This is a genomic window from Rhodococcus sp. 4CII, from assembly GCF_014256275.1.
GTDB lineage: Bacteria > Actinomycetota > Actinomycetes > Mycobacteriales > Mycobacteriaceae > Rhodococcus_F > Rhodococcus_F wratislaviensis_A.
Genome location: NZ_JACCFE010000003.1, coordinates 115,344 through 168,372 on the forward strand (window position 1 = coordinate 115,344; position 53,029 = coordinate 168,372).

The following is a 53,029-nucleotide window of genomic DNA, read 5'->3' on the forward strand; positions in this document are numbered from 1 at the left end:
ACACGACGATATTGAGCGGCGCGTGCAATTCTGCGAGCAACAACGCTTCACCGCGACCGGTGAACTGCCCCCGGTCAACCTCGCAGACAGGCACTATCCCGCCTTCACCCACCTTCCCCGGGACCGCGAGAGCGGAGCGCTGTCGGAACTGGGCCGATTCCGGCCGAAGCAGCTCCCACCGCGGATCACGGCACTGCGGGTCACGCTCGGCGACTCCGCACCCGCCGACACCGACGACCCCCTCGGCCGAACTCACATCGGTTACGCCCCGGATCTCACGCCACAGGAACTGTGGGAGCGGGGACGCGGAGTGTGGAAGTTCCGCGCGGATCACGTCGCCGCCTCGACGATCGTCCTCATCGTGCACGACAAGACGATTGTCCTGGTCGCCTCGATCACCGGACTGACCCTGCACCGCGGCGGTCTCGCCATTCTCGGGGAGCCGCTGACCGATCATCCCCTGACCGGTAAACCGGACCCACTGCATACACCGAATCCCCTTGCGCACGGCGTCATCAATGGTGAGGTCGAACGCAATGGGTGGGAGCCCGACCCTCAACGCATCCGCGCGTTACCGCGGCGGCTCTCACCACTACCGCGAACGGCGTCGTAGTGGCGACCAACGGCTACATGGTCAGCGACCGACATCGGGTGCAGTCGAACCGAGGAACTGCCGAGCTCGTGCGTTTCTTGCCTGAGAATCCCCAACTCCCACAGCTGCTCCACCGTACGCACCAGCCAGGCGGTCACTACCGGCGGAAACGGGGACCACATGCTCCAGCTATCCCCCACCAGATGAACGAAATGGTCCATCTCACTCTCCTTTCGGGCGAAGCCCCCGACTGCGTGTACGCCGGGCTGGGCTTCATGGATGGTCATTCTCCCCAGTGGGCCCGGCGTTCATCACTTTGACCATCGACCCTCGGTCCGTACCTGGCTGCGGATAGCCGATCGAGGTGAAGCGGTGGGTGGGGTGATGTTCGGCGCCGCGGCACGATGATGCGCGATAGTGGCAGGGGTTCGGGCCGCTCGATGAAGGAGGTCTTCTGGTGTCACTGTCGCTGGCCGCGTTGGCGGACCTGGCCGAGGAGCAGGGCCGTAGCACCGTTGATCTGTTGTCGCCGCGGGTGCGGTTCCAGAGCGTGGGTCACAGTGATCTCGATGCGTGCCTGGACTGGTTCGCCGAACTGATCATGACGGTAGACATCGACGACGCCGACGACGTGATCGTCGGCTCACTCGACTTCACGGTGATCCGCCTCGGCACCGAGGACCCGATCGCCCTGTGCCTGGACCAGTTCGATGGCGATCACGAGATGCTGGCTGGGTTGTTCGACGGCAATCAACTCGCCGAACAGGTCGAGGAACAGTACGAGACCCTGACCGTCGTCACCGAGGCAGTCCTGATCCCGAACATCACATTCGTCACCGAACCGCTGCGGGGCCACGATCTGGGGGCGTGGCTGGTGTCGGAGACGATTCATCGGATGCTGCCCACCGGGCTCGTGCTGATGTGGCCCTACCCGGTGCTCTGCACCGGGTCCGCCGCCGGCTCCGACCCAGAGGCTGATCCGGACGCGGATCCGGTGCACATCGCCGCGCTCGACAGCGCCATCGGCCGGCTCTCGGACCACTTCGAGCGGTGTGGGCTGACCCCGGTCGAATCGGCGCCGTGGGCGCTGGGCATGTCGACCACCTTCGAGGCGCTGGCAGTGGCACGGTCGCGACTCAGTGCGGTCCGCCGCACCACGGTGTCGCTGTCACTCGATCAGCTCCGGGCCGCTTCCCCGCCACCGGCACCGGACGAGTAACGGAAATCCCCGCCACCTCCGCCCGACACAGAGGAGAACACCGATGCGCACCTTCGTCCATCTGGTCCTGTTCGCGTGCGCCATTGCGGTCACGATCGGTGCCTTCCTTCCCGTCGCCTGGGGCATTGCGCCGGGCGACGTCGCGCTGATCGATCTGCGCGACGGCTTCCCCACCGCAGTCACCGTCGAGCAGATCGAAAATCAGGTCGTGACCTTCTACAAGTCGATGATGATTTTGCTGCTGGGAGCTGCGGTCTTGCTGCTGGTCGCCGCGCTGGTGGGGTCACGTGCGGCCGGGTGGCTGGGCGTGATCGTGGGGATCGGCACTCTCGCGGTCTTCGGGTGGCGGCTCAATGAGCGTGTCGGCGACTACCTCCGGGACAACTATGACATCGTGCTCACCGATCGGTGGGGGCTGTACCTCGCCGGCGGCGGCCTGATCATCGCCCTTCTTGCGCTGCTGGTTCCGAGGGAACGACTGACGGCGGCTGATTTACGCGTCTGATTCGAGGCGGTCGGTCGGTCGAGGTGGGTGGTGGATGCTGAACCGCTTCGGAAGGTGATGTCGTCGGATGCTGCTAGGTTCATCGGTCAGAGCCGGTTGTTGCACGGCTGACCCCGAGCCGCCGTGATGCCCGCATCATCATTTTCGGTGGCACCCGAGGGCAAGGTCCGCTGGATCTGCGACAGCCGATCCGTCATTGACCGTGGCGGCGGATGCGGGGCGTCGCCCGTGCGTAGTGATTGGACCGCCGCGATGACGAAGAATTCCGCGAAGAAGAAGGCCGCCCGCACCTATCAGGCCACTCACCCCGGAACGACGTTCCCCGAGGCGCTCCGCGCGGTGGAACATCCCGCTTCCGACGCAGGCGATGCGACCGCTCCCGTGGCTGAGCAGCCCGCCCCTGCCCCGGCCGAGGACTGGCCGATCGGCCGGCTCGTCGAAACGATCTGGGCGATGGACGCGGAGGCGAACGGCGGCGTCGACGCCCTGCGGCGGAATCGGCTCGCCGACTGGGTTGCCCGCGCCCGCGCCGTGCACCGGTGCGGGTGGACGGCCGCCGAACCCTGGTCGTCCGGCGAGCGGGAGGCCGCTGCCTGGATTCTGGACGATCACGACGCGATGGACAGGTTCGACACCACACCGGCAGAGATCGTCACCCGCCTCGGCTACGACATCCAAGCCCGCAGCCGCGGGGAAGCCGAGCACTACTTGAATACCGCCAAGGCCGCCTTCGCGGGCGAGCACGATCCCACCACCGGACTGGCCTCCGACCAGAACGGACCATGAGTCATCCGAGACCAGCCGAACACCAACCGGGCTATCCCAGGCCGTCGGTCTTACGCGATCTGGAAGCGCTCGTCGCCGAGTTCGACTTCGACGCGCAGCGCGCCGCCGACGGCTTCGACATACCGGCGCAACGTGTCGATCTGCACACGCTCGAGGTCCCCGTGCTCGATGTTGGACACCCGGTTCTGCCCGACTCCGAGCCGCTCGGCCAGCTGCTTCTGTGTCATCGCCACCGATTCGCGCAGCTCCTGAAGTCGATACGCCCGCACCTCGTCGATCATGCGGGCCTTGTGCGCCTCGACCGCGCCGCGATCGACCGGACGCTCGGCGAGCAACTGCTCGAGACTCTTTGCCATCGTGTTCACCTACCTTCCAACTCGTCCAGACGGGCCGCGAAGCGGGCATCGGCGATCGGGATGTTGACCTTGTACCAGCTCTTCCACTGTCCGGCCTTGTTGCCGGCCACCAACAGGATCGCCTTCCGTTCCGGGTCGAACGCGAACAGCACCCGCAACTCCGAACGGCCACTCGACCCCGGCCGCAGCTCCTTCATGTTCTTGTGACGCGACGCCTTCACCGTGTCGACCAACGGTCGGCCGAGCTGCGGTCCACGCTCCGCGAGTAACTCCAGTGCGGCCACCACCTGCTCGTACGACGACTGATCCAGCGCCAACAGCCACTCTTCGATCAGCCCCTACCTCTACGGTCCACTTCCCCACCGCGCGAGATTATCACACCTAGATGATATCACTTTTGAGTGATAATTGGCACGGCGGCTGGCGGGGAGTGTGGGTTGCCGGACGCGGTGCGACTGGGCGAAGTTCCGGGTCCGTCCCCGGTGAGGTCGGACAGTAACGAATGAGGAGAGCGTGACGACGGCATCGGTGACCCCTCGCCCGCGCCGCCGAGCGTGTCCGCGAGCGAACCGAATGAGGGTCCTCACGAGAGGACAGATCCATGCGACGCCGTACCTCGCACGCCCTACCCGGACGCCGGACGTCGATCACCACTGTCCTGGTCGGACTGGGTGCCCTCTTCCTCAGCGCCGCACCGGTCGCGAGCGCAGCGCCCGCGGACACCGCCCTTCCGGTGCCAGTAGTCGGGATCACCACGCTCCCCACGGGATTCCCCAGCCTCGTCTACACGCAGGTGACGGTGCGCACCGACCCGGAGAGGCGGGGTATCACCGAGTTCGTCGGCTACTGCTCCTGCACCGTGCACTGGCGCAACATGTCGACCGGAGTGGGAGGAACCGTGGTCCCGGCGGTCAAGCCGACACCCGTCGTCACCGGCTCGGGAACCCTGGTTGCCGCCATGACGGTCGACGGCCGGTCCGGCGTTGCCGTCACGGCACTGCCCGGCGCGGGCACCTGGAATGTCCCGTGAGATAGCGGATTTAAGTAGTAGACCAGCCCCACGGCGATCAGGGGTCACCAGATGGCGAGCTGACCGGTTTCCTGCCGGCGCGATGCTGCCGGGGTGGTGTCCCACCGCTTGCGGGACTGGTGGGCGGTCAGGCTGGTGGCTTCGCCGATCTCTGCCCACCCGGCGCCGGCTGCACGGGCGCGAGCAATGTCCTCGGCGAGGTCGAAATGCGCCTGGTGCGCGATCGCGATCCGCACCAGCAACCGTTCCTTCACCGAGTTCGCGGCGGTGCTCCGGTGCGCGTACCAGGCCCTCGAACCCGGCGTGGGAGCGGCCATCACCCGGTCCGCCAGGCGTTCGAGCAGCATGTCCGCCTTCTGCGTCAGCAGTTCTCCGCCGCGTCGGCAATCGCCGCATTCGACACTGCGCTCTCGCCCATACCGCGCAGCGTAGCGACGGGGTACGACACATCCTCCGATGCCGACGAAGCCGCGCCACCCACTGCGCCCGCGCCACACGGCGCCGGTTGCCCCAAGTTCCCGTGGTCGGATCGGGGCGCTGAGCCCAGTACTGTCGTCTGGTCCGTACCGGCGAAGGAGTGAATCTGTGGCACGCAAGGTCGTAGTGGAGATGGTCGACGACATCGACGGCACCGTGTTCGGTGACGACGGCGAGAGCATCCACTATGCCGTCGAGGGCGTCGAGTACGTGATCGATCTCAAGGACGAGCACGCAAAGGAACTCCGGGAGACCTTCGAGTACTACATTGCCCACTCCACCCGAGTCGGGGGCCGCAAACACCGCTCGGACCGGCAGGTAAACCCCGCTACCGTGAGGCGGTCGTCGGGTGAGACCCAGAAGATCCGAGCGTGGGCGATCGAGCAGGGCTACGAGATCTCCTCCCGGGGCCGCATCCCCACAGAGATCGAGCAGGCCTTCCACGACGCCCACTGACCTCCTGTGACCGGTGCAGACCGTGCACTGCCCGGCGGCCCCCTGGCTGGGGAATACCACCCGATGGTCCACTGTTGAAGACGCTGACGGTGGCGCATACCCCGTGTACCACACCAGAACAGTCGTTGCGAGCGACCACTTGCCGAGAGGCGATATGGCGTCACTGTCACCCCCCGACCGGGTAAGACCTGCACTGCGCAGCGTTCCCGGGCGAAGGGGATGAGGAGCCGCTGACACCGGGGAAGGTGCCGGCGGCATTCCTCTGCCCTGGTGACCATGGGAGAGGCGAGAGATATGGGCATGCACCCCCGTGAGCGGCACGCGAGAGCCCCCGTCAGGGGGACCTGACCTGTTCGGCTGGCGGGGGCCTCTGCACCGGTGACTTCGAGGATGCGAAGGACCGGTGGTCGAGGCGGTGCGTAGGCGGTCGATGCCTTGTGCTGGGACCGGTGTTCGACCTCCCGCGGGCGGGGTGCTCGGGGTTCGCCGCGCCGCGTCGACGCAGAGACAGGTGCGGGAGGTGGCAGCGGGCGAACCCCGTCAACTGATGCCCTCGTCGTGGTTCCTTCCTCCTCCCTCGGCTCCTGTCTGACACGGAAAGTATTCGTGCGGTTGTGGTTTCACGCTTTGGGGGGGGTGATCGCTGCGTGGCCCGGATCTCCGGGGCCACCGGCGTCGACACCGTCCATCGCCCCGACACGGGAGGGGGCGGGTGCCGGCGTCCGGCCGCGGTGGTGACCACCCGGGCGAGCAGGGCCACCGCCCGCGGCGTGAGCGCGTCGGCGAGGATGCGGTCCGCATCGGCCATGAGCAGTGCGTAGTCGAGCTCGTGCCACGGCCACACCACCTCGCGTGGGCACTCCGGTGCCGGGATGGGGTCCGCCTCCGCGGCCCTGTCTTCTGCGGCTCCGTGATCTGCGAGGATGTTCGCCGGTGTCATGGTCTTTCACCCCCTCCCGACCCCTCCGGGGTCGGTGCGCTGTCGACGATCCGACTGGGCACCCCCTTTTTCGGTCAGGCGCTGACGGCCTTCTGCTCGGTGTGGCCGTTGCTGCTGATTTCGATCTTGCGGGGCTTGGCCCTCTCCGCGACCGGGATCGTCACCCGCAGCACCCCGGCGTCGTAGCTCGCCTCGATCCTGTCCGTGTCGAGGTTCTCACCCAGGAACAACTGCCGGTTGAACACCCCCCGCGGACGCTCGGCCGCGACCATCGACCGGTTCTCGTCCAGCGCGGACCGTTCGGCACGCACCGTCAGGGTGTTCTTCTCCACGTCCAGATCCAGCGAGTCCGCGTTCACGCCGGGCAGATCGAGCTCCACCACGAACCGGTCGCCCTCACGCCAGGCGTCCATCGGCATCACCGCCGGCCGGGCCGCGGTACCGAGGACCTGCTGCGTCAGACGGTCCAGGTCGCGGAACGGATCCGTGCGCATCAACATCGTGGCCACCTCCAGAAATCCTTTCACTCCACCAGTTAATCTACGGCATGTGCTGTAGGTCTGGTATAGCATTTGCCGTAGACTATGGCAAGAGGATGTGTGAGATAATTCCGATCGGAGCAATGAATGGCTGGAGAACCCGAGCGCGGTCCCGTGCACGACCCCGAATCGCCGTCGCTGCGAGGGGTTTACGGCATCTCGGTGGCCGCCGAGCTCTCCGGTTTCGGGATCGCGGCGCTGCGTCTGTACGAGAACTACGGGTTGATCACCCCGGGCCGCACCGGCGGCGGCACCCGACGATACAGCGACTTCGACCTGGCCCGGTTGCGGCGGATCGCCGAACTCATCGACGCCGGCGTCAACCTGGTCGGGATCGGCCGGGTGCTCGACCTCGAGCACCGCACCGGGGAACTCGAACGCGACAACCGCCGCCTGGCAGCCGACAACGCGCACCTGCGCGCCGAGCGGGGCCCGGCCCCCGCCGGAGTCGAGGACGACGCCGACCGGGACCGGCCCGCAGGGTTTGCGCCGCCCCGGCAGACCCGACGGCGACCGGCCCCCGGGGAGCGTTCCCGTCTCCGAGACGGTCCCGCTTGCAGCCGCGGATCGGATGAACGAGAACACCACTGACGCACCGCTCACCCCGCTCCCGGCCGTCGCCGCAGATGATGAGGCGATGTCGAATGCTGGTCGTTCTCCTCGGCGACGGTCAAAGGGCGACGGTCAAAGATTGGGCAGTGCGGAGCCGAGGAAGATCAGCCCGGCGGCGATGCCGAAGGCGCCGGCGAGCATGCCGAGGAGCGCCTCGGGGGAGGTTGACCCGTGGTCGACGACGTCGGGTCGGCGGGCGGCCAGTGCCCCGGTGGCCAGGGCGGCCGCGCCGAGGAGGATGCCGAATCCGAACATCCAGAACGTCACGATGGATAACGCGCCGAACATGATCGCCACATCGGGCAACCGTCCCCCGTGGGACGGGCGAGGGACAACTCCTGCCCCGAGGGGCGGGTGAGCCGGCAGCGGGGAACGCCGGGCGGGTTCGGCGGGGAACGGGCGGGCGGGGGTGGTCATGATCCTCCTGTCGGACCGAAGGAACGGCAGAGCGCCAACACCCGAGCCAGCGCGACAAGGTTACTTCTCAGCCATCACGTGCGCGGCCGAATGCGGGATCGCACCGAGGAAGCAGTGCGGAGAACTGCTCTGCGCCAGTAATGTTCGTGCCGTTCAGGTGTCGTCCCGGCAACTTTAGCACTCCACTGTAGAGAGTGCTAACTCCGGCTTGACGGTGCAATCTTCCGGCAAATGCTGGCACCGCGGGTTGCCGAGTGCTAATTTCTTGTCCTGCACAGTGACCGCGCTCGTCGGGGGACGGGCGCCGGAGTCGAGGGAGGTGCAGTGCTGTGCGCAACGACGATCGACACCGGAACGAGTCCGGTAAACCCACCACCGACGATCCGCTCGTGACGGGTGAGGCGGTGCGCTGGCCGGATCCGAGTCCGCTGGCGAACTGGTGGCAGCAGATAGTCTTCGGTAACCGGAGGGCCGCGTGAGAGCTGTGCGGGTCCCGCGGACCGTTTTTGCGTGTGCCCGTTGCGATCGCGCGTATCGATCGCGGGAGGGCGACCGACCGGGGCTCGCTGCCACGGTGGCCCGGGTCCACGGCTGGGAGATCGGCGAGAGCCCTCTGTGTCCCGGGTGCGCCTCGATCACCATCACGGTGGCTTCCTAGGTTGGAGGGTCCGATTCCGGTGGTGGGGTGTCCTCGCCGGGATTTCCGAAAGTGGTGATGTGACACCCGGTGGCGGTGGACGGTCGAGGCTACCCGCGGTCACTGCGCGCGGCCGCGGAATCCGGGCTGACCCGCGTCCATTGCCTGGTCCCGGTCGCTTTCCGGCGCGGAGAGCAGTGGAGTGTCCACCGCGTTGCTTTATTTCGCGCGCAGTCGGGTGCTGGCGGACTCCAGGTGAGATGGCGCACGGATCGGAGGTCACGGCAAAGGGTGCGAAATGCGCGGCATCGGACAGAAGACGGTGCTGTCCTCCTCGTCGGGAAAGCAGAACGTCAACGCGGCGATCAGGGTGTCCGGAGCGAGAAGACCAGCACGTTCTCCACGATCACCCCAGGGAATCAGACCAAACCCTCTTTCGTCACCACCGGCGGGAACCTGCTCACCGACGGCGGCACCTTCGGCATCGTCATCGTCACCCACTTCGACGAACCGATCACCGACAAAGCCGCGGCCGAAAAGGCACTTCATGTGCAGACCACACCTGCGGTGACCGGATCCTGGTACTGGGCCGACGATCAGAACGTGCACTGGCGACCGGAGAAGTACTGGGCGCCGGGCACCCGGGTCACCGTCCGTGCCGACGTGTACGGCATTCCGCTCGGCGACGGTCTCTTCGGGCAGGAGGACGCGACCACCTCGTTCACCATCGGTGACGCCCACATCTCCGTCGCCGACGACACCACCAAACAGGTCACCGTCACAAATAACGGGCAGGTGGTCCGCACCATGCCGACGTCGATGGGCCGGGGCGGCACCGAAGTCGTCGGTGGGCGGACCTTGTCGTTCTGGACCCAGCCGGGCATCTACACCGTCATCGACAAGGCCGACCCGGTCATCATGGATTCGTCCACCTACGGGCTGCCGGTGAACTCCCGCCTCGGCTACAAAGAAACGATCAACCACGCCACCCGCATCAGCAACGACGGCATCTACCTGCACGCACTCGCCGACACCGTCTGGGCGCAGGGCAACACCAACGTCTCGCACGGCTGCCTGAACCTCAGTCCGGACAATGCCCGCTGGTTTTACGACTTTTCCGTGCCCGGCGACATCGTCGAGGTCCGCAACACCGGCGGCGACCCGCTCGAGCTGTGGCAGAACGGCGACTGGTCCGTGCCGTGGGATCAATGGCAGGCCGGCAGCGCCCTGACCTGACCACGGGAAACGGGAGATCCCGGTCGCCGAAGAGGAGGCGCTCGGGCACTCTGCGGACACGGTGTGGATCGTCTTCGAGGTAGGCGCAGCCCGTGAGGATCGGTTCGGCTGCGCAACTGGGTACTGCAGCGGATCTCTCGACCCCATGCAGTCGCAGCCGTCCCACCTGCGAGGAGACCTCGTCCGGCGGCCCAGGAGCGTTCGCTGCCCAGCACCCCGAGCTTGCGTTTTTCCCGCCCCCTGTCCGGGTACGCGCGTGAAAAGGGGTGTGCTCGAGGTGGTGATCGTGGTGCCCGACTCCTATGCCGATGTGGTCGAGCGGTTGTGCGGCGAGTTCGACGGCCGGGTGCCGCTGCCGATGGTCGCCCAGATCGTGCGTCAGTGCCGCCGCGAAGCGGTTTGCTCCGGCTCCACTGCCGACCCGAATCCTCCCGGACTCGAAAGTGCGGCACGCGAACGACTACTGGCTGCCTCGACCACCCGCGGGACGCCCAGCAGCGCGGACGAAACGTCCTGAGACACTGTCCGCTGCACTCTGGGTCGGCGGCATCGTGACCGGGTTCGGTCGACCGCGATCCGGGCTCGCCCGAACGGCTCACCAGTGTCCGAGGTTTCCCTGCCACAGCGCCGAGATGACGGACAGGACGATGACCAGCGGATAATACAGATTGCCGAGTGAGTACGCGGGAGCCGCCCGCACCCCGTAAGAGCGGGTGGCGCCCACCCGAACGGGCAACGGCCACCCCACGTCCGACGGCGGTTCCCGGGCCACGATATCGCTACGATCTTTCGCAACAACAATAGATTTATTCGTTTTGACATCGTAGAATATGTCCAGAATTTCGTTGGGTATACGGGAGGTGATCTCCCGGTTCGAACGGAAAGGGTGAGTGCCGTGGACGACGCATTCGATACCGTGTCCGAGGCCGATCGCCTCGACCAAGACTTGCCCGCCGACCCCACCGCCGCTGCACCGGCTCGTCCGACCGGGTCGGCGGTCGTCGACGAGGCCTGGGATGTGCCGGAGGCCGACCGGTTCGAGCAGACCCAACCGGCCACCCCTGCCGACGGCGACCCCGGGGGTGCGGAGGCGGGATGGGATGTGCCCGAGGCCGACCGGTTCGAGCAGGCCATCACCGTCACCTTCGACGACGAAGACCGGGCGGAGAACGAGGGTCGGGCGGACTACGAGGACCAGGAACTCGCGGACGAGGTCGTCGAGGAGGATCCGGAGTAACCCGACCACCACGGCCCACCGGATGGCGCCGGCCCGGGGCCCGCCCGAAAGGGGTGCGCGATGAGCGTGCACGACACCGGTCGACTGTCCCTGTCCGAGGCGACGCGGGAACATTGGAAGGGGCGACACCATGGTGGGGCGGGCACCGGGACCGGTGCGGTGGTGGCGGCTGCAGCCGTGCAGCCGTAACCCGTTGATGCGCGGCACCGATCGGGTCGAGTCGGCGGTGGTGGCGCTGGTGCTCACCCTGGTGCTGTTGTGGTTGCCGGTGTGCGCGGCGGTGGGCACCGAAACGTTCACCTCGCTGCAGCAGCAGAGCCGGGCGCTGCAGGCGCAGTCGCGGCCGGTCCCGGCGGTGCTGCTGATCGACGCCGGCTCCGACCCGCAGATGGAGCCGGCGGTGCGGATCACCGACACCGGTGCCTCGTCCTGGGCGCGGTGGACGGTGGACGGGCGTGAGCACACCGGCCGAGTTCCGGCGGACCCGCAGGCGCGGACGGGGGACACGGTCACCGTGCAGGTGGGACCGGACGGTGACCTCCTCGAGACCCGAGGGGGCACCGAGAACGCGGTGCTGGCGATCGCGGCGGCCTGTGGGTGGTGGGCGGTCGGCGCCGCCGGCGGCGCGCTGGTGCTTGTCGGGGTGCACCGGATGCTGGTCCGGTCCCGGCTGCGGGTGTGGGATCAGGCATGGGAGAAGTTCGCGCAGCCACCCCGCTGACCACTGGAATGGTCAGCCGGCTTCGGTGGAGAACGGGCTGACCCCGAGATCGAGGACGTCGACTGAGGCGGGCAGGCCGATCTGATGCCAGCCGGTGGTCAGGGTGAGCTCGCCGGTGCTCGGGTAGCCGGGGATCCAGTAGCGCGGTGCGGTGCGGTACCTCTCCGGCGGTCCGTTCGGTGGTGAGCACGAGAGCGGTTCGAACGGGTCGGCGTCCCCGGCGATGTCGTCCATCCTGATCCGCACCCGCAGATACGACCAGTGCGCGGACTCGTCGCGGGGGTCGGTCAGCGGGCGGGTCTCGTGGCGGGCGCGTGCGGCGGGGATGCCGGTGGCCTCGAGCACCAGGCACAGTGATACTCCGGCAGGGTAGGCGGTTATCCCGGTCAGCTGCACGGCCAGATCGGGCCGGGAGTTCAGGACCCGGTGGCCGTGCACCGCCACGCCACCGGTCTCGGGTGGGGCGATCCCGGGCCATCGATTCCGCGCCATATCCCATGGTCGCACCGGGTTCGCTCACCCGGCCACCACCGCACCGAGGGCGGGACCGGAAGAGCGTCGCACACGCCGGTGTTGAACCGAGTGTAGGGAAACGGTGCAGTGCGAGCCTGCCGGTGCCGTGGCCTGTCCGCCACCACACCGGGGGGGACGGAGGTGCCAGAACGCGATGAACCGGCACGTACGCGGGGCCGTCGCCCGATTCCTCGGGGTGGATCTGGACTGGGCGACCGCGGAGCAGATCCGCCGAGTCGACTTCTGCACCACCCTGGTCGAGGCGCAGGCCGTCCGAATGTTACTGCGGGCAGAGGTGTTCCGTCCGAGCTGGAGATGAGAGCGCCTGGTTCGACGGGATCTGCGTGCGACGGGATCTGCGTGCAGGGACGGTCGCTGCGCCGCCGTTTCCGCACGGGCGGCGGGACCAGTTCCCGGTCGACTGCACCGGTCCTCGTGTCCGCTCCGGGCCTCCCCGGTCGCGACGGTGACGGCCACATCGGACGGGGTAGTCCTGCGAGCGGTGCCGCCGGCACCACCGATCCCGATCCGGACCCGGAACCCTAGTTCTTCGTGAAGGAGTGATGCCCTGATGGCTTCGACCCCCGATACCACCGCCACCCTGGTGGCGCAGCTGCGCGCGATCCACGAGCTGACGCACACCGAGATCCAGATCGCCGAGACCCGCATCGCCCAGGCCCGCACCGAGGCGGTGCGCCGGGAGCTGGCCGAGAACGCCGACAATGCCCGCGGGCGGGCGGCGGCGATCGAGGCGGCGCTTCGCGATCTCGGCTCACTGCCCGAGGTGGTGGGTCCGCTGGTCGGACGCGCCGCCGCGGCGGTGAAAGCGGTGACCGAGCAGGCCCAGCCGTTCGACGAGGCCCTGCTCGGGGATCTCGTCCTCGAACACCAGCTCCTCGACCGGGCCCGATATCTCAAGGCCCTCGCCGTCGCCACCCAACGCCCGGAGATCGAACAGTTAGCGTTCCGGTTGATCACCGCGCACTCGGCCACCGTGGACTGGCTGACCACCGTGCTCGCCGAGGACGCCCTCGGGGGTCCGGCGGCGTTGCGGCGCACCCCGATACAGGCGGTGACCGGCACCGCGGTCCGATTGATCAACACCCCGGTCAGCTGGTCCGCCCGCGGTCTGGACCGGGCCATCGACACCGCCCGTGCCGCCCGCCCCCGGCTCGGGGCGCTGCTCGGCCGCGGCGCGCACGCCGGCGACGTCGCCGTCAAAACCCTGGCCGCCTCCCGCGACGCGGCCCTCGAGACCGCTGAAGACGTGACCCGACGGGAAGGTGCCACCGCGGTCGCAGAGGCGATTCATTCCGCCCGCACCAGCACCGGGACCCTCGAACCGGGTGAGTTGCCGATCGGCGACTACGACGAGCTGACCGTCCCGCAGGCCGTCGCCGCGGTCAAGGACCTGACCGACCCCGCCGACATCCGTGCCATCGTCGGGTACGAGGAGGCCCACAAAAACCGGCACGGGGTCGTCTCCGCAGCCCAGACCCGTCTGGCCGCGATCGCCCAGGAGGTCGCCGGCATCGACTGACCTCAGCGGTGCCGGCGCACCGGTCCGACCCACAGTCCGGTGGCGGGTGGATGGGACGGCGGGGACTCGACCACCACGAGGCGAATAAATGGTGGGGCCGCGGCCCACGGTGCTCGCCCGGGCCGTCGACCCCGAGGTTCGGGCACTACCGCCTCGGCTGCCACCCGGTCTGCTTCTGCCTGGTCGTGGGCGGCGCGGTGTTCGGGGTCGCGGAGCAGGGCGTACGCGGTCAGGACGTGCTGGAGGTGCTCGTCCGCCGCCGGGTCGGCGGGCTGGCCGGTGCGGGTGTCGGGGTGGTGCCGGCGCAGCAGCCGCCGGTAGGCGCTGGCGATGTCGGCCTGGGACGCCGACGGGGACAGGCCCAGCACCCGATACGGATCCCGGTCGGTGGCCATCACCTCGCCTCATTCGTGGGACACGAGAACAGGTGGTTCCGGGCTCGGGATGCCGGAACCACCAGGGTGGGGCGGGCCCGGCCCGCACGGAAAGACCCGCCCCCGCTAGTCGGCTCATTGCCAGCTGGGGTGGGCACTGCCCGCCCGGACGGCCGACGAGATATCTGTGCCAGTCAATGGCGGTGCGCCCCGGTCGAATCCGCTCGCGAATGCGTGTTCGTCGGATCCGCGGTCGGCGCCGTCACGGTCATCTCGGTGGATCGGCGGTGCCGGGCGGTGTGCCCGGGGTTCGCCGCGCCGCGCCGGAGTACGTTGACAGGTGACGGAGGCGGCAGCGGGCGAAACCCCGTCCATCGGTTTCCGTCTGGTTTCTCACCCCTTTTCGACACAGATTCTTCGATACATCGGATGTTGCCCGGTTTCTCCGGTTTCTCCGGTCTCGGAGGTGAGCGCTGCGTGGCGCGGATCTCGGGCAGCGGCGGGGCGAGCGCCGTCCGCCCCACCGGAGTGGGAGGAGATGGACGTGACCGGCCGGCCGGTGCGGTGGCCACCCGGTGGAGCAGGACCACGGCCTGCGGCGTGAGCGCGTCGGCGAGGATGCGGTCCGAATCGGCTACGAGCAGTGCGTAGTCGAGCTCGTGCCACGGCCACATTGTCTCGCGTTCGGTGCGCTCCCTGGTATCGGTGGCGTTCACCTCGGCGACCGGAGTTGTCCATGTCATCGTCTGTTCACCCCCTCCCGAACCGTCGAACCTCGGTCAGATGTGCAGCGGGCCGGGTCACCCCGTGCGGTCAGGCGTTGACGGCCTTCTGTTCGGAATGACCATTGCCGCTGATTTCGATCTTGCGGGGCTTGGCCTTCTCCGCGATCGGGATCGTCACCCGCAGCACACCGGCGTCGTAGTTCGCCTCGATCTTGTCGACATCGAGATTCTCCCCGAGGAACAGCTGCCGGCTGAACACCCCGCGCGGGCGTTCGGCGGCGACCATCTCCCGGTTCTCGTTCAGTGCGGCCCGTTCGGCGTGCACCGTCAGGGTGTTCTTCTCGACGTCCAGATCCAGCGAGTCGGCGTCGACTCCGGGCAGATCGAACTCCACCACGAATCGGTCCTCTTCCCGCCAGGCGTCCATCGGCATCACTGCCGGACGGGCGGCGGTACCGAAGATCTGCTGGGTCAGTCGGTCCAGATCACGGAACGGATCCGTGCGCATCAACATCATGTCCACCTACCTCCAGAATCCTCTCATCCCATCAGGTAAACTTCCTACAGATGCTGTAGGTTCGTTATAGCATCTGTCGTAGACTATGACAAGAGAATGAGCGAGAAAATTCCCGATCGGAGCGAAAACATGTCCGAAGAATCCGGCCGTCGGGATGGCGAATCGCCGTCGATGCGTGGTGTTTACGGAATCTCGGTGGCCGCCGAGTTGTCCGGGTTCGGGGTCGCGGCGCTGCGCCTGTACGAGGACTACGGACTGATCACCCCGGGCCGCACCGGCGGCGGCACCCGCCGCTACAGCGACTACGACCTGGCCCGGCTCCAACGCATCGCCGAACTCATCGACGCCGGGGTCAATCTCGTCGGCATCGGCCGGGTCCTCGACCTCGAGACCCGCACCGGCGAACTCGAACGCGACAACCTCCGCCTGGAAGCGGACAACGCGCAACTGCGCGCCGACCAGGACCCCGACGCCACCGCTGCCGAGGACGCCACCGCCGGTGAGCCGGCGCCGGAGACCCCCCGCACCGGGCGGCGCCGGCGGCCGGCGTCCGCGTCCCGGGGCCGAACCCGCGTGGAGGGAGGCGCTGCCCGGGAACGAGCCGGCGGCGACCACCACTAGAGCGACACCGGGACGCTTCACCTCGGGCACTTCGAGTGTCGACGATGACTGCGCCGGCGGCCGGCAGTGCGGGGCCCCGGCGTCGGGGGGTTACGTCGGGGCCCGGTGTTCCTCGAATCCGGACTCGGATGGGATTTTCTTCGGGGAACGGTGTCGAGAATACGCCGCACCCCTCGGCGGTGAACAGCACCCGCCGACCGGTGGTGGCAGGCCATGTTCGAGGACCTTCGGCCTTGGCCGGGACGGTGTCGTGGTCGTGGTGATCGGATGCTGCCGTCCCCGGCAGGTGAGGGCGGCGCCGCGAAGATTGACCCACCGCACGGGGTGTGTTCGGCAACTATCGGGTACCCAACGGGGTGAGCGGCGTCGAACCCGGGACGACATTCTCGCCCCGGCGTCGGCGCACTCCTCAGCCGCGGCCGTCGGGTCGTCACGTCAGCTAAATGTGGACGTGGGCGAATCCGCTGTGCAGCTGAGGTTTCACCTCGCCGGGGTGTGCTGCACCGCAGGATCGATCGGGCCGGTGGGCATCGCGTGGTGCGCTGACGACCCGTGACACGAGGAGGCCGAGGTCGATGACCACATCACCGCATATCACCACCGATCACGCCGAGATCCGTCGATGGATCCAGGCCCATCACGGCGCACCGGCACGCGACGGCACGGGCGGTCTGCGGATCGACTTCCTCGGTGTCGCCACCGGAGTGGAGCATCTGTCCTGGAAGGAGTGGTTCACCGTCTTCGACGACCAGAACCTGGCCCTGTGCTATCAGGAACCGGATGTCCACGGCGGCATCAGCGCCTGGTGCGAACTGGTGCCGCGCGCCCGAACCGCCACCGGCGCAACCGGTTCGGCCCGATGAGTACACCGACCCGCTCGACCACCCCTCCCCCGGTCGGCCTGCCTGCCGGCGGCGGGGCCCGACCGATTCCCGGTTTCTCCCGCCGGCTGCGCGATCACGGACGGGACAGGGTGAGAAGTGACAACGGCCGAAGTGGTGAGGGTAGTCGTGGAGGAGCGGCGACGGCATCCTCACCGCCTGGGAGCAATCCGCCGCCGACCATGACGAGCTATCCCTCGAACGCGCCACCCGCGACCTCGACCACCGCCACGGGCCGGTAACCGCGCGGCGGCCCGGGTCCGGGCAGTTGTCGACGCCGCCGCGCACGGGCGTTCGGATCCGGACTGGCCCTGACCAGCGCCGGTCGCGGTGTCGGTGTGGGTCGCCGTGATCCCGGGTTCGCCGACGCCGCCCGAGCAGGTCCTGCGCCCGGGCGGTCGCCCGAGCGACGTGCGGTCCGGCCTGCTTGATCAGCAGCAATACACTCTCGATGTCCTCGAACGCTTGCACCCCGGGTGCCCCCCGGCCGCCACGCCTGGGCGCAGGTCGTCGTGACCGCCCGCCACAACGACTCGGTGTGGTGGAAGAGGATGCTGGAGGCCATGACGACCGTCCCGGATCCTCCCCACCGCGGGGTGCTGCGGCGCGCCCACATCGGGCCGAGTGCGGACGGCATGCCACCGGTGCGGCTACGCCGGCCAGGCATGCGTCACCGCCTCCCCGGGCGAAGTCAGCGGAGGGGTGGCCGGTGATCGGCAGGAGCAGCGCCGCGCCGGTGGACCACGGTCGGTACCGGAAAGCGGTCCGGGGACCGGCATTCGAGGTGCAGCAGGTCGGTGATCACCTCGTCGGTCCGATCCGCGATGCACTCCGGTTGAGGCTGCCGGCCGAGCCCGAGCCCGCAGATGATCAGGACCCGATCGGGGCCCTGTCCCTCGATCCCCAACGACCACCCGAAATGATGGTTCCAGGCGAGAAGGATGCGGCGCCCGCTGTAGTACCGGCTCTGCTTCGACAGCACGACCATCGCGTCGAAGGTGACCTCGTCCCATCGGCGGATCGTCTCGGCGCTTAATGCCCGCGCGACCGCGAACACGTACGCATTGCTGTCGGGATTGTCGCCGGCGCCGACGCCGCTGCTCATCGTGAACACTTCCTTCACCCGCGGAACCATGCACCCGTCCGCGGCGATGTCGAACCTACCCCTCGGCGCTGGTCGGGGTCGCACGATCGAGCGATTTCGTTGGCGGCGTGGGCCTACGGTGGGGTGGGTACCCGGTGGTCATGGGGTCCGATCTCGGCGGACGCTTCCGCCCGGATGCGGAGGTGGCCGGCCACCTGCTGGCGCTGGTCTCCGAACACCGGTACGCCGAGCTGGGCCGGGAGCTGTCCTCGCTGATGGCGCCGCCGGATCCCGCGGCCGGCCGCGGGAGTTGCTACGGCGGGGTGCTGGCCTGGCTGACCGGCGCGATCGCCGACGTGGCCGTCGCCCGGCTGGGGCGTGCTGCGCAGGGCGAATCGTTCATCCTCGAGGTTCGCACCGCGGCCGGGCAGCTCGTCGATGCCCGGCAGCTGCCGCCGCGGCAGGCCCGGGTGGCGCGGTCGGTGCTGGCCCTGCTGGCCGGCGACCGAGCCGCCGCCCGGGCGCAGTGGGGCGCCGCCGAACGTGAATCCGACTCGCAGGTGCGGGTCACCACCCTGATCGAGGCATTGACCTGGCTCAACGCCCTCCTCGACGCCCCCACCCCGGCGCTTCCCGACCCACCGCCCGAATAGGAAGAACAAAGGTGATCGCCACTCGGCGGACCGACGACCAAGCGGAACGCGAACAGGCCCGGGCACCAGGGCCGGCGAACGAGCGGACCCACGAACAGAGGGTGCACGGGTTCGGGTGCGGGGTCTCGGGTATTCCGGTCAGTGATGCGGTGAGTCCCCTCGATGAGACAAGGAGTTCCGGTGATGTCAACACAACCTGCCCAGCGTGGTTCCCTGTTCGCCACCCCGGTTCAGGCGGCGTCCCTCGTGGTGGGGGCGGTGTTCCTGGTGGTCGGGGTGCTCGGGTTCATCCCCGGGGTGACCACCGACTACGACACGCTCACCTTCGCCGGTCATCACACCGAGGCCGCACTGCTCGGCATCTTCCAGGTGTCCATCCTGCACAACATCGTGCATCTGCTGTTCGGGGTGGCCGGGATCGCGGCGGCGCGCACCGCCGCCACCGCGAAAGGCTTCCTCGTCGGCGGCGGGATCATCTATCTGGTGCTGTGGATCTACGGTCTGGTCATCGACCAGGACAGCAGCGCGAACTTCGTGCCGGTCAACACCGCCGACAACTGGCTGCACCTCGTCCTCGGTGCCGGGATGGTTGTCCTCGGGTTGCTGTTGCCGCGGCTGCGCACCACCGGGACGGCCACCGCGACACCGAGATAGACCCCACCGCCCTACCCGGCCCCGGTGCCGTCGCCCCCGCGGGTGTTACCGGCGGCAGCCGGCGGCGCGGGGGTCGAATCCGGCGGCCTTCTCGGCCGTGTCGTAGGCGCGCAGCGCGTCGACGGCGCTGCGGTCCAGTCGGGTCGGCACCGCGACCTGTACGGTCACCCGCAGATCCCCCGCGGTGCCGGCGCGGCGGCGGACGCCGCGACCCCGCAGCCGGAAGGTGCGTCCGGACGGCGTGCCCGCGGGGATCTTCACGCTGACCCGGCCGTCGAGGGTGGGCACCGAGATGGTGGCGCCGAGGGCGAGTTCGCCGAAGCTGACCGGCACGGTCACGGTGAGATCGTCGCCGTCGCGGCCGAAGACCGGATCCGGATCCACCGTGACGGTGACGTACAGATCCCCCGCGGGCGCCCCGCGCAGCCCGGGCTCGCCGTGCGCGGGCAACCGGATCCGTTGGCCGTCCACCACTCCGGGTGGGATGCGGACGTTGATGGTGCGGGTGCGGTGCCCGACCCCGGTGCCCTGGCAGTCCGCGCACGGGTGGTCGACGATCATCCCGGTGCCCCGGCAGTCGTCGCAGGATTCGCTGAACCCGAAGCCGCCCTGATTACGACTCAGAGTCCCGGACCCGCCGCAGGAGGGGCAGCGCCGCGGAGCGGTGCCGGGCCGGGCGCCGCTGCCGTGGCAGGTGGTGCACCCCGTGGGGCCACTGACCTGCAGCGGCAGCACCACCCCGGTCACGGCGTCCCGCAGCGGCAGCCGGGCCTGCGCCTCGACGTCGCTGCCCCGGCGGGGGCGGGACGAGGCGGTGGTGCGGGTGCCGCTGCGCCGGAACAGGTCCCCGAACACGTCCCCGAACCCGGCGTCGCCGGAGGTGAACGAAGCACTGCCGCTGCCGAACAGGTCGGAGAGGTCGAACCCGCCCATCCCGCCGCCCGGTCGGGTGCCGGCGCCGGCGCGGGTGCTCGCCTGGCGGAAGGCTCCGGACCGGTACAGCTGCCGGGTCCGGTCGTACTCGGCGCGGGTGGCCGGGTCCGAGAGCACCGCGTGCGCCTCGCTGACCGCCTTGAATCGTTCCCCGGCCGCGCCGTCGTCCGGGTTGGCGTCCGGGTGCAATCGGCGGGCGAGCGTGCGGTAGGCGCGTTTGATCTGCTCCGCCGACGCCGTGGAGGGCACACCCAGGTCTGCGTAGAAGTCACGCTCGATCCATTCCTGCTGCGTCACAGGGTATCTCCTCCCTCCATCAACGACGCTGCGTCACCAGTCACCAGTCGTCATCACCTCGGGGACAGAATCCGATGGATCCGGCCGGCCCGCCGCGGACCACGTCATCCGCAGCGGTAGGGATTCGGGTCGTCACCCGGGTCCCCGGCCCCGCCGGACTCCGGCCGCGCGTCGGTGTCCGCCGGTGAGTCCGGGTCGGCCGGTGCGTTCGGGTCGGCCGGAGGGCCGGGGTTGCTGGTGTTCTCGTAGCGGTCGCGGTCGATCACGGTGACCAACGCGGTCCGCAGCACCTTGTGCACGCCGAAGGTGTAGCCGCGCCGGAGCACGGTGTCGATTACCAGGTCGGTGCCGTGGCCTTCGTGGCTGGCGGCCTCGTGCAGGGTGGGATCGAAGCGGTCCCCGCGTTCGCCGAACGCCGCGACCCCCATTCGGGCCAGGATGGTCCGGATCTTCCGGTACAGGCTGTGCAGCGGCTCCCGGGCGGTGTCACCGTGCTCACGCGCCCAGTCCAGATCGTCGAGAACACCCAGGAACGCGGCGACCACCGTCGCTTTCGCGTTCTCCGCGGCCGCCGCCCGGTCCCGCTCGACCCGGCGCCGGTAGTTGGCGTACTCGGCCTGCAGCCGCTGCAGATCGGCCGTCAGCTCCCTCAGCCGGTCGGCATCGGTCGGCCGGGACTCTGGCCGCGTGGTACCCGCGCCGTAGGACGATGTGCCGGCCTTCTCGCCTGGGGACGCCTTCCCGCTCAGTGTCGATGCCCCTCGATCCTGCGGGGAGGGGGAGCCGGGAGTGTCCTCGCGGACCCGGCCGGTGACCGGGTCGATGCGGCGCCGGTCGGTGATCGCGATCGGTTCGCGCGGCGGCTGCCGACCGTTACCCCTGCGACCGGCCTTTCCGGAACGGTGTTGCTCGTCGTGTGGGGTATTCATCAGTGTCCCTCCCGGGGTTCGTCCACCACCTCCGCGTCGACCACATCGTCGGCGCCCTGGCCGTTGCCCGTCGTCCCGGCGGACGCACCCGCCCCAGCCCCGGCGTCGCCGTCACCACCGGCTGCCGTTCCCTGCTGGGCTTGGCCGGCGTAGATGGCCTGGCCGAGGGCCTGGGATTCGGTGCTCAGTTTCTCCACCGCGGTCTTGATCGCCGTGATGTCGGTGCCGGCCAACGCGTCCTGCACCTGTTTGATCGCCGACCGGACCTTGTCCTGGACGTCGGTGGGCACCTTGTCGTCGTTGTCCTTGATGACCTTCTCGGTCTGATACACCAGCGACTCGGCCTGATTGCGGGTTTCCGCTTCCTCCCGGCGTCGGCTGTCCTCGGCGGCGTGCGCCTCGGCGTCGCGGATCATCCGGTCGATGTCCTCCTTCGACAGTGCCGAGCCTTCCTGGATGCGGATCCGGTTCTCCTTGCCGGTGCCCTTGTCCTTGGCGGTCACGTGCACGATGCCGTTGGCGTCGATGTCGAAGGTGACCTCGATCTGCGGCAGCCCCCGCGGGGCCGGCGGAATCCCGGCCAGCTCGAAGCTGCCGAGTAGCTTGTTGTGCGCGGCGATTTCGCGTTCACCCTGATACACCTGGATCTGCACCGACGGCTGGTTGTCGTCCGCGGTGGTGAAGGTCTCCGACCTTTTGGTGGGGATGGTGGTGTTGCGTTCGATGAGCTTGGTCATCACCCCGCCCTTGGTCTCGATGCCGAGCGAGAGCGGGGTGACGTCGAGGAGCAGCACGTCCTTGACCTCACCGCCGAGGACACCGGCCTGCAGGGCGGCGCCGACGGCGACGACCTCGTCCGGGTTGACACCCTTGTTCGGTTCCTTCCCGCCGGTCAGCTCCCGCACCAGGTTCGTCACCGCGGGCATCCGGGTGGAACCACCGACCAGCACCACGTGGTCGATGTCTTTGACGGCGATCTTCGCGTCGGTGATCACCGATTGGAACGGGGCCCGGGTGCGGCCGAGGAGATCGGAGGTGATCTTCTCGAACTCCGCCCGGGTGAGCTGTTCGTCGAGGAACAGCGGGTTCTTGTCCGCGTCGACGGTGATGTACGGGAGGTTGATCGAGGTGCTCTGCGACGAGGACAGTTCGATCTTCGCCTTCTCCGCGGCCTCCCGCAGACGCTGCATCGCCATCTTGTCCTTGGTCAGGTCGAATCCGCTGGACGCCCTGAACTTCTCGGCCAACCACCGCACGATCTGGTCGTCCCAGTCGTCACCGCCGAGGTGGTTGTCACCGGAGGTGGCGCGGACTTCGACGACGCCCTCGCCGATTTCGAGCAGGGAGACGTCGAAGGTGCCGCCGCCGAGGTCGAAGACCAGGATGGTCTGTTCCTTGCCGCCCTTGTCCAGGCCGTAGGCCAGGGCGGCCGCCGTGGGTTCGTTGATGATGCGCAGCACGTTCAGGCCGGCGATCTGCCCGGCTTCCTTCGTCGCCTGCCGTTGGGCGTCGTTGAAGTAGGCGGGGACGGTGATCACCGCATCGGTGATGTCCTCCCCCAGATACGATTCCGCGTCCCGCTTGAGTTTCATCAGCACCCGGGCGCTGATCTCCTGGGCGCTGTACTTCTTGTCGTCGATCGCCACCTGCCAGTCGGTGCCGATCTCCCGCTTCACCGACCGCACCGTCCGGTCCACGTTGGTGACGGCCTGATTCTTGGCGGGCTGGCCGACCAGCACCTCACCACTTTTCGCGAACGCCACCACCGACGGGGTGGTGCGCGAACCCTCGGCGTTGGCGACCACCACCGGGTCGCCGCCCTCGAGCACGCACACTACCGAGTTAGTGGTGCCCAGATCGATCCCGACCGCCCGTGCCATGACCGTCCCTCCTCACACCCCGGGCACGCCGTCGGCGCACCCGCCGGACCCTTCCGTTGACAGTTCAATTTTCTCTCCGTACAACCGCCGTGGTCAAGAAAATATGCCGCAAACACACGAACTTTTCTCAACCATCCGGAGTCCGGACCGAGCAGAGGCTGGTGCGTGGGATCCGCTCCGGCCCAGGGGTGTCGAGTCGGCGCGGCCGGCGCGGGAGGAACTCGTCGCAGCCGGGCGCGCTCGTGCCCTGCCGCCCCGCGCACCACGAAGGCGCAACGCGTAGGCAGACACCCGAACCGACAAAACCCTTCCGATTCGGAGAGATTTTCTCTGTCAACCGTGCGAGGTCGGTGGCATAATGAAGTCCACTCCGGCAGGCTCCGGATGGTCGGCGCCCGCACACACGTGATCGGGGTGGTGAGGATGACGGACGAAACGCTCGTGGCACTGAAGAACTACGAATATCTGATCCTCGAGCACGGCTGCGAGAACGTCAGCCTGGTCTGGCACACCGATTCGGTGGTCTTCGGCGACGACGGGTGGGCGGACATCGACATGCTCACCCAGCCGGGTTTCACCCCGGCCACCGAATGCTTCGCCCACCGCGACTGACCTTCGCTCGAGCTGTCATTTGGTGCCGGTACCGGTGACGGCTCGAGCGAGGTCACCGATCGTGGTCACGGCGCGCTCATCCGAGGGATCGACCCAGGACGGGTGACCGTGCCGGATCCGGGGCACCCACACCGCCGCGTCGTCGCGGCAGGGCCACTGCACCCGCAGCTGCCACAGCAGTGCCGCCTGCACGGTGTTGGCCACCCATATCGTCGCCTCGCCCGCCGGCAGCGACGAGGCCAGGCCGCGGCCGAGCACACACCGGCCGGCACCGATCTTGTCGTGCGCACCCGCATCGGGCTCCTTCCCCGGCCGGCTGATGCCGTGTGCGCCTGCACGGTGTTGGCCACCCATATCGTCGCCTCGCCCGCCGGCAGCGACGAGGCCAGGCCGCGGCCGAGCACACACCGGCCGGCACCGATCTTGTCGTGCGCACCCGCATCGGGCTCCTTCCCCGGCCGGCTGATGCCGGGTGGGGCCGGATTCCAGGCCAGCACAACCCCGTCCGGATGGACCGCGAGCTCCCAGCACGCCCCGTCCCACCGCACCGGCCCACCGCGGTGACAGCACCGCAGATCCCGGGACACCGCCACCAGGGCCGCCGCCCAGCCCGGCGGCGCACCGGGAACCGCCCGAGCCTCCTCGAACACCGGGAACCGCCAGACCCGGCCGCCGTACTCCTGCCCGCCCACCTGAGGCATCCCCCCCATTCTTCCGATCCTCGACTGTTGCGGCCAGGGCCGCACGACCCGATCCGGGGCGATGCACACCCCGCGGTGTCCCCGGGATGCCGGAGGCGACGACGACCACAACCACCACCAGCAGCCCTTGCCGGGGGCGGGGCGGTGAAGTTCTGGCTTCTGGCCGGACGTCCTCACCGGGTGCCCGCACATCCACCGGCACCGCTGCGGTGCCCGCACCGGGGCATGGACGAAGACGAAGGTGAACGGCACTACCCCGGATAACAGCCCGCTATCACGGGATTGTCCGAGGAGCGGACCGGTGGTGAGAGTGGCGGGATCTCGGGCGCTACCCGGTATACGCCGACCGGGCCGTCACCGGGTGCCGTTGACGGCCCGGTCGAGGTCGAGGGTGAGGGTCAGCGCGTCGAGCACGCTGGCGGGGGTGATCTGGTTGGCGGCCTCTCCACGCAGGACGGCCAGGACGTGGTCGATCATGGCGGTGTACTGGTCGGCGGCCGGCAGGGCGAGTTCGGTGGCGCCTTCTGCGGTGTAGGCGGTGACGGTGCCGGTGGGTTTGCCGTCGAAGCCCATGGTCGAGGTGGCTTCCAGGACACCGCCGGTGAAGGTGGCGGTGTAACCGCCGCGCGCGCGCCCCACGGCATCGGCATCAACGCCGACACGCTGTCGCGGACGAACGCGCCAGGGAAGATGAGGGTGGCATCGATCGATCCCGAGTCGTCGTCGCGTGCGACGGTGGCGACCCGCAGGTCCTCGGGCATGCCGAGGGTGCGGGCGACGATGTCCATGTCGCTGTGCATGGCCTCGAGCGGCAGCACCGTCAGCCCGAGTGAGGCTCCCGGCCACAGATGGGCGGTGGTGTTCCACAGGTTCAGCTGTTCGAGGCGGCCGTAGGCGCCCTCCCGCACGGCGTCGACCAGGGCCTGGTTGGCGGGGATGAACCGTTCGAACATGTCCACGAACACCTGCCGGTCCGAGCGTGCGGCGGCCTCGATGACACGCTGGGCGTCGGCCAGAGTGTCCGCCAGCGGCAATTCGACCAGAGCGTGCTTACCGGCATCCAGCGCGCGCACCATGTAGTCGGCGTGCAGTCCGATGGGAAGGCAGATATCGATCAGGTCGAACGAATCATCGGTGAACGCCGCATCCATGTCGGTGGAGTGCTCGAACCCGAACTGCGGGCCGGCTTTCGCGGTCTTGTCCGGGTCACGGCCGAACATCACCACCTCGACGTCGGCGCGTGCGGCGTACACCGCGGCGTGGGCCTGACCGAATCCGGTCCCCAGCAACGCGATCTTCATGAGGGTCGTTCTCCTGACGTATGACGGGAGCTTCCGTGGCCGCCGAGGACGTCGATTCCCCGGGTGTCCGCGAGCCGGCAGTTCGGGGCTGCGTAGTTCTCGGTCCGTTCGGGGTGAACGCGCGGTGGGCCGACGCGTCGGTACGCGTCAACGGTAGGACTCCAATAGGTCAACAGATGACCTATATCCCTGACACGATTGAGCGTCCTACGTGACCCCTCGGCCCGGGTGTGGCAGCTGCTGCCTCTGTTGCAGTCCCCTCGCGAATGGACCGGTCGCCGACGACCCCTGAACCCCACGAACCGATTCGCCAGACAGCGAGTGAGCCAGTAGGTGCATCTGCCCTTACGAGCGCGGGGTCGACAGGTCAGAGCAGTGTCCCGCACCCGCAGCGGTGTGGTGGTGGCGGTTTCGGATTCGGCGATTTCGGGTACCAATTGTGGTGCACGAGAACAGGCCCCGGGCGGTTCTCGCTCCGGAGGGCCACGGAAAACCGAAAACACGGTGGCAGAACGGGGAGGTGTCCTGATCATGGGTGCACCTGCGAATCGCAGCGGCGGAGAGTCCGGGCGGTGGGACCCGACCGCCGAGCTCACCGACAGCGCACATCGGATCGGTCCTCTGCGGGATTCGATGCTGGGCGCATCGCCCGGCGGCGGGCAGGCATGGCGACCGCTGGCGGAGGTCTCCGAGACCGACGACGGGTACGTGATGGAGGTGGGGTGCCCGGGGTGAAACACGAGGACCTGAACATCACCCTCTCCGCCAACGAACTCGAGATCAGCGGCGAGTTCGCGGAGAAGAAGAGGGCCGGATGGTTGCGAACCCGCAGCCGCACCCGCCGGACCGGCCGCTTCGAATTCCGCACCCTGCTGGCCCGCGAAGTCGATGCCGACACGATCACCGCCGCACTGGCCGATGGTGTCCTGACCGTCACCATTCCCAAGAGCGCGAGCGCCCGATCGCGGCGCATCGAGGTCACCACCGACCGACCCCCGCCGCCGTCCCCGACGCCCACCCGCGCACCGGCGAACCGGCGACGGTGGCAGCCGATCGGAACACGAAAGGGAACCCACACATGACCTCTGCCGGACGGAATCGTGATACCCGGCAACATGTTTCGGTGCAACGCCGCAGTGAGGCGGCGATCATGTGGGGCGGGTTGTCGGTGGCCTTGTTCTGGGCGTTCGGGCTGGGGATGGTCCTCGGTGCGGTCGCGGTGGTCACCGGCGTCACGGCCCTTCGAGGCCGGCCGGAGGACGGCGGCGGTCCCACGGCCCGCGACGCGCTGGTCGGGATCGCCGCCGGGGCGGTCGGCATCGCGCTGGGAATGCTGTTCTTGCTCTCGCTGATCCCGCCGACACCTCCGCCTACCCCACCCTGACCGGCCGCCCACCCTGCCCGGTGGGTGCAAGCCGGCGCCGGTGGGTGCACCGACCGACATCTACGCAGCACCTCGGAGACCGACACACGGAGAACCAACAAGAGAGCACAGAAAGGACACTGATGATGGACGACACCGAATTCCTGTCACGGGTCCGCGAATACGGCGAATACGACAGCCTCGGGGAGGCCACTCGGGTGACGACGGTGGTGCTCCGCAAGCTCGGGGCGCGGCTGACGCCCGGAAAGGTGCGGGCCCTGGCCGCGCAGCTGCCGCCACTGGCGCGCAACGCCCTCGGCCCCATCGAGGACGGACGGTCCGCACCCGACTTCGGGGTCGAGGAGTTCCGGCACCGGATCGCCCAAGCCCTCGACGCCCACCCCGCCACCGCCGAATGGGACACCAGCGCGGTGCTGGCCACGGTCGCCCAGGCCGTCGACGACGACTGCCTCCGCACCGTCCTGGGGTCACTACCCGAGGGTTTCGCGCCCCTGTTCGGCCGACCCGAAACGGTATGAACCACCCCCTCCGGTCTGCCGGATCACGCCTCGAGGTCTTTGCCGGGTGACGTCGACACCCGGCGGTCTGCTGTGCCTGTCACAGGCGGGCGGCCCCGGCGAGGACGAGGACGATCGTGCGTGCTGGGTGGGTGGAGCTGGACCGGGTGAGCCGGTTCCCGAGCCCGTCGCGCCGGTCGATCCTGGACGTGACGTGCAGTCCTGCGAGATCGGCCGGCCTCGGTCACCTCCGCCGCATCCACGTGATCGGGCCGGGCGGGTTTCGGTGTCATCAACCACACGAAACCGGTGTCGGACAACACCATCCGGGCAGTGATCAGCTCGTCGGCGAGATCACCGTCCCCGCTGCGCCACCACAACAACTCCGCATCGAGACGCCTGGAGAATTTCCGGTCATACCGGACACATCGGACCGCGCGAGGCCCTCACCGCGACGCCCCGGGTTGCGCGATGCACCGGACCTGTGCTCACCTCCCGCGCGGAGGTCCCAGGGAGCTCGACGTCCGCGTTCTTACTGGTGACACCGGGTGCCGAAAACATGCTGGACGCCCGTCCGAGTAGCACAATCCTGGCAACTTCCTGTACAAAGGAACTCATCGACACCTACTTGTGACTCATCTCACATCAGTTTGTGATGTGGGTGTACGGATGGACGTTTGTTGTGCAACCGCCGGCCCGGACCCCGTCGGCGTGCGCACCCGGGGAGAAATGGGTTCTGTACCGATGTTGTTGCCGATGTCGCCGACCGATTCGTTGTTTCTGCTGGGGGAATCCCGCGAGCATCCGATGCACGTGGGTGGGCTGGCGGTGTTCACGCCGCCCGAGGGCGCCGACGCCGGCGCGGTGCGGGAGATGTTCGAGGCCGCGGTGGCCGACGAGCAGGTGGCGCCGTTGTTCCGTAGACGGGCCCGCCGGTCGCTGACCTCGCTGGGCCAGTGGGGCTGGGAAACCGCCGACCACGTCGATCTCGGTCATCACGTCCGCCGGGACGCGCTGCCCCGGCCCGGGGGCACCGAGGAGCTGCTGGCCCTGGTCTCCCGGCTGCACGCGACCCTGCTGGATCGGTCCCGCCCGCTGTGGGAGATGCACCTGATCGAGGGTCTGGCCGACGGCCGGTACGCGGTCTACACCAAGATCCACCACGCCCTCGCCGACGGCGCCTCCGCGATGGCCCTGCTGCAACGCAGCATGACCGAGGACCCGGACCGCCGCGGCATGCCCGCCCCCTGGCAACCCACCTGCGCCGAGAACGCCCGCACCCGGTTGAGTACCCCGTTGACCGCACACCCCGCACCCGGATTCCTGGCGGAGCTCCCGAATCCGCTGGCCCTGCCCGGCCAACTGCTGACGGCCGCCCGCGGGGTGGCCGGCGAGATCGCCGGCCTGGCTCCGGCAGCGGCCGCGGCGGTGGAGCGGGCCGCACGCGCCCGGGGCGGCCCCCTGTCGCTGGGTGCCCCGCACACCGTGTTCAACGTCCCGATCGGCGGGGCCCGGCACTTCGCCGCCCGCTCCTGGCCGCTCGAACGGGTCCGGCTGCTCGCCAAACACGCCGACGCCACTGTCAACGACATCGTGCTGACCCTGTGCGCCGGAGCGCTGCGCCGCTTCCTCGACGGCCTGGGCGCGTTGCCGGCCGATCCGCTGATCGCGATGGTCCCGGTCAACCTCCGCAACCCCGAGGTGGACCGCGATGGGGCGGCTCGGGCCGGGAACCGGGTCGGGATGCTGATGTGCAACCTGGCCACCCACCTCCCCGATCCCGCCCACCGGCTCGACACCATCCGCACCTGCATGCGCGACGGTAAGGCGGTGGCGCGGGCCATGAGTCAGACCCAGCTGCTGGCGCTGAACGCCCTCGGCGCTGCCCCGCTCGGGTTGGAGCTGCTCACCGGCCGCCGCGGGCCGCAGCGGCCGCCGTTCAACCTGGTCATCTCCAACGTCGCCGGCCCCACGACCCCGTTGTACTGGAACGGCGCCCGCCTCGACGCCCTGTATCCGCTGTCCATCCCGGTCACCGGGCAGGCGCTGAACATCACCTGCACCAGCACCGACGACCAACTCGTCTTCGGCCTCACCGGCTGCCGCACTGCCGCCGGGGACCTGCGCCCGATGCTCGACCACCTGAACACCGAACTCGACACCCTCGACACCGTCGTCGGCCTCTGACCGACCAGGAATCATCCCTCCGGCAACGACCACGATCTACCACCAGATCCGGGAGAAGGGACACCGGCCATGCACCCCACCACCACCGGCCACCACCACGACGGGTCGCACCCTGCCGGGCGGCTGCGCGCCGGCGCGGTGATCGCCGCGGTCGCCGCCGCCTGTGTCGCCGGCCCGGCCTGGGCGATCACCGGCTCGGCCGGGGCGGCCGCCGCCGTCGCCGCCGCCACCCTCGCCGCGGTCACCGCCGCCGCCGTCATGATCTGAAGACCACTGATACCGAGAACATTTCGTCAGTAATGGAAGGTAGGAAGCTGCCGACATGAGTGTCACCGCCCACCGAACATCCACCGCCGGTGCCCGCACCGCCGTCATCAGTACCGCTGAGATCAAGGCCCGGCTCGCCGCCATGTTCGCCAACGAACCCAGCGAAGACCCGGTTCCACGGTCCGGGGCGATGTCAACACACCCCGATTGAACTGCGCCAGAATGATTCCCGAACGGACACCGTTCCGGTCACCTCCGAGGAGGAATTTGCTCTCGTGAACACCAACGTCGCTCTGCTGCTGCTCGTCCTCGCCGGCGGCATCGGGGGCACCGCCGCCGTCCAGTCCGCCCTGTCCCGTCCCGCCGCTCGCCGCCGCGGCCGCGGCCGCGCGATCCCGTTCCACCTCGAAGGCTGACCCCGAAACGCGAGGAGGACCCCTGATGAGAGCGCTCGGTGCCGCCCGCGCAGCGGTGCGGGTGCCGTACGAGCTCCTCCGGGTCCCGATGTCGGTCCTCGACGAGGCCGTGCTGCCGATCGTCTTCGATGACGGCGCCCCGGTCCGGTTGGCGTGCGAGCATCTGCTGGTCGGCTGTGACCGGGCCGCCGCCCGCTGGCTCGCCGACCCCACCGCCGCTGCCCGGGCGAACCGGATGCGTCGGCGCAGCGCCACCGTCCGGTACGCGATCGCCCGCGACCGTCGCCGGAGCCTGATCGACACCGACTCGGTGCTGGCAAGGCACCGGGCCCGGTTCGAACGACGACGGCACGCCGCAATCTGATCCCGCGAACGAACGAACGCCGAGATGCCACCGTCCCCACCACCGACCGACAGCGACGGTGCGGACAGCGGGAGGGGTGAACCCGTTGACCGTGATGACGGTGGCCACCTTCCAGACGGTGTTCCGGGAGACGGCCGGGCTGTACGTCGAGGGCAGCGACCTGCCCCGATGCAACGCCGTCCTCACCCGCAGCCTGTACCGGCTGCTGCTGACCGGGCAGCGCGCGGCCGCCGACCATCACCGCTACATCATCGAACCCGACGACCTCCCGGTCACCCGTGGACTCGAGGAGAACATCACCCACTTCCGCCGGCTCGGGCACCACCTCGACCCGGAGCGGATCCTCGCCCAACTCGCCACCTACCCGCCGCTCGACCGGATTCCCGCCTCCGGCACCGAGGCCCGCTTCCCGGACCTGGTCGGCGGGCTGACCGTGACCCTCGCCCGCACCCTCACCGTCATCGCCCCCGGTCTGGCCCGACCGGGGCCCGCGCACTGGGAGACGCTCCGTTCCGTGGCCGACCTCTACCTCTGACCCGGCACCAGGACCGCCGACTGCACCCCCAACACCCGTGCCCCCGGCGCGGACGTCTGCCGCACTCCGACGCACAGCGCAGGCAGAACCGAGGAGAGAGCCGGCCGGTCGACAGCGAGGGGATGCGCACGCACTATGGGTGTGACCCCGGTAGCGGATAGCCTGACCGTCGTGAGGAAGGGATTGTCATGGTTCTTCCTCGCCCGGTCCGCGGGCACCAGTACTGGGAGCAGCAGGTCTTCACCGAGCAGCACACCCAGCGCCGCCCCGACACCTCCGCCCCGCCCGCAGAGAACCCTGCGGAAAACCCGGCCTCGCTGGTCGACCACTGCCACCCCGGCCGGAAGGACGAGGGCTGCGGCGTCGGTGACGGCGCCGGGCACGCGGACCGACCGCATCCTCACCGGGTATGCGAGAACGCGACCAGCCAGGGCTCTCGTGCATTCCAGAATGTTGAGGGCGCGATTGAAGTTCAGGGACAGACGGGTACGACCAGGGTGTAGATCTGCTGCGTCTGCTCCGTGGTGGGGATGGTGCCCTGGTTTTCGGCCAGCTCGGCGATGATCGCGGTGACGGCCTGCTCGTCGACACCGTTGGCGAGGTCGATGCAGGGTTCGATGGCGATGTGCTCGATCGATGCGTCGTTGCGGTTGCGCGCCAGCTCCGGGTATCGGGCACGGAACACCGCGACGAAAGCGTTGAGGTCGGCATGGTAGCGGGCCATCTCGGCGGCACGGTCCACATCCTCCACGGCGCCCGGGGCCTGGGAGGTGGCCGTCGTGGCTTCGGTATCGGTATCGGTATCGGAGCCGCATGCCACCAGCGCACACACCGTGGCCGCGGCGAGACCGACCACCCGGGCAGACCTCATGACCGCAGGCTAATGCGTAACCACGAGCAACGGCAGGCGAACCCGACGGAGTCGGTCGAGCCGCGCCGACCTCCCGCCCGACACGAACACCGGCCCGCGGTGCGCCACCACCCGAAGCGGAAACCCGGTCCGTCCAGCTAATCCGGAGGCAGGCCACTGCTCCACCTGCGACGAAACCCGTCATGGGGTGATTCCTCGGCGACCATCTTCCGGTCGGGAGGGGGCGATCAGCCGTCGATCGGTTCGCCGATCGCGACAGGGCCGGGACAGCCCGGGGTGGCGCACTCGTACAGATCAGTTTCGAGCAGCACGCCGCCGAGGCTGGCATAGAGGTAGTGCCGGAACGCGGCCTTACCGCACGTCACACAGTCCTGATCGATCTGAATCCACTCGCCTCCCACAGATCGAATCCTAAGCGGACGCGACCCTCCAGCGGCCGGCCGGTTGTGTGGATTGACAGGGCGACGACGCCGGCGAGGTCCGACTAAACGGTGTCGGCCCCCGCCGACCCGCGGACGGTAGGGGCGATCAGCCGACAGAGGGGTGCAGAACGGTCCGATCGGATCGGGCGGCAATCGTGATCTCTATCCGCAGCGCGTTGGTGCAGTAGTCATGCAAGGCTCCGCGATCGGGATCGTAAACATAGTCAGAGGGGATACTGACTCCACCGTCGTCGGCTCACGTAGCCCGAGCGGCTCCAGATGTGTTCTGCCCGAGCACTTCTTCCAGATCAAAGCCGTTTGCAGCGGCGTATCGTTCGACCAGCTGACCAGGGCGGTGAACGTCCCGCTCCCGGACGACGACCACGAAGACAGCGACGACGACACCTGAGGGGCATCGAGGCGGGGCGTGGGGTGGCCCGAGTCGGGCGCGTCGGCTCCGCGTGACCGATCCGCATCCGGGGCGCGAACCGAAGCCGTCCGGTGACAGGAGACTCCGCCCACCCCACGACAGAATTTCTGTATTCACGAATGTAGACATTGAAGGGTTGCCGATGTAGAGTTTGTCACGTCGCAAGGAAGGGTTCACGAGATGCGGGAGAGGATGAACTGCCCGCAGAGCAGGACCGCACGTCGGGGTAAGGGTTGTGAGTGTGTAAGGCCCCGGCACCTTCCGGCCGCGGCCGGGCAGCGCTAAGGCCCGACCGCCGGTGGAAGTGCGGTGAGTACAGAAGTGCAGTGAACAAGGAAGTGAAAACCGATCCGGCCCCCGGTGCCTCACGGCGCCGGGGGCCCCGTCCGTGAGAAGGTCACCTCATTCCGGAAGATTCACCCGACCGTAGCCCGGCCGGGAAGTTCGACGACGAGGACTACCCGGCGTACAGCATGGGTCATGCCGCCGAGATCCTCGGCGTGACACAGGCATTCCTGCGCAGCCTCGACGCCGCTAAACTGCTCACCCCAGGGCGGTCCGCGGGCGGGCACCGCCGTTACTCGCGTTACCAGCTCCGCCTCGCCGCCCGCGCCCGGGAACTGATCGATCAGGGCACTGCGCTCGAGGCCGCGTGCCGCATCATCATCCTCGAAGACCAACTCGCCGAAGCCCGGCGCATCAACACCGAACTCGAGCGCATCCACCGCCCAGCCGGAAAGGAGCCCGGCCCGGCCCCACGGTGAGCTGCGGCCGACCGTGGTGTGCCGCATCGCCGGGGTCCGCGAGCTGGTGGCGGGGGTCGAGGAGCGGGACTGCGAAAAGCGGCGCTAAGCCGCTCTCTGGCACGTGACGCCATCAAAGGTGGCACCTGAAACCAGCTACCGCAGATAATTTCGCGACTCAGACACCCGAGACAGGCTGTCAGGCCAGCAAGCGGATGAGGGTTGCCGCAGATAACGCGCCGTAATCTGCGGCAACTCCTTAGCGCCGGATCTGGCGCGACTGCTCCCCGACCCCCACACCGGGCAGCAACTATCTGCCCGGTGTGCTCGCCCGTGCCGTACAGGGAGCTACTCGCCATGACCGAGCCCAAATACCAACTTCCCCAGCTCGACCTCTTCACCCCATGCGCTGTCCATGCCTGCGACTTCCCAGTCGTGGAGGCCGAGAAGGTGTGCGCCGGATGCCTGGACGACTTCGGCGACATGCTGCGACCCGCCGCACGGTGCACTCCAACGCAGCTCGAGCCCGCGCACTCCGCCGGCATCCCGGAGCGAAACACGCCGCCTCGAATTGCCCATCCTGCCGAGCTCGACCGGAAGGCGAATCAGCGGTGATTGTGCGAGGAACGTCGGACCTGCACGAGGTGCGTGGCCGTTGGGAATGCCGAGGGTGCACCCGCGGATAGCTAGACCGCCCGTCCGGTGCGGCCGATGAGAATCCCGCACCGGACGGAACTAGGAGGATTTCCGAACATCGGGGATAGTGTAGCCCCCGCCGAGTGCGGTCGAATTCCATTCTCGCACCGTTTATAAAAGTGTTTGAATTACCTGTTCTAATTCTTGGTATTCGGTAATTCGGGCAGGTGTATATGCTCGCTCCTGAGGCAAATTTAATTCCGGTAATCCGCTTCTTCCCGGGTGAAATGCGTCGCCGTACCGCCGTGCGCTAAACCGCGAGTCGATTCGATGAAAGTCCAGCTAAACGCCACGATGCCGAAGGGTGTCGGCGCACTGGAGGCGGACGAAAAGAAGGGCTCTAAATAGCTCGAAAAACTAGCCGGTATATGTAGAAATATCTCCATTTTCGACTACAATGAGAATTGCAGGGTCAGCGCAAATGGGGAGGATTGAAAATGTCGGTTCAGGTGTACAGCAAAAGCTCGTGTGTGCAATGCGATGCCACCTATCGGGCCCTCGATAAAGAGGGGATCGAGTACTCCGTGATCGATCTGGAGGGCGACCCTCACGCCGTGAACGCTCTGCGGGCGCTCGGCTACAGCCAGGCCCCCGGTCGTCATCGCCGGTGACCAGCATTGGGGCGGTTTCCGTCCTGACCGCATCAAAGCTCTCGTAGCTGCCTGAGTCCCCACCGACCCCGGCCCGCCGACCATGCCATCACGAAAGGACCGCCCAATGACCGCCGCCGCCCTCGCACTCGTCCCGGATGACACCGCCGCCGACACCGACCAGATTCAGGTCGGCGACATCGACACCAACACTCATACCGACGTCGAGGCCCTCTGCCTATGCGCTCTCTTGTGGGCGCCCAGTGAGGCTGCGGTCCGGGCTGTCGCCGCCCTCGAGGCCGAAGATTTCGAACGACCCGTCCATCGCGAACTGTTCACCGTTATCGCCCGACTCGTGCGCGCCGGAAAACCCCACGACACCACGATGGTCGCCGCCGAACTCGAACGCACCGGAAACCTCGCCGGCCACCACGGCTCCGAACGGTCCCGCTATCTGGCAAACATCACCACCCGCGGAGCCGATCACATCGCCGTCGACCACTACACCCGCACCGTCGTCAGCCAGGCATACCGGCGCAGCTTCCGCGCCGCCGCCCAGTCCCTCGCGCAAGCCGCCGAGCAGCTGCCCGAAGACCAACTCTTCGAGCACATGATCACTCTCGGCCGCCAGCAGCGAGCCGCCACCAACCGTCTCAACCACCTCAGAGGAGAAGGCCAGTGACCATCCACGCCAACGGCATACACACCGACGACGAACGTGACGCCTGGAACCTCCACGAAGCGGGGCTCAGCTGGACGCAGGTCGGCCGGGAGATCGGATGCACCGAATCCGCGGCCCGCGCCTTCGCCTCCGCCTACCAGCAGCGCACCGACGCAGCCGCGGGCGAGAACCAAGGCGCCTTGTTCTGATGTGGGCGACGAAGCCGAAGCCTCTGTCGGCCCATCCTGCACACAGGCTGGCGGCAGGCCCGCCGAAGGAGGCATCAACATGACCCGGATCATGCGCAACACCGTGCTCATCCAACTCTCGATCGCGCTCGCGATCGCGGCGATCTTCGGCGTTCTCGTGTCACTCATTTGGGATGGCCTCTACGGGATCGACCCCACTATCAGTCCCGGCCCCCCGTGGCTTGCCGGTCTGATCGCAGGCGGCGTTGTCCTCGCCGGCGTCGTGATCACCACGCTGATGCTGCACAACGGTGGAGACCTGCACGATGAGCAACCCGGGGACCACTGGCGAGACGGCCCCGATCTCCATCGGCTCGCCGCGACCGTAGTCGAGGACGACACCCGCGACCGTCCGAGCCGCACATGAGAACCGCAGGAACGGAAATACGGAAACACGGATAGGCGGAAATCCGTATGAGGAGAGTCCCCGGCCCGAGGCCGGGGACTCTCTCGTGTTTGAGGTCTCGCGGATCAGCTGCCGAACCGGAACCAGAACCTGACCACCCGGCCGAGGGCGACGATCACCTTCGCGAAGTCGCGGAGACCGGCGGTGCTGCCGGTGAGGATAACGATGAGGATGGCGGTGACCAGGCAGGCGGTCACGAAGAAGACGAAGCACGCGGCGATCACCAGGGCGATCGAGACCAGGATTTCGGGTTGGGCCATGTGGACCCCTTTCTGTTGGCGGACACACGACGACAGCGACCGTTCTGGTGCTGCCCAAATGAGTGATCTCCAACAGAGGGGCGAGCCCTCTCCCCACCGCAGGTGGGATACCCAAATCATCGCTTGGGCCTGGCACTTCCGTCAATAGAGACGTCGCAAACAGCATGCGGGGTTGACACAGCCCTGCATGGTTCATACTTTTAACTAGTAAAAAGTATGGAGGTGGGTGGTGGAAGATCGAAGCGCATCGGACACAGGGGCGTCATGGCGAGACATCGCGGTATGTACGCAGGTGCACCCAGATCTGTTCTTTCCGGTCAAAGGCGACGGAACGAGCCGACGCGAGGATCTCCGCGCCGCGCAATCGGTATGTGCGGGTTGCCCGGTCTGGCGCCAGTGCTTATCCGAGGCATTGGCGGCCGGCGAACAGTGGGGCGTCTGGGGTGGGGTGAACATGGAAGCGATCCGCACGGCAAAGCGCCGCCAACGCGTGAAAGCGCTGCTGCGATGACAGGCCCTCGGTGGCGGGGGTGGGCTGAGTCCGCCCGCGGTCGTCCATACTTGGTCCCAGTACCAAGTATGCGGAAGGGGCTGGCCTGTGATCGTGTTCCGGATGGGCGACGAGGAACCGCTCGGCCCTGGGGATCCCCTCGGCCGGACTCAGGTCGGATACCGGCCTGGATTAGGCGAGGCCGAATGCTGGAACCGCTCCCGGGGAGTGTGGAAGCTGAAGGAGGGGCGGGCCTTGGAGCAGGACCTTGCGGTCGTGGTCGATCCGGACTGGATCGTGCGCGCCGTGGCGCGGGTGACCGCGGTGTCCAAGCATGGCGATCGCCGAGCCGTCGAAGGCGATGTGATCGAGGGGCATCCGATGGTCGGGCAACCCTTCCCAACCCCGAATACCAGCCGCAACTCGATCAGCTACCACCCCGACGACGCCTTCTCGGCGTAGCGGCAGCGGCCCGGCACGGTAACAGTCTCACCGAGCGCCGAACCAAGACTTTCGTGTGTCGGGCACCACACTCGAGTGGCGCGATCGGGGTGGGATGAATGATGATCTTGAGTTATCGAAGCGACAATCGCTCGTACGCTGAGCGCGGGACGGCGCCTGAGCGTGACGTGAGCATTGCCGCCGTGGTCAGTCATGCCCCGCGGCGGTCGATGCACCGCACGCAGGGAAGGTCCGTATGGCCCGCAGGACGATCACCGCACACCCCTCCCATCTGTTTCGCCTCATGGCGTCTGTGGGCGACCCCGAAAGCGCGTGCGCTGACGCACGCAACTTGCGCGGAGGTCGCCGATGAGCGAGATGCGCGAGACCGGCGAACAATTCACTCAGGAAGGACATGACGATGGCGGAGTTCGATCCGACGATTCGCGCGGAAGTGGAGCGAATCTGGCGGGAGCATCTGGGCGTGGACCCGGCAGCGACAAAGACAGAGCTGGCGGCGCAGTTCGACGAGGAGGCAGCGAGGCTCTCGGAGCTGGTGTTGCAGCGAGTCGGGGGCGGCCAGGGGTACCTGGTGCGGAACTGGAAGGCAGAGCATCCGGGGCAGGATCCGGACGTGATGACGACCCATCAGCTGATCGCCCAGGCCGAGCACGACAGCCGGGAGGCAGTGCTGACCGAGGAGCTGTACTCGCAGGTGCCGGAGATCAGCGAGGAGCAGATCGCCCGGGAGTTGAAGATCGAGGAACGGATCGAGGCGGAGATCGCGGCGAAGCGCCAGGCCCGCGACCCCGACCGATGGCGGACGGGGATGGTCGAGGTGCCGGACCTGGCCCGTCAGGTGGTCCGCAGGGTGTGGCCGAGCGAGGCGATGACGTTTCGGACGTACGCGGAATCACTGATCGCGCAACGGATGGAGGACAACGTGAAGACGCCGCTAACGGCGGCGGATCCGCTGGCCGACGAGTTGGCGCAGATGATCGACGAGCAGATCAAGGCATCGAAGGCCGCGGGGAACCGAGTGGTGTAGCTCCACCGGAGTTGGTGGCCTATGCGCAGGCCGCCCGACATCTCGACGAGGTCGAGAGCAAGCTGTCCACTCTGATCCGCGGGGCACAGCAGATCCAGGTGCAGGCCGCCGAAACCGCGTTGCTGGGAACCGATCCGGAGCTGATCGATGACTTGACGGCGACCGCGGAACGGATGGCGGCCCGGGTCGAGCGGGTTTCGGCCGATGCGCACGAGGCCCGCGACGCCGCGGCCGAGCGTGCCCGGCAGGTGTGCACTGATGCCGGCTACGACGTCGACGGGGTGGATGTCGCCGCGGTCAGCCGGGCGCGGCCGCCGCGCCGGACCTGGCGGGATCGGCCCGCCACCGACCGCCAGCAGTCGTATCTGCGCACCTTGCGGCGTAGGCGTGGGTTGCCGGTGCGGCTGCCCGACGACCTGACGATCGGTCGCGCCGACGAGCAGATCAAGATGCTGCGCGCCCGGTCCGGGAAGGTCGCCGACGCCTCCGATCCGGAGATCGCCCGCATCCTGGCCGAAGCGGAAACGCAACGGGCGCGGGACGAGCACGCCGAGCACACCGGACCGCCGCTGTCGCCGGGGCAGGCACGTGAGCGCTCCGCACTGATCCGCGACCAGCTCGAAGCCCAGAAAGCGGACCGGGAACACCGACCACCGCAAACGCCCACTCCGACACCGGAGACGGAGAACCTCACGGGTCGGCGGCCGCTGCGGGAGCTGGTTGCCGAGTTCACCGCCCAGCGCGAACCCACCGCCCCCGTCGAGGACGTCACCGCGTTGCTCGACGAGATCACCGGGCAGGTGATGGCCGACGAGGACCTCAACCTGGCCGCCGGAGCGCAGTCGAACACCTTTGAGCAGTTCACGTCCTGGGCCATGCGCCGCGCCCACGACGAGGTGCAGGCCGGTCTGGTCGAGCAGGTGGTGAGCGAGGACCCGCAGATCGCGGCCGTCGCCCGCGCCGCCCTCGACGACCCGGCGCACTGGCAGGCTGCCGCCGCCCAGCTGCCCGCCCGCCTCTGGGCGCAGCACCACCCCGACCGTGCGGCCGCCGACGCCGCGGTCACCGCCCTCGAAGCCGACCCGGCCGTTGCCGAGGCCGCGACCGGCCGCGCCGAGCAATTCACCGCCGCACTGCCGGTGCAGCAGGCCATCGACACCGTCCTCGCCGCCGCCGGCCCCGAAACCGAAACGCAGCGGCAGCAACTGGCCGAGGACACCCTGACCCGGGTACAGGCCAACAGCCACCGCACCGACCCGGTGGACTGGCGGCAGATCGGCCGCGACGCCTGGACCGAACACGGACCCGGCGGCGGAGCCCCGATTCCGGCGGCGGACCCGCGAGTCCGCGCCGCGCTCGACGGCGTCCCGGTCGGTGACCCACGTACCGAGCAGATCTTCACCGACTGGAACCGCGGCTGGAACGGCGCCCGGACCGAGTGGGCGCGCGAACGCGAGGACGAGGTCCTCACCGACTCTCAGGCCGAGATGGTCACCCACCCCCGCCTGCAGGTGCTGCGGCGACGACCCGAGGACTACCTCAGCGTCGGCCGCCACCGGCTGCTCAACCACACCGTCAGCGACTGGCTGCTGTCCGTCGACTCCGCCGACCCGCAGTACCAGGCGGCGGCGCACTGGCTGCACGACAACATCGCCACCACCCTCGACACGGTCCACGAGGCAGTCAAGACCTCCCCGAGCTGGCCGCACCCGCACCGGAGACCGCACCGGCCGTCGAGGCTGACGTGGCGGCCGAGATCCCGGCCACCGCGGTGGACGCGCCTAAGGCTGCTGTGGAGGCCGGCGACGAGATCCCGGACCGGGAGAAGATCCACGCCTGGCTCGATGCCCACGCGTGCACACCGCACTGATGCTCGACGGCGCCGATGACACCGTCATGGCCGAGGCCGAGACAGGCGGCCGCCGGCGCCCGGGTTCTGATCCCGGACGCCAGCCTGCGCGCGTGGCAGGCGGCCGGGAGCATCGACGACCGCGCCGCCGACGTCGAAAAATGGCGGGACTGGGCCCAGAGCGAGCTACGTCAGGACCCCTGGTGGTGGCCCTGGCGGCGAGCACCCTGGTGAGCAAACGGACCAGCGTCGTCCTCGAGGCCGCCGCCGCAGACCTCGCCGACCGCCTCACCGGCCGCCCGGACCTCGCCGCGGTGATCGACGACCACGGCGGTCACCAGTGGCTCACCGCCGAGGTCCGCGGCCCCATCCTGGGCGCACTCGGAGACACCTACCGCGACAAGGCCACCGACTGGCTCGCCCGCGACATCAACACCTTCGTGGCGACGGGCCGTCCCCGCACCCAGGTACACCGGTTCACCCTGCACACCGGCACCCCCATATGGGAGGTCACCACCGACGGCGGTAACAGCCGAGAGCTGTGGGGCGGGCATCACCTACCCGCGGTGCGCCGCGCCACGACCTCAGGCCGCGACACCAGCGCAGGTCCGGTCCGGGAGGGCCTTACTGCCGAACAGGCCCGCGGCCGGTTCGCCGAGATCACCGGGCGGGCACTGAGCCAGGACGAGGTGTTCGCCGCGGCCGCAACATCGCTGCACCCGAGCCTGAACCGGACCGGGTTCTTGACCTCGCAGGGATGCCGGGAGCTGCGCGGACGCGTCCTCACCGAGTTCGAGCGCGACCACCGCGACCTGGCGGCAGCCTGCCGCGCCCACGGACTCGACACCTCGGAGCTGTTGCGCCTGGACATCGCCCATCAGGCTTTCGACACCCTGCACACCAGCGCCCGTGAGCCCGACGACTTGTTCACCGCGGCGACCGGACCGGCCGATCTCGAGGCGTTGCGGGACTCGGAATACCTTGTCGGCGAACCCGGCCAGGACCGGGCGCAGGTCAACTATCGGTGGCGCACCAAGGACTGGCAGGTCACCCGCGGCGGCGCCGAACCGGTCATCACGGCAACCCTTGCCGAGGCGATCGCCACCGCCCGCACCGGACGGCGCGCCGAGTCGGCTGCGGCGACCGAGGTCACCGCGAGCATCATCGGTGAGCGCGACACCCGCGACCACCTCGAGAACGAACCCGCAGCCGACGCTCCGCCCGTCGCCGTCCAGCCGGTCCCGGACCAGCCGGGCGCGGCGGCCGCGAACTTCGTCCTCGGAGCCGAGGTACTGGCCCCGTCCGGGGCAAAGGCCCGCGCCCGGGCGAACATCGACGCGATCCGCCTGGTGCACCAGCTCGGCGACGAACACCGGGCAGCGACCCCGGCCGAACAGCGGATCCTCGCCGCCTGGTCCGGGTGGGGTGCGGTCCCGGACATCTTCGACAAGCGCAAACCGGAGTGGGACGAGCTCCGCACCGACCTCTCCGCCGTGCTGACCCCGCCGGAGATCGACGCCGCCCGCGCCTCCACCCTCAACGCCCACTACACCGATCCGGCGATCGCGGCCGAGATGTGGTCCGCGCTGGGCAGAGCCGGGTTCACCGGCGGCCGGGTCCTCGAACCGGGCTGTGGGGCCGGCAACTTCATCGGTCACGCCCCGAAGGGCACCCGGATGGTCGGGGTGGAGCTGGACCCGATGACCGCCCAGATCGCACACCACCTGTACCCGGGGCACCAGGTCCGGGGTCACGGATTCGAGAAGTTCTCCCCCGACGAGGGCGCCTTCACCGCGGTGATCGGCAATGTCCCGTTCGGCAACTTCGCGGTCGGTGACCCGCTGCACAACCCGTCCGGGCTGACCATTCACAACTATTTCCTCCGTAAGTCCCTGGCGCTGACCGAAACCGGTGGTTACGTCGCGGTCATCACCAGCGCTTTCACCTCCGACGCCCAGCGGACCAAGGCCCGCGAGGAGATCGCCGAACTCGGCGACCTGGTTGGCGCACTGCGGTTGCCGACCAAGGCATTCGACCGGCAGGCCGGTACCGATGTGGTCACCGACCTGCTGATCTTCCGGCGCCGCGAGGCCGGTCGCGCACCGGCAGCGGCGACCGAGCAGTGGATCACCACCTCGAAGGCTGAGCTGGCCGACGGTGAGATCCAGGTCAACGACTACTTCCTGGCCAACCCGGAGAACGTGCTCGGCGAACTCGGGGTCGGGTCGGGCATGTACTCGGCGGCCACCTTGAAGGTGACCGCCGACCCGTCCCGCCCGTTGGCCACCCAGGTCCGTGACCGGCTGACCGCGATCGTCGACGGCGCGAAGAGGGCGGGGCTCGGGCAGGACGCCGAACAGCCGGCCGCCGACCCGATGCTCGATCGGGTCGGGCTGGTCACTGCGGAAGAAGCCGCGATCACCGAGGTTCCGGGATCCGTGCGGTTCAACGACGAGATCGAAATGTTCGAGCAGCTCTCCCTCGGCGGCCGGTGGACGCCGGTGCCGTCGAAGATCGACAAGGCCCGCACCGCCCAGTGGAAGTCCATGCTCGCCATGGCCGGCACAGTCACCGACCTCGTCGACTCCCAGCGCACCGGCGGCGACGAGGACACCAAGAACCGGCTGCGGGCGCAGCTGAACCGCCAGTACGACGGGTATGCGCGCAAGTACGGGCCGCTCAACCGGTTCACCTGGGTCACTCCGGGCCCGCCGACGCAGAAGGTCATCGACAAACGCTTCGCCGACCTGGAGAAGAAGTGGCGGACCAACAACGGCGACGAGACCGGCCCGGTCACCGGGGCACTACCCGAGGACGTCGCCGCCCGACTGCTGGCGGAGGCATCCGAGCCGAACCCGCCGTGGAAGAAGATGCGGCACCTCGAGGGCGCCATCCGCTACGACCCGGCGATCCAGCTGGTCCGCAGCATCGAAATCTTCGACGAGGACACCCAGCAGGCGCGGAAGTCGAAGATCTTCACCGAGGACGTCATCACCCCGCCGCAGCGAGCCCAGTCCGCCCAGGACGTCGCCGAAGCGCTGGCAGTCAGCTTGGACGAGACCGGGCAGGTCGACCTGGACCGAATCTCCGGGCTGGTCGGCATCGACATCGACGCCGCCCGGAACCAACTCGCCGGGCTGGTCTTCCCCAACCCGGAAGACCCGACCGAGCTGATCCCGGCCCCGAGGTTCCTGTCCGGAAACGTGCGGGAGAAGTTGGCGGCCACCGAAGCCGCCGCCAGGTCGGACCCGCAGCTCTACGCCGGCGCGGTCGATGCACTGCGGCAGGTGATCCCGGCGGATCTGGATCCGACCAACATCACCGTCCGCCCCGGCGCGAACTGGGTGCCGACCCCGATGTACGCGCAGTTCATCCGGGAAGCGTTCTCGGTGCACCCGGACACCCGCATCGCGGTCGAGTACTCCCCCATCACCGCGTCCTGGGACTTCACGATCGCCGGGGACCAGTACACCGACCCCTACGGGCTGCCGTACGAAACCGCCGGGGACCGGCGCGGCGTCGACGGGTTGTCGTTGCTGGAGAAGATCGCCAACAACCAGCCCATCCGGGTGTTCAAGACCGAGGCCGAACTCGAGCACTCCCCCAAGCCGCGGTTCCACGAAGAGCTCACCGAGGAACTTCAACAGCGGGCCGAGATGCTCGAAACGGCGTTCGGGGACTGGCTGTTCAACGACCCGGCCCGCACCGCCGAGCTGACCCGAGTGTTCAACGACCGGTTCAACTCCTTCGTCGACCCCGCCTACAACGGGCAGGGACGCACCTTCCCCGGACTGCGGATCGCACCGCATCCGCACCAGGCCGCCGTCGCGGTGCGGCAGATCAACGAACCGTCGGTGCTCCTCGACCACACCGTCGGCACCGGCAAGACCTGGTCGATCACGATGTGCGCGATGGAGATGCGCCGCCTCGGGCAGATCAAACAGCCCTGGGTGGTGGTCCCGAACCACCTCATCGACCAGTGGGGCCGCGAGGTCGCCGACGCCTACCCCGGTGCCCGGGTGCTGGTCGGGGACGACTTCAAATCCCGCGCCGACCGGCAACTGTTCATGGCGCAATCGGCGTCCCAGGACTGGGATCTGGTGATCGTCCCGGAACCGGCCTTCACCAAGATGCAGTGTTCGGTCGACACCCAGGCCGCCTACATCGCCGACGAGATCACCAAGCTCGAACAAGCCCGGGAAGCCGCTACCGGGCAGAACACGATCAAGGAGATCGAGAAGGCCAAGAAGCGGTGGCAGGACAAGCTCGAGAAGAAGATCAACGCCGACTCCAAGGACGTCGGCTTCTCCTTCGAGCAAACCGGCTGTGACTACCTGTTTCTCGACGAAGCGCACATGTGGAAGAACCTCTCCCGCCAGTCCAACAACGCCGACCTGGCGCTGCGGGAAGGATCGAGCCGGGCCACCGACCTGGACATGAAACTGTCCTACCTGCGGCGGAAGTACCGCCAGCGCGCCGCCGTCGAGGGCCGCAAACCCGTTCCGGAGAAGGTCGTCACCTTCGCCACCGGCACCCCGGTCGCCAACAGCATGTCCGAGCTGTGGGTGATGACGAAGTACCTGCGCCCGGACCTGCTCGAGGCTGGCGGCATGGAGAACATCGACGCCTGGGCGGCGAACTTCGCCGCGATGCGCCAATCGGTCGAAATGAACGTCACCGGCTCCGAACTGCGGTCGGTGTCGAGGATCGGCAAGTTCGTCAACCTGCCCGCCCTGATGGCGATGAACGCCCAGTTCACCGACGTCGTCATCCGCGAGCAGGTCCCCGCGACCCTTCCCGAGATCGCCGGCGGCGGCCGCCAGAACCTGACCTTCGAAATGCCGCAACAGGTCCGAGACTTCATGATCGACCTGGACGAGCGGATGCAGATGTACACCGGCAAGACCGCGCACATCGACAACCCACTCAAGATCGGCAGCGACGGCGCCAACGTCACCCTCGACCCCCGCCTCGGCGGCCTCGACGCACCACCAGCGGGCGAAGGCCGGGTCGACCTGCTGGTGAACAAGCTCTGGGAGATCGAGCAACGCACCGCCGACACCGTCTACTACGACGAGGCCGGCAACCCGGAACCACGCACCGGCGGTCTGCAGATCGTGTTCCTCGACCGCGGCACCCCCAAGACCGGCCGCGACGACACCGTCTACGACATCATTCGCGCCGACCTGGTCGCCCGCGGCATGTCCCCCGGCGCGGTCCAGTTCATCCAGGACTACCCCAAGCCGAAGGACAAGCGGGAGTTGTTCGCCGCCTGCCGACGCGGAGAGGTGAAAGTGCTCATCGGCTCGTCGGAGACGATGGGCACCGGCATGAACGTGCAGAAACGCGCGACCGCGCTCTACCACGTCGACTGCCCCTGGCGGCCCGCGGACCTCGAACAACGCGAGGGCCGGATCATCCGGCAGGGCAACCAGAACAAGACCGTCGAGATCATCAACATCGTCGGGGAACGCTCCTACGACACCACCAAGTGGCAGACCGTGGAGAAGAAGTCCGCGTACATCGAGCAGCTTCGCCGCGGGGCGATCGACTTCTCCGAGGCCGAAGACATCGGCAGCGACGACATGACCTCGTCGATGGCCGCGACCAAGGCCGCCGCGACCGGCGATCCCCGCTACATCGAGGTCGTCGAACTCGAAACCCGCCTCCGCAAACTCAACGCCGAAGCCCGCGCCCATCGCTCCGACCAGGAGCGAATCAAGTGGCAGCTGCACGACAACCGCACCCGATTGCCGATCCTGACCAAGGAGATCGAGGAAGGCCGCGAAGTCGCCGACGCCCTCACCGCCTGGGGTGAACTGCCCCGCAAACAGCGGACCCTCACCGTGGGCGGGCGTGCGGTCTCATTCGCCGAACCGGCGGAGGTACGCAAGGCGGTGCAAACCCGGCTGGCGCACATCGCCGGTGACCTCGAACGCCAACCCGACGGCCAGCACATGGTGGTCGAGATTGCCGGCGCCGAAATTTCGATGGGCCGGCTCCCGGTCGGCGGGTACGCATTCCGCCTCACCGGTGGCATCGTCCGCACCGTCGACGCCGAGGTCGTCGACCTGGCGCTCGGCAGCGCCGACGGCGGATCCGGCATGGTGACCCGGCTGACCAACATGGCCGCCGACCTGCCCGCCGCGATGGACCTGCACGTCAAGGACCGCGACTACATGGTCACCCAGACCGAGCAGCTCGCCGACAAGCTCGGGGTCCCGTTCGCCAAGACCGACGAGATCACCCGCCTCACACACCTACAACGAGATGCGGGCCGACCTCGCCGCCCGGGAGAACTCGCCCGAGGCGCTCGCCGAGAAGGAGGCGACCAAGGAACGATTGGCGGCCGCCGGCATGTACCGCGGGTGGACCCGCGACCTCAACCCCACCCGCGGGCACGCCGAAGACCAGGGCATGACCGAGGACGAGCTGCGGGAAGCCACCCCGGGCCGGATGGTGGAGGCCGCGAAGGAGCACGCCGAACGCAAGGCTGAGCGGGCGGCGAACCCGCAACCACCGCGGTGGCAGCGCACCGACGAGATCGGCTCCGAGCTCACCGCCGGATTCGACCGTGACACCGGCGATCCCGGCGCCGTGGTGAAGTGGACCGGCCGCGACTGGTACTGGTCCGCCCACAACGACAGGGAAACCCTCGACAGCGGCACCTTCCCCCACCGGGACGCCGCGATCTCCGCCGCCGAGAAGACCGTCGGAACGGTCCTCGCGGAAGTCGCCATTCCACCGGTGGCGGTGTGGGAAAGAGACCACGCTGCGCTGACCGAGGCGCGCGCCAACGGCGGCCAGCCTGCGGCCGCCGCCGAGACGGTGACCGACACGGAGTTGGCCGAGGTCATGCGGCTGGTCCAGTCCGACTACCCCACCCACGCAACTGCGGCCGCCGCAACGAACACCGCCACGATCGAGCGGATCCCACCCGGACTGCGAGCCGAACGCGGCCGCGACACCGGCCGGGAACGGTGATATCAGGCGGGCATGATATGCGTTTAACGGTCGCTGGATGTCGTGCCCGCCCAATTCACGGCCGGAAATAGTGCCTACCATCTAAGCTCCATCAGCAGGTAAGGCTGTGGTGATCATCCACGCATCAGCCCCTGCGGTCTACCGGTATGAAACGATTGATATCCCATAGCTCATTCGGGGGTGCAGATGTCGAACGATGGCGGCAGGGGACGCATCGATGATCCCGGCGAGGAGGAGAGTGTTCTCCGAATCCTCCAAGGGCTAACCACGGTCACCAAGGAAATCCAGCGACATCTCGGTACGCTCACCGAGTTGCAGAGCGCACGCGGCCTCTCGGCAGACATACTAAAGAAGCTGGCACGGCCAGAGGATGAGCTGATACGTGTCGCGAACATCTTGAGAGTCGCTGCACCCACTTTGCTGGATCTCCCTGACTCGGCGCGGATTGCAGCGCTCAGAGACCTAGCTGGGGAAGTCGCTCAAAGGGTCAAGGTCCCAAGCGCCGAGTTCGCCAAGCGTGTTGAACCCAGGGACCGGGACTTTGTCTACTGGCTCTCGCTCGAAGCGGAAACCCTTCTCGAATTGCTAGTCAGGGAGGCGGAGGAAAGCGCGGTCGACGAGGCGTCGAACCAGCGGCCGCGTACAGCCGAACTACACCTAGATACCGACGACGAAGTGGCAATCGCTCGGGTACAGGAAGCATTGGACGATCTCGCGGTCGCTGTCGGCCTCGAACTGCAGTTGGACAGCGAATGGCGTGGTTCGGTTCATCGCGGATTTTTTGCTCGAATCCGGTCAGGATTTCGATCGGACGAAGTGCAGAAGCGAGTTCAGAAGCTTGAGACCCAGGTCGAGATGATGACTGTGAACAAGTCTCGGGCTGAACTGGACACGGCGTACGCCCAACAGGTCACGGCACTAATCGACAGTTTGCGCGCGAGCAATGCCAACGCCGTCATCCGCTTCTTCGGAATGCTGTTCGTGGCGCAGTGCGAGGGCGGTACGACGAAAGTTCTCGCACTGGTGTTGACGGCGGACCAAGCAGAAGCACTCGATCGCTACGCCGGTGACATCATGGATCCGCGTGCAGTCCTTGATTACCTCCAGCTCAGTCAGCGAACGATACAAAACGCGGACGTGGAAACAAGTGAACTCGAACGTTAGCCATGGCCAACGATCATCCTGAATCTGAAACTCACTCGAACCTCCCGCAATTAGTCACAAACGCCATTATCTGAGAGCCGATTCGGCCGTCGCTTCGTCTACGGTCGGGTCGGCTTCTCGACGTGGGTATCGATCAGGAAGCCGGCGACGGCGAAACCGGCGTTGACGGCGAGCTTCGCGTGTCGCGGTGCAGGCCGGACAGACGACTTACCGCGACCGTGTGAGTCGCTCAAACTGTTGCGCATTGCAGCCAGCCCGTTCACGACGGTGCCCACTCCGCTCAGTATTTGTTTGATGATTTGCTCGGTGTGTTGGTCCGGGGCGATGTTCATAGCGGAAGCTGCAGCCTTGTACAGCTTCGAGAGGTCGCCTCCATCGTCGTACGACGCGCCACGTTCGTCACAAATGTGCTTGCAGATACTCTCCAAAGTGGTTCGAGTTGCGGTGATGGCACCCTCGGGATCACTGACGATCTTGTCCAAGGCTGCGTCCCACGACCGCCGCACCGCATCCCAGTCATCGAGCTGGTCAAGCCTGTCCGATGCGGCCATCGAACCAGGTACGGAGCCCTCCAGCAGCATGCTGCGCAGCTTCGCGATGTCGTCTTCTGAGGGCATCGTGTACTTGCTCGAGCCATCGTAGGTACACAGATCGAGCAGGAATCGACGCTGATCATCGACGGAAAGGCTGTTCAGCCCCGTCTCGAACAGCTGCCAGCGGGACGGCCCGCCACCGGACATCGTGTACGACCCGAGCACGTCGGTGTAGTCGGCGAAGATCCGATGGATGTCCGGCCCGCTAAACCCGGTATCTCGCGCGAACATGTCGGTCGCGAGCTTGATGATCCTGTAGGGCAATGTGGAACGAGAGGATGGCATCAGAGGATCGTTGCACCCGCAGTGCCCCGATCCATCGGGAGGCCCGGGATATTGGCCTCGTGTCGCTAGGCTCGCTCCGCAACTGGTGGGCAGGAAGCCGCCAGCCGCAACCGTCCTGGATGCGCCGCCACGCGGTCAGTTCGTCGCCAGGACCCGTTCAAGCGTGGCGAAGCCTGCTGGTTCCCAGGTCGGTTTGCCCCCGGGAAGACCAATCCTCCCGTTCTGTCCGATCCTGATCATGCCCAGGGCACGCAAGACAGCCCAGCCACGGGCCCGGGTAATGGTCGCTTCGTCGACCTGCCCATAGGCGTCGAAGAACCGACTCGCCGCCCCGGCAGGCAACAGGATCCAGGCAGCTGAAAGATCGGTCGCGGGATCGCCGGCGCACATCTCGCCGAAGTCGATCACCCCCGCAAGCATCCCGTCCCGGACGACCACGTTCGCCGGATGCAAGTCACCATGCAGCCACAGCGGCGCACCCTGCCAGACGGGCGCTGCTACAGCCTTCTCCCAGACTTCCCGCGCACCCTTCACGCTCGGATGGTCGGCAATGATCTTGAACCCGCCGTCGACCCCTTCCCGCAACCTGGCCAGAGGAATGCCCCGCACAGGGTTAGCCGGCGCGTCGGCGGGCGCCTCTATGTGCAGCGCACCAAGGAACTCGGCGAGAACCTCGGCCGCATCGATGCGTGTGACTGGCACGTGATCGGCCGGCTCACCCTCAACCCAGCGCGCGATCGTCCAGATGTGCTCGAACAGGCTCGAAGGTTTGCCGATACGCACCGGAATGGGTGTTGGCAGTGGCAAGCGGTTCGCCAACACCGGCAGCCAGGTCTGCTCAATGTGCAGTAGAGCAGGCGCGCGCTCAGTGCGAGGCAAGCGCACGGCCAGCTCCTCCCCGAGTCGCCATTGCTGGTTGTCCCAGCCCCCGTTGATGTCTCGGAGCTCAAGGTCTGCCAGATCTGGATGCTGATCCCGTAGCAACGTTCGCACCAGGTCCTGCTCGAACTTGACCTCGTCCATCAATAAGCTCCGATCGCTATGTACGTCAGCCCGCCCGTTGAATGAGCCACGGCCGGTCTCTGCGGCGGCGAATCCTTCTCCGCCGTGGCCAGCGTCGATCACGATAGTCACCGTCGGCGTTTCTGATTCTTCCTATCGGCAGTGTTCTTCCGGGCATTCGGCCGGGCACCTGGTTTCCGTGCGGCGGCGGTCCGCCGTTCGGCTTCCGCCGCGTGCTTCGCGGCTTCTTCCCTGTCGATCTGGGCGAATACAAGATGTTGCTGCCCGTAGGTCCAAAGGTTGTTGCTCACCCAGTACAGCAGGATCGCGATCATCAGAAACGGTCCGCCGACGAGAACGCCGAGCGGGAACACCCAGAGCATCAGCTTGTTCATGATCGCCGCCTGCGGGTTCGCCGCCGCCTCGGGGCTCTGCCGCCCCAACGATGCCCGGGCGTTGAAGTGCGTGGCGAGACTCGCGATCACCATCAGCGGGATCGCCACGGCGGCGATCGTGGCCACCGTCGGGATCCCGCCGTAGGACGCAAACGACGCCAGAGTGCTCTGCGGGCTGGTGATCGCCACGGAGATCGGTGCCCCGAACAGGCGGGCGCTCAGGAACGACTGAACATCCGCTGTGCTGAAGATGTAGTTCGGGGTGTTCGCGTTTGCCTCCGGCGACATTCCGAGCTGGCCCAAACCAGTTCCGGTGCGGTTGAAGGACCGAAGGACGTGGTAGAGGCCGAGGAAGACCGGCGCCTGCACCAACGCGGGCAGGCACCCCATCAACGGGTTGAAGCCGTGTTCCTTCTGCAGTTTCTGCATCTCGGCGGCCTGCTTTTGGCGGTCGCCGGAGTACTTGCGCTGCAGGGCCTTGATTTGGGGTTGTAGGTCCTGCATCTGGCGGGTCGTGCGCACCTGTCGGATCGCGGGATTGAGCAGCAGGATCCGCAGGGTGAACACCAGGAACACCACGGCCAGAGCCCAGGCGAAACCGTTGTCCGGTCCCAGCACTGAGCCGAAGATTTTGTGCCAGAACCAGAGAATGGCGGAGACGGGGTAGTAGACGAAATCGAGCATGGAGCACCTCGCAACTGCACGGCGCGTTTGTCGCGGCATCGTGCGAGTGGGTTCACGCCGGGCCTTGTGGGAGGGCGGCGTGCGAATGGACTAGGTCGGCTGGGAAGGACCGACGCAACGCGTTAGAGCGCTACGCGGCCTGCAGGACCAGTCCGGGTGCTCGTGGAAGGCGGGGACGACCGGGGGTGTCAGGAGCGCTCTGCCGGCGGAATGCGCCACGCAGGCGTTGTTCCTCGCGCGGTGGGCCGGATTCCGGTTCCGTGATCAGGTGCAGTGGGGATCGTGAGCTGTGGCCGGCCACCGCGAGAAGCAGGAGAACCGCCACCGCGACACCCACCACCGCGGCCGGTGCGTCGATCGCCAGCGTTGCCGCAATCACCAAAGTCAGCACGGCCACCCAGGTGAGCTGAACGAGATTCAACCCCTGGGTGAGGACAGACCAGATCCGTGCCATGCACGAATCATACCGAGGGCGACCGCGGATCTCCGGGTCGACGATTACGTCACCCAGCTGTGGATGCTCTGGAGGTTCGCCTTGATCGGCTCCATCGCGTCAACGGTCAGGTGGGGCACCGTCAGCGGTGACGATTCCGCACGCGAACGTTGAACATGGGCCCAGTCGACCTCGTGCCAGCCCGGGATGTTCCGCTGTCGCCCTTCGACTCGGCGGCGATGCTCGGTCTCGTCACTACAGACACATTCGACCACGTGGAGCCGGGTGCCGTACTTGTCTGTCACTTCCTGCCATCTCAGCGCAACCGTGTCGTCGATCCCGCAGTCGACCACCGCACCCTGGTCGAGCATCAGCTGCCGCGTGATCAACGACTCAAGCATGCTGTGATACATCGCGAGGTAGCGCTGACGATCCAATCTCGCCAGCACCGGATGTGCCGGGGCAAGGGATCCCAGCAGCCAGTCGCCCGAGAAGGCGGGTACACCGAGATCACGGGCAAGCCGGTCCGCGAGGGTCGACTTCCCGGTGCCAGAGAGTCCGGTGAACACGACTACTGGGCAGCTCATACCCTGGATCGTCCTATAACTGACAGCCTCGCGTCGCCAACCACCCACCGAGTCCACGAACGATCCTCGCTGTGGACGCGCATCGTTGGCGCTAGGCCCGGCGCACCATGTCACCGTCCCTC

The 53,029-nt window shown here is 67.9% G+C and carries 68 protein-coding genes and 2 pseudogenes (1 of these 70 running past the window's edge); 43 read left to right on the forward strand and 27 right to left on the reverse strand.

The annotated features are described in order from the left end of the window. The 4 genes from H0B43_RS37160 to H0B43_RS37175 form a co-directional block, all read left to right on the forward strand. Positions 1 to 613 carry the 3' portion of a zinc-ribbon domain-containing protein gene (locus H0B43_RS37160; RefSeq protein WP_185730331.1) on the forward strand. The gene continues 725 nt to the left of window position 1, outside the view, so 613 of the gene's 1,338 nt are visible here — the last part of the coding sequence; the start codon falls outside the window, past its left edge; the stop codon is at positions 611 to 613. 436 nt (positions 614 to 1,049) lie between these two features. Further along, positions 1,050 to 1,811 (forward strand): hypothetical protein, encoded by a 762-nt coding sequence (locus tag H0B43_RS37165; protein WP_185730330.1) that lies wholly within the window; start codon positions 1,050 to 1,052, stop codon positions 1,809 to 1,811. Positions 1,812 to 1,854: 43 nt separating this feature from the next. Then, positions 1,855 to 2,316: a hypothetical protein gene (locus tag H0B43_RS37170; RefSeq protein WP_185730329.1), complete on the forward strand. Its 462-nt coding sequence runs from the start codon at positions 1,855 to 1,857 to the stop codon at positions 2,314 to 2,316. Positions 2,317 to 2,568: 252 nt separating this feature from the next. Beyond that, positions 2,569 to 3,102 (forward strand): hypothetical protein, encoded by a 534-nt coding sequence (locus H0B43_RS37175; protein ID WP_185730328.1) that lies wholly within the window; start codon positions 2,569 to 2,571, stop codon positions 3,100 to 3,102. Between the two features lie 50 nt (positions 3,103 to 3,152). On the opposite strand, the gene H0B43_RS37180 is transcribed toward H0B43_RS37175, so the two are convergent. After that, positions 3,153 to 3,458 carry a helix-turn-helix domain-containing protein gene (locus H0B43_RS37180; protein ID WP_037232153.1) on the reverse strand — a complete coding sequence of 102 codons (306 nt, stop codon included), beginning with the start codon at positions 3,456 to 3,458 and terminating at the stop codon, positions 3,153 to 3,155. A gap of 5 nt (positions 3,459 to 3,463) precedes the next feature. Then, positions 3,464 to 3,775, reverse strand: a complete 312-nt coding sequence (locus H0B43_RS37185; RefSeq protein ID WP_252190338.1) for a type II toxin-antitoxin system RelE/ParE family toxin — start codon at positions 3,773 to 3,775, stop codon at positions 3,464 to 3,466. Positions 3,776 to 4,059: 284 nt separating this feature from the next. On the opposite strand from H0B43_RS37185, the gene H0B43_RS37190 reads away from it, so the two are divergent. Beyond that, the gene (locus H0B43_RS37190; protein WP_185730327.1) at positions 4,060 to 4,488 is read left to right on the forward strand and encodes a hypothetical protein; all 429 of its coding nucleotides are present in this window, start codon (positions 4,060 to 4,062) and stop codon (positions 4,486 to 4,488) included. Positions 4,489 to 4,532: 44 nt separating this feature from the next. Here the strand turns inward: H0B43_RS37190 and H0B43_RS37195 are convergent, their stop codons facing one another. Further along, on the reverse strand, positions 4,533 to 4,835 hold the full coding sequence (locus H0B43_RS37195; RefSeq protein ID WP_252190337.1) for a hypothetical protein: 303 nt from the start codon (positions 4,833 to 4,835) through the stop codon (positions 4,533 to 4,535). 238 nt (positions 4,836 to 5,073) lie between these two features. Here H0B43_RS37195 and H0B43_RS37200 point away from each other — a divergent pair, with 238 nt between their 5' ends. Then, complete coding sequence (locus H0B43_RS37200; RefSeq protein ID WP_185730326.1) at positions 5,074 to 5,421, forward strand: Lsr2 family protein; 348 nt, start codon at positions 5,074 to 5,076, stop codon at positions 5,419 to 5,421. A gap of 1,014 nt (positions 5,422 to 6,435) precedes the next feature. Here the strand turns inward: H0B43_RS37200 and H0B43_RS37205 are convergent. Beyond that, positions 6,436 to 6,861 (reverse strand): Hsp20/alpha crystallin family protein, encoded by a 426-nt coding sequence (locus H0B43_RS37205; protein ID WP_185730440.1) that lies wholly within the window; start codon positions 6,859 to 6,861, stop codon positions 6,436 to 6,438. A gap of 126 nt (positions 6,862 to 6,987) precedes the next feature. Here H0B43_RS37205 and H0B43_RS37210 point away from each other — a divergent pair, with 126 nt between their 5' ends. After that, on the forward strand, positions 6,988 to 7,491 hold the full coding sequence (locus H0B43_RS37210; RefSeq protein WP_185730325.1) for a MerR family transcriptional regulator: 504 nt from the start codon (positions 6,988 to 6,990) through the stop codon (positions 7,489 to 7,491). A 93-nt stretch (positions 7,492 to 7,584) separates the two neighbouring features. Here the strand turns inward: H0B43_RS37210 and H0B43_RS42165 are convergent, their stop codons facing one another. Next, the gene (locus tag H0B43_RS42165) at positions 7,585 to 7,929 is read right to left on the reverse strand and encodes a hypothetical protein (protein ID WP_252190336.1); all 345 of its coding nucleotides are present in this window, start codon (positions 7,927 to 7,929) and stop codon (positions 7,585 to 7,587) included. Positions 7,930 to 8,258: 329 nt separating this feature from the next. Between H0B43_RS42165 and H0B43_RS37220 the strand changes: the two genes are divergently transcribed. The 3 genes from H0B43_RS37220 (at position 8,259) to H0B43_RS37230 (ending at position 10,319) form a co-directional block, all read left to right on the forward strand. Then, complete coding sequence (locus tag H0B43_RS37220; RefSeq protein WP_185730324.1) at positions 8,259 to 8,408, forward strand: hypothetical protein; 150 nt, start codon at positions 8,259 to 8,261, stop codon at positions 8,406 to 8,408. Between the two features lie 449 nt (positions 8,409 to 8,857). Next, positions 8,858 to 9,802 (forward strand): Ig-like domain-containing protein, encoded by a 945-nt coding sequence (locus H0B43_RS37225; protein ID WP_312034099.1) that lies wholly within the window; start codon positions 8,858 to 8,860, stop codon positions 9,800 to 9,802. A gap of 256 nt (positions 9,803 to 10,058) precedes the next feature. Next, positions 10,059 to 10,319 carry a hypothetical protein gene (locus H0B43_RS37230; protein ID WP_312034098.1) on the forward strand — a complete coding sequence of 87 codons (261 nt, stop codon included), beginning with the start codon at positions 10,059 to 10,061 and terminating at the stop codon, positions 10,317 to 10,319. 78 nt (positions 10,320 to 10,397) lie between these two features. Here the strand turns inward: H0B43_RS37230 and H0B43_RS37235 are convergent, their stop codons facing one another. Continuing rightward, a complete protein-coding gene (locus tag H0B43_RS37235; protein ID WP_185730323.1) occupies positions 10,398 to 10,574 on the reverse strand; it encodes a hypothetical protein in 177 nt (58 codons plus the stop codon). Between the two features lie 123 nt (positions 10,575 to 10,697). On the opposite strand from H0B43_RS37235, the gene H0B43_RS37240 reads away from it, so the two are divergent. Together H0B43_RS37240 and H0B43_RS37245 are read left to right on the forward strand one after the other, a co-directional pair. Then, a complete protein-coding gene (locus tag H0B43_RS37240; protein WP_312034096.1) occupies positions 10,698 to 11,039 on the forward strand; it encodes a hypothetical protein in 342 nt (113 codons plus the stop codon). A 130-nt stretch (positions 11,040 to 11,169) separates the two neighbouring features. After that, positions 11,170 to 11,760: a hypothetical protein gene (locus tag H0B43_RS37245; protein ID WP_185730321.1), complete on the forward strand. Its 591-nt coding sequence runs from the start codon at positions 11,170 to 11,172 to the stop codon at positions 11,758 to 11,760. 12 nt (positions 11,761 to 11,772) lie between these two features. Here H0B43_RS37245 and H0B43_RS37250 read toward each other — a convergent pair whose 3' ends face one another. Further along, positions 11,773 to 12,252, reverse strand: coding sequence for a hypothetical protein (locus H0B43_RS37250; protein WP_185730320.1), 480 nt, complete (start codon positions 12,250 to 12,252; stop codon positions 11,773 to 11,775). Between the two features lie 175 nt (positions 12,253 to 12,427). Between H0B43_RS37250 and H0B43_RS37255 the strand changes: the two genes are divergently transcribed. Next, positions 12,428 to 12,592 (forward strand): hypothetical protein, encoded by a 165-nt coding sequence (locus H0B43_RS37255; RefSeq protein WP_185730319.1) that lies wholly within the window; start codon positions 12,428 to 12,430, stop codon positions 12,590 to 12,592. Between the two features lie 252 nt (positions 12,593 to 12,844). Then, positions 12,845 to 13,813, forward strand: a complete 969-nt coding sequence (locus tag H0B43_RS37260; RefSeq protein ID WP_185730318.1) for a ferritin-like domain-containing protein — start codon at positions 12,845 to 12,847, stop codon at positions 13,811 to 13,813. 2 nt (positions 13,814 to 13,815) lie between these two features. Here the strand turns inward: H0B43_RS37260 and H0B43_RS37265 are convergent, their stop codons facing one another. The 3 genes and pseudogenes from H0B43_RS37265 to H0B43_RS37275 form a co-directional block, all read right to left on the reverse strand. Beyond that, on the reverse strand, positions 13,816 to 14,208 hold the full coding sequence (locus H0B43_RS37265; protein ID WP_185730317.1) for a J domain-containing protein: 393 nt from the start codon (positions 14,206 to 14,208) through the stop codon (positions 13,816 to 13,818). Positions 14,209 to 14,627: 419 nt separating this feature from the next. Continuing rightward, positions 14,628 to 14,930 (reverse strand): annotated as a pseudogene (locus tag H0B43_RS37270) (hypothetical protein); the annotation flags it as partial. A gap of 70 nt (positions 14,931 to 15,000) precedes the next feature. Then, positions 15,001 to 15,426, reverse strand: coding sequence for an Hsp20/alpha crystallin family protein (locus H0B43_RS37275; protein WP_185730437.1), 426 nt, complete (start codon positions 15,424 to 15,426; stop codon positions 15,001 to 15,003). A 132-nt stretch (positions 15,427 to 15,558) separates the two neighbouring features. Between H0B43_RS37275 and H0B43_RS37280 the strand changes: the two genes are divergently transcribed. Further along, positions 15,559 to 16,050, forward strand: coding sequence for a MerR family transcriptional regulator (locus H0B43_RS37280; RefSeq protein WP_185730316.1), 492 nt, complete (start codon positions 15,559 to 15,561; stop codon positions 16,048 to 16,050). Positions 16,051 to 16,625: 575 nt separating this feature from the next. After that, positions 16,626 to 16,913 carry a hypothetical protein gene (locus H0B43_RS37285; protein WP_185730315.1) on the forward strand — a complete coding sequence of 96 codons (288 nt, stop codon included), beginning with the start codon at positions 16,626 to 16,628 and terminating at the stop codon, positions 16,911 to 16,913. Between the two features lie 709 nt (positions 16,914 to 17,622). On the opposite strand, the gene H0B43_RS37290 is transcribed toward H0B43_RS37285, so the two are convergent. After that, a complete protein-coding gene (locus H0B43_RS37290; RefSeq protein ID WP_312034094.1) occupies positions 17,623 to 18,054 on the reverse strand; it encodes a DUF6292 family protein in 432 nt (143 codons plus the stop codon). 122 nt (positions 18,055 to 18,176) lie between these two features. Between H0B43_RS37290 and H0B43_RS37295 the strand changes: the two genes are divergently transcribed. Both H0B43_RS37295 and H0B43_RS37300 read left to right on the forward strand, forming a co-directional pair. Next, on the forward strand, positions 18,177 to 18,668 hold the full coding sequence (locus tag H0B43_RS37295; RefSeq protein ID WP_185730313.1) for a hypothetical protein: 492 nt from the start codon (positions 18,177 to 18,179) through the stop codon (positions 18,666 to 18,668). A gap of 183 nt (positions 18,669 to 18,851) precedes the next feature. Next, entirely contained in the window at positions 18,852 to 19,322 is a 471-nt protein-coding gene (locus H0B43_RS37300) for a DUF4383 domain-containing protein (protein WP_185730312.1), read from the forward strand. Positions 19,323 to 19,367: 45 nt separating this feature from the next. Here the strand turns inward: H0B43_RS37300 and dnaJ are convergent, their stop codons facing one another. The 3 genes from dnaJ to dnaK form a co-directional block, all read right to left on the reverse strand. Further along, complete coding sequence (dnaJ, locus tag H0B43_RS37305) at positions 19,368 to 20,552, reverse strand: molecular chaperone DnaJ (RefSeq protein ID WP_185730311.1); 1,185 nt, start codon at positions 20,550 to 20,552, stop codon at positions 19,368 to 19,370. A gap of 104 nt (positions 20,553 to 20,656) precedes the next feature. After that, positions 20,657 to 21,481, reverse strand: a complete 825-nt coding sequence (grpE, locus tag H0B43_RS37310; RefSeq protein ID WP_185730310.1) for a nucleotide exchange factor GrpE — start codon at positions 21,479 to 21,481, stop codon at positions 20,657 to 20,659. Continuing rightward, positions 21,481 to 23,361 carry a molecular chaperone DnaK gene (gene dnaK / locus H0B43_RS37315; protein WP_185730309.1) on the reverse strand — a complete coding sequence of 627 codons (1,881 nt, stop codon included), beginning with the start codon at positions 23,359 to 23,361 and terminating at the stop codon, positions 21,481 to 21,483. Before dnaK ends, grpE begins: the two co-directional genes overlap by 1 nt. Positions 23,362 to 23,784: 423 nt before the next feature. Between dnaK and H0B43_RS37320 the strand changes: the two genes are divergently transcribed. Then, positions 23,785 to 23,973, forward strand: a complete 189-nt coding sequence (locus H0B43_RS37320; RefSeq protein ID WP_012687410.1) for a hypothetical protein — start codon at positions 23,785 to 23,787, stop codon at positions 23,971 to 23,973. Between the two features lie 15 nt (positions 23,974 to 23,988). Here the strand turns inward: H0B43_RS37320 and H0B43_RS37325 are convergent, their stop codons facing one another. From H0B43_RS37325 to H0B43_RS42665, 3 genes are all read right to left on the reverse strand, one after another. After that, a complete protein-coding gene (locus tag H0B43_RS37325; RefSeq protein ID WP_185950104.1) occupies positions 23,989 to 24,327 on the reverse strand; it encodes a hypothetical protein in 339 nt (112 codons plus the stop codon). 701 nt (positions 24,328 to 25,028) lie between these two features. Then, a complete protein-coding gene (locus H0B43_RS42660; RefSeq protein WP_282555518.1) occupies positions 25,029 to 25,151 on the reverse strand; it encodes a hypothetical protein in 123 nt (40 codons plus the stop codon). Then, positions 25,148 to 25,975: a Gfo/Idh/MocA family protein gene (locus tag H0B43_RS42665; protein ID WP_213016525.1), complete on the reverse strand. Its 828-nt coding sequence runs from the start codon at positions 25,973 to 25,975 to the stop codon at positions 25,148 to 25,150. The genes H0B43_RS42660 and H0B43_RS42665 overlap by 4 nt, the downstream gene beginning before the upstream one ends. A 531-nt stretch (positions 25,976 to 26,506) precedes the next feature. On the opposite strand from H0B43_RS42665, the gene H0B43_RS42180 reads away from it, so the two are divergent. From H0B43_RS42180 to H0B43_RS37345, 4 genes are all read left to right on the forward strand, one after another. Then, a complete protein-coding gene (locus H0B43_RS42180; RefSeq protein WP_252190334.1) occupies positions 26,507 to 26,710 on the forward strand; it encodes a hypothetical protein in 204 nt (67 codons plus the stop codon). After that, positions 26,707 to 27,057, forward strand: coding sequence for an Hsp20/alpha crystallin family protein (locus tag H0B43_RS37335; protein ID WP_312034093.1), 351 nt, complete (start codon positions 26,707 to 26,709; stop codon positions 27,055 to 27,057). The genes H0B43_RS42180 and H0B43_RS37335 overlap by 4 nt, the downstream gene beginning before the upstream one ends. Before the next feature lie 41 nt (positions 27,058 to 27,098). Beyond that, positions 27,099 to 27,359, forward strand: coding sequence for a hypothetical protein (locus tag H0B43_RS37340; protein ID WP_312034091.1), 261 nt, complete (start codon positions 27,099 to 27,101; stop codon positions 27,357 to 27,359). A gap of 122 nt (positions 27,360 to 27,481) precedes the next feature. Then, positions 27,482 to 27,877 carry a DUF2267 domain-containing protein gene (locus H0B43_RS37345; RefSeq protein ID WP_252190332.1) on the forward strand — a complete coding sequence of 132 codons (396 nt, stop codon included), beginning with the start codon at positions 27,482 to 27,484 and terminating at the stop codon, positions 27,875 to 27,877. A 23-nt stretch (positions 27,878 to 27,900) separates the two neighbouring features. On the opposite strand, the gene H0B43_RS37350 is transcribed toward H0B43_RS37345, so the two are convergent. Beyond that, the gene (locus tag H0B43_RS37350; RefSeq protein WP_312037655.1) at positions 27,901 to 28,239 is read right to left on the reverse strand and encodes a DUF3052 family protein; all 339 of its coding nucleotides are present in this window, start codon (positions 28,237 to 28,239) and stop codon (positions 27,901 to 27,903) included. A gap of 361 nt (positions 28,240 to 28,600) precedes the next feature. Here H0B43_RS37350 and H0B43_RS37355 point away from each other — a divergent pair, with 361 nt between their 5' ends. From H0B43_RS37355 to H0B43_RS37380, 6 genes are all read left to right on the forward strand, one after another. Next, a complete protein-coding gene (locus tag H0B43_RS37355) occupies positions 28,601 to 30,043 on the forward strand; it encodes a wax ester/triacylglycerol synthase family O-acyltransferase (protein ID WP_185730433.1) in 1,443 nt (480 codons plus the stop codon). A gap of 69 nt (positions 30,044 to 30,112) precedes the next feature. Further along, complete coding sequence (locus H0B43_RS37360; protein WP_185730308.1) at positions 30,113 to 30,310, forward strand: hypothetical protein; 198 nt, start codon at positions 30,113 to 30,115, stop codon at positions 30,308 to 30,310. 55 nt (positions 30,311 to 30,365) lie between these two features. Beyond that, complete coding sequence (locus H0B43_RS37365; protein ID WP_185730307.1) at positions 30,366 to 30,521, forward strand: hypothetical protein; 156 nt, start codon at positions 30,366 to 30,368, stop codon at positions 30,519 to 30,521. 64 nt (positions 30,522 to 30,585) lie between these two features. Next, complete coding sequence (locus tag H0B43_RS37370) at positions 30,586 to 30,726, forward strand: hypothetical protein (RefSeq protein WP_185730306.1); 141 nt, start codon at positions 30,586 to 30,588, stop codon at positions 30,724 to 30,726. 25 nt (positions 30,727 to 30,751) lie between these two features. After that, entirely contained in the window at positions 30,752 to 31,090 is a 339-nt protein-coding gene (locus tag H0B43_RS37375) for a hypothetical protein (protein ID WP_185730305.1), read from the forward strand. Between the two features lie 76 nt (positions 31,091 to 31,166). After that, positions 31,167 to 31,625: a DUF1931 family protein gene (locus tag H0B43_RS37380; protein ID WP_312034090.1), complete on the forward strand. Its 459-nt coding sequence runs from the start codon at positions 31,167 to 31,169 to the stop codon at positions 31,623 to 31,625. Here the strand turns inward: H0B43_RS37380 and H0B43_RS37385 are convergent. The 3 genes from H0B43_RS37385 to H0B43_RS37395 all read right to left on the reverse strand — a co-directional run bounded on the left by H0B43_RS37385 (position 31,616) and on the right by H0B43_RS37395 (position 32,897). Next, positions 31,616 to 32,023 carry a hypothetical protein gene (locus H0B43_RS37385; protein WP_185730304.1) on the reverse strand — a complete coding sequence of 136 codons (408 nt, stop codon included), beginning with the start codon at positions 32,021 to 32,023 and terminating at the stop codon, positions 31,616 to 31,618. The two genes, H0B43_RS37380 and H0B43_RS37385, sit on opposite strands and share 10 nt — an antisense overlap. Positions 32,024 to 32,097: 74 nt before the next feature. Next, entirely contained in the window at positions 32,098 to 32,496 is a 399-nt protein-coding gene (locus H0B43_RS37390) for a hypothetical protein (protein WP_185730303.1), read from the reverse strand. Between the two features lie 227 nt (positions 32,497 to 32,723). After that, positions 32,724 to 32,897 (reverse strand): hypothetical protein, encoded by a 174-nt coding sequence (locus tag H0B43_RS37395; RefSeq protein WP_185730302.1) that lies wholly within the window; start codon positions 32,895 to 32,897, stop codon positions 32,724 to 32,726. Between the two features lie 211 nt (positions 32,898 to 33,108). Here H0B43_RS37395 and H0B43_RS37400 point away from each other — a divergent pair, with 211 nt between their 5' ends. The 7 genes and pseudogenes from H0B43_RS37400 to H0B43_RS37430 all read left to right on the forward strand — a co-directional run bounded on the left by H0B43_RS37400 (position 33,109) and on the right by H0B43_RS37430 (position 36,653). Next, positions 33,109 to 33,327: a hypothetical protein gene (locus H0B43_RS37400; RefSeq protein ID WP_185730301.1), complete on the forward strand. Its 219-nt coding sequence runs from the start codon at positions 33,109 to 33,111 to the stop codon at positions 33,325 to 33,327. Between the two features lie 425 nt (positions 33,328 to 33,752). After that, positions 33,753 to 34,112, forward strand: a complete 360-nt coding sequence (locus H0B43_RS37405; RefSeq protein WP_312034125.1) for a helix-turn-helix domain-containing protein — start codon at positions 33,753 to 33,755, stop codon at positions 34,110 to 34,112. A gap of 336 nt (positions 34,113 to 34,448) precedes the next feature. Next, positions 34,449 to 34,706: a hypothetical protein gene (locus tag H0B43_RS37410; RefSeq protein ID WP_185730299.1), complete on the forward strand. Its 258-nt coding sequence runs from the start codon at positions 34,449 to 34,451 to the stop codon at positions 34,704 to 34,706. A gap of 518 nt (positions 34,707 to 35,224) precedes the next feature. Next, positions 35,225 to 35,453 (forward strand): annotated as a pseudogene (nrdH, locus tag H0B43_RS37415) (glutaredoxin-like protein NrdH). Between the two features lie 51 nt (positions 35,454 to 35,504). Next, on the forward strand, positions 35,505 to 36,059 hold the full coding sequence (locus H0B43_RS37420) for a DnaB-like helicase N-terminal domain-containing protein (RefSeq protein ID WP_185730298.1): 555 nt from the start codon (positions 35,505 to 35,507) through the stop codon (positions 36,057 to 36,059). Next, complete coding sequence (locus H0B43_RS37425; protein ID WP_185730297.1) at positions 36,056 to 36,247, forward strand: hypothetical protein; 192 nt, start codon at positions 36,056 to 36,058, stop codon at positions 36,245 to 36,247. Before H0B43_RS37420 ends, H0B43_RS37425 begins: the two co-directional genes overlap by 4 nt. Before the next feature lie 79 nt (positions 36,248 to 36,326). Beyond that, complete coding sequence (locus tag H0B43_RS37430; RefSeq protein WP_185730296.1) at positions 36,327 to 36,653, forward strand: hypothetical protein; 327 nt, start codon at positions 36,327 to 36,329, stop codon at positions 36,651 to 36,653. 104 nt (positions 36,654 to 36,757) lie between these two features. Here H0B43_RS37430 and H0B43_RS37435 read toward each other — a convergent pair whose 3' ends face one another. Continuing rightward, entirely contained in the window at positions 36,758 to 36,952 is a 195-nt protein-coding gene (locus H0B43_RS37435) for a hypothetical protein (protein WP_185730295.1), read from the reverse strand. A 229-nt stretch (positions 36,953 to 37,181) separates the two neighbouring features. On the opposite strand from H0B43_RS37435, the gene H0B43_RS43380 reads away from it, so the two are divergent. From H0B43_RS43380 to H0B43_RS37470, 7 genes are all read left to right on the forward strand, one after another. Next, the gene (locus H0B43_RS43380) at positions 37,182 to 37,463 is read left to right on the forward strand and encodes a WhiB family transcriptional regulator (RefSeq protein WP_213016526.1); all 282 of its coding nucleotides are present in this window, start codon (positions 37,182 to 37,184) and stop codon (positions 37,461 to 37,463) included. A 102-nt stretch (positions 37,464 to 37,565) separates the two neighbouring features. Continuing rightward, positions 37,566 to 37,904 carry a hypothetical protein gene (locus tag H0B43_RS37445; RefSeq protein ID WP_185730293.1) on the forward strand — a complete coding sequence of 113 codons (339 nt, stop codon included), beginning with the start codon at positions 37,566 to 37,568 and terminating at the stop codon, positions 37,902 to 37,904. Positions 37,905 to 38,304: 400 nt separating this feature from the next. Then, positions 38,305 to 38,931, forward strand: a complete 627-nt coding sequence (locus H0B43_RS37450) for a hypothetical protein (RefSeq protein ID WP_185730292.1) — start codon at positions 38,305 to 38,307, stop codon at positions 38,929 to 38,931. Positions 38,932 to 38,945: 14 nt separating this feature from the next. Further along, the gene (locus H0B43_RS37455; protein WP_185950105.1) at positions 38,946 to 40,820 is read left to right on the forward strand and encodes a DUF3072 domain-containing protein; all 1,875 of its coding nucleotides are present in this window, start codon (positions 38,946 to 38,948) and stop codon (positions 40,818 to 40,820) included. Positions 40,821 to 40,983: 163 nt separating this feature from the next. Then, entirely contained in the window at positions 40,984 to 47,277 is a 6,294-nt protein-coding gene (locus H0B43_RS37460; protein WP_185950106.1) for a helicase-related protein, read from the forward strand. Then, positions 47,198 to 47,764, forward strand: a complete 567-nt coding sequence (locus tag H0B43_RS37465) for a hypothetical protein (protein WP_185730285.1) — start codon at positions 47,198 to 47,200, stop codon at positions 47,762 to 47,764. Before H0B43_RS37460 ends, H0B43_RS37465 begins: the two co-directional genes overlap by 80 nt. Positions 47,765 to 47,944: 180 nt before the next feature. Then, complete coding sequence (locus H0B43_RS37470) at positions 47,945 to 48,928, forward strand: hypothetical protein (protein ID WP_185730284.1); 984 nt, start codon at positions 47,945 to 47,947, stop codon at positions 48,926 to 48,928. Between the two features lie 98 nt (positions 48,929 to 49,026). Here the strand turns inward: H0B43_RS37470 and H0B43_RS37475 are convergent, their stop codons facing one another. From H0B43_RS37475 to H0B43_RS37495, 5 genes are all read right to left on the reverse strand, one after another. After that, on the reverse strand, positions 49,027 to 49,806 hold the full coding sequence (locus tag H0B43_RS37475) for an abortive infection family protein (RefSeq protein ID WP_185730283.1): 780 nt from the start codon (positions 49,804 to 49,806) through the stop codon (positions 49,027 to 49,029). Between the two features lie 135 nt (positions 49,807 to 49,941). After that, complete coding sequence (locus H0B43_RS37480) at positions 49,942 to 50,829, reverse strand: aminoglycoside phosphotransferase family protein (protein WP_185730282.1); 888 nt, start codon at positions 50,827 to 50,829, stop codon at positions 49,942 to 49,944. Positions 50,830 to 50,936: 107 nt separating this feature from the next. Beyond that, a complete protein-coding gene (gene yidC / locus H0B43_RS37485; RefSeq protein WP_185730281.1) occupies positions 50,937 to 51,887 on the reverse strand; it encodes a membrane protein insertase YidC in 951 nt (316 codons plus the stop codon). Positions 51,888 to 52,017: 130 nt separating this feature from the next. Continuing rightward, a complete protein-coding gene (locus H0B43_RS37490; RefSeq protein WP_185730448.1) occupies positions 52,018 to 52,341 on the reverse strand; it encodes a DUF6412 domain-containing protein in 324 nt (107 codons plus the stop codon). A gap of 44 nt (positions 52,342 to 52,385) precedes the next feature. Continuing rightward, positions 52,386 to 52,907 carry an AAA family ATPase gene (locus tag H0B43_RS37495; RefSeq protein WP_185730280.1) on the reverse strand — a complete coding sequence of 174 codons (522 nt, stop codon included), beginning with the start codon at positions 52,905 to 52,907 and terminating at the stop codon, positions 52,386 to 52,388. Positions 52,908 to 53,029: the final 122 nt, after the last annotated feature.

Bases quoted from the DNA above. Each gene is read 5' to 3' on its own strand.
- H0B43_RS37170 (WP_185730329.1), top strand. From the start codon at position 1,855: ATGCGCACCTTCGTCCATCTGGTCCTGTTCGCGTGCGCCATTGCGGTC.
- H0B43_RS37175 (WP_185730328.1), top strand. From the start codon at position 2,569: ATGACGAAGAATTCCGCGAAGAAGAAGGCCGCCCGCACCTATCAGGCC.
- H0B43_RS37180 (WP_037232153.1), bottom strand. From the start codon at position 3,458: ATGGCAAAGAGTCTCGAGCAGTTGCTCGCCGAGCGTCCGGTCGATCGC.
- H0B43_RS37190 (WP_185730327.1), top strand. From the start codon at position 4,060: ATGCGACGCCGTACCTCGCACGCCCTACCCGGACGCCGGACGTCGATC.
- H0B43_RS37195 (WP_252190337.1), bottom strand. From the start codon at position 4,835: ATGCTGCTCGAACGCCTGGCGGACCGGGTGATGGCCGCTCCCACGCCG.
- H0B43_RS37205 (WP_185730440.1), bottom strand. From the start codon at position 6,861: ATGTTGATGCGCACGGATCCGTTCCGCGACCTGGACCGTCTGACGCAG.
- H0B43_RS37210 (WP_185730325.1), top strand. From the start codon at position 6,988: ATGGCTGGAGAACCCGAGCGCGGTCCCGTGCACGACCCCGAATCGCCG.
- H0B43_RS42165 (WP_252190336.1), bottom strand. From the start codon at position 7,929: ATGACCACCCCCGCCCGCCCGTTCCCCGCCGAACCCGCCCGGCGTTCC.
- H0B43_RS37245 (WP_185730321.1), top strand. From the start codon at position 11,170: ATGGTGGGGCGGGCACCGGGACCGGTGCGGTGGTGGCGGCTGCAGCCG.
- H0B43_RS37250 (WP_185730320.1), bottom strand. From the start codon at position 12,252: ATGGCGCGGAATCGATGGCCCGGGATCGCCCCACCCGAGACCGGTGGC.
- H0B43_RS37255 (WP_185730319.1), top strand. From the start codon at position 12,428: ATGAACCGGCACGTACGCGGGGCCGTCGCCCGATTCCTCGGGGTGGAT.
- H0B43_RS37260 (WP_185730318.1), top strand. From the start codon at position 12,845: ATGGCTTCGACCCCCGATACCACCGCCACCCTGGTGGCGCAGCTGCGC.
- H0B43_RS37265 (WP_185730317.1), bottom strand. From the start codon at position 14,208: ATGGCCACCGACCGGGATCCGTATCGGGTGCTGGGCCTGTCCCCGTCG.
- H0B43_RS37275 (WP_185730437.1), bottom strand. From the start codon at position 15,426: ATGTTGATGCGCACGGATCCGTTCCGTGATCTGGACCGACTGACCCAG.
- H0B43_RS37280 (WP_185730316.1), top strand. From the start codon at position 15,559: ATGTCCGAAGAATCCGGCCGTCGGGATGGCGAATCGCCGTCGATGCGT.
- H0B43_RS37285 (WP_185730315.1), top strand. From the start codon at position 16,626: ATGACCACATCACCGCATATCACCACCGATCACGCCGAGATCCGTCGA.
- H0B43_RS37295 (WP_185730313.1), top strand. From the start codon at position 18,177: ATGGGGTCCGATCTCGGCGGACGCTTCCGCCCGGATGCGGAGGTGGCC.
- H0B43_RS37300 (WP_185730312.1), top strand. From the start codon at position 18,852: ATGTCAACACAACCTGCCCAGCGTGGTTCCCTGTTCGCCACCCCGGTT.
- grpE (WP_185730310.1), bottom strand. From the start codon at position 21,481: ATGAATACCCCACACGACGAGCAACACCGTTCCGGAAAGGCCGGTCGC.
- dnaK (WP_185730309.1), bottom strand. From the start codon at position 23,361: ATGGCACGGGCGGTCGGGATCGATCTGGGCACCACTAACTCGGTAGTG.
- H0B43_RS37320 (WP_012687410.1), top strand. From the start codon at position 23,785: ATGACGGACGAAACGCTCGTGGCACTGAAGAACTACGAATATCTGATC.
- H0B43_RS37325 (WP_185950104.1), bottom strand. From the start codon at position 24,327: ATGGGTGGCCAACACCGTGCAGGCGCACACGGCATCAGCCGGCCGGGG.
- H0B43_RS42660 (WP_282555518.1), bottom strand. From the start codon at position 25,151: ATGATCGACCACGTCCTGGCCGTCCTGCGTGGAGAGGCCGCCAACCAG.
- H0B43_RS42665 (WP_213016525.1), bottom strand. From the start codon at position 25,975: ATGAAGATCGCGTTGCTGGGGACCGGATTCGGTCAGGCCCACGCCGCG.
- H0B43_RS42180 (WP_252190334.1), top strand. From the start codon at position 26,507: ATGGGTGCACCTGCGAATCGCAGCGGCGGAGAGTCCGGGCGGTGGGAC.
- H0B43_RS37345 (WP_252190332.1), top strand. From the start codon at position 27,482: ATGATGGACGACACCGAATTCCTGTCACGGGTCCGCGAATACGGCGAA.
- H0B43_RS37355 (WP_185730433.1), top strand. From the start codon at position 28,601: ATGTTGTTGCCGATGTCGCCGACCGATTCGTTGTTTCTGCTGGGGGAA.
- H0B43_RS37360 (WP_185730308.1), top strand. From the start codon at position 30,113: ATGCACCCCACCACCACCGGCCACCACCACGACGGGTCGCACCCTGCC.
- H0B43_RS37365 (WP_185730307.1), top strand. From the start codon at position 30,366: ATGAGTGTCACCGCCCACCGAACATCCACCGCCGGTGCCCGCACCGCC.
- H0B43_RS37375 (WP_185730305.1), top strand. From the start codon at position 30,752: ATGAGAGCGCTCGGTGCCGCCCGCGCAGCGGTGCGGGTGCCGTACGAG.
- H0B43_RS37385 (WP_185730304.1), bottom strand. From the start codon at position 32,023: ATGCGGTCGGTCCGCGTGCCCGGCGCCGTCACCGACGCCGCAGCCCTC.
- H0B43_RS37390 (WP_185730303.1), bottom strand. From the start codon at position 32,496: ATGAGGTCTGCCCGGGTGGTCGGTCTCGCCGCGGCCACGGTGTGTGCG.
- H0B43_RS37400 (WP_185730301.1), top strand. From the start codon at position 33,109: ATGCAAGGCTCCGCGATCGGGATCGTAAACATAGTCAGAGGGGATACT.
- H0B43_RS37410 (WP_185730299.1), top strand. From the start codon at position 34,449: ATGACCGAGCCCAAATACCAACTTCCCCAGCTCGACCTCTTCACCCCA.
- H0B43_RS37420 (WP_185730298.1), top strand. From the start codon at position 35,505: ATGACCGCCGCCGCCCTCGCACTCGTCCCGGATGACACCGCCGCCGAC.
- H0B43_RS37430 (WP_185730296.1), top strand. From the start codon at position 36,327: ATGACCCGGATCATGCGCAACACCGTGCTCATCCAACTCTCGATCGCG.
- H0B43_RS37435 (WP_185730295.1), bottom strand. From the start codon at position 36,952: ATGGCCCAACCCGAAATCCTGGTCTCGATCGCCCTGGTGATCGCCGCG.
- H0B43_RS37445 (WP_185730293.1), top strand. From the start codon at position 37,566: ATGGGCGACGAGGAACCGCTCGGCCCTGGGGATCCCCTCGGCCGGACT.
- H0B43_RS37450 (WP_185730292.1), top strand. From the start codon at position 38,305: ATGGCGGAGTTCGATCCGACGATTCGCGCGGAAGTGGAGCGAATCTGG.
- H0B43_RS37465 (WP_185730285.1), top strand. From the start codon at position 47,198: ATGACCGAGGACGAGCTGCGGGAAGCCACCCCGGGCCGGATGGTGGAG.
- H0B43_RS37475 (WP_185730283.1), bottom strand. From the start codon at position 49,806: ATGCCATCCTCTCGTTCCACATTGCCCTACAGGATCATCAAGCTCGCG.
- H0B43_RS37480 (WP_185730282.1), bottom strand. From the start codon at position 50,829: ATGGACGAGGTCAAGTTCGAGCAGGACCTGGTGCGAACGTTGCTACGG.
- yidC (WP_185730281.1), bottom strand. From the start codon at position 51,887: ATGCTCGATTTCGTCTACTACCCCGTCTCCGCCATTCTCTGGTTCTGG.
- H0B43_RS37490 (WP_185730448.1), bottom strand. From the start codon at position 52,341: ATGGCACGGATCTGGTCTGTCCTCACCCAGGGGTTGAATCTCGTTCAG.
- H0B43_RS37495 (WP_185730280.1), bottom strand. From the start codon at position 52,907: ATGAGCTGCCCAGTAGTCGTGTTCACCGGACTCTCTGGCACCGGGAAG.